The sequence below is a fragment of the Bradyrhizobium sp. AUGA SZCCT0160 genome, from assembly GCF_018130105.1.
GTDB lineage: Bacteria > Pseudomonadota > Alphaproteobacteria > Rhizobiales > Xanthobacteraceae > Bradyrhizobium.
This window is the reverse complement of the sequence record NZ_JAFCMD010000017.1, coordinates 112,385-170,055: the sequence shown is the minus strand read 5'-3', so window position 1 is coordinate 170,055 and position 57,671 is coordinate 112,385. Positions and strand designations below refer to the sequence as shown.

The following is a 57,671-nucleotide window of genomic DNA, read 5'->3' as shown; positions in this document are numbered from 1 at the left end:
GGAATCGAGAAGGCATTTCCGATCCTGCTGGAAGGTGCGCGGCTGTCCGGCCAGGCCGCTGTCAGCGCCGGCGTGGTCGATCAACTGGTTCCTGCCGGTGAAGAGGTGGCGGCGGCGGAACGATGGGTGCTGTCACACCCGGCGGCGTCGCAGCCCTGGGATCGTCCCGGATGGCGGCCGGCGGATGCGGATGATGCCGCCTCGATCATCGCACGGAAGCGCGAGAGCGTTCTGGCCGAGACCCTCGGGCACTATCCAGCGCCGCTGGCCATTCTCGATTGCGTTGCGCAGGGATTGCCGCAGCCCTTTGATGCGGCGATGCGCACCGAGATGGAGATCTTCTCGAAGCTCATCCAGCGGCGCGAGCCGCGCAACATGATCAGGACGCTGTTTCTCGGCCGGCTCGATCATGACCGTTTTCGCAAGGCGGGAGGCATTCCCCCTCCCGTCGAACAGGCCGTGGCGGCGGTATCCGGAGCGCTGCAAGTCGGAGCGGATGCAACGCTTGCAAATGCGTTCGCGCACGCCGGTTTTCACGGGCCAGGAAAGGCGCCGGCATTCGATGGCGTCATTGCGCAGTCCGCGTTCTGGCTGGAATCGGAGCCTGTCACCGACGGCAAACGCGCGCTGCGTGAGCGGCTGGCGCAGGCGTATGCCGTGGCAGACCAATGGCGGGCCAGTTTCTCCGAGGACCAGCGCCGCGCGGCGGACTATCTGCTGGTCACGAAATACGGCTTTCCCGCCTACTTGGCAGGTGCCTTCTCGTCCGCTCAGCCGGGCGCCTGAGTGATGCCGGCGTCGAAACTTCAGCTACCGCGGCTCGCGCAACTCAATTGAGAGAACGACATTGTCAAAACCTCTGACCGGCATCCGCGTCCTCGACCTGTCGAAGGTCCTGGCAGGTCCGCTATGTGCGCAATATCTCGGTGATCTCGGCGCCGATATCATCAAGGTGGAGACCGTCGGGCAGGGCGACGAGACACGCGGCTGGCCGCCGTTTCCGGCGCCGGGCCTCGGCACGGTCTTTCTCAGCGCCAACCGCAACAAGCGCAGCATCGCCGTCGACATGAAATCGGAGAAGGGGCGCGAGATCGTTCATGCGCTGGCCAAATCCGCCGACGTCGCCATCGAAAGCTTTGGAACCGGTGTCGCCGAACGGCTGGGCATCGATGCACCGACGCTTCGCACCCTGAATGAGCGCCTGATTCATTGCAGCATCTCCGGGTTTGGCCGTGCGGGGCCGCTGAAGAACTCGCCCGGCTATGACGTGATCCTGCAGGCGTTCTGCGGGGTGATGTCGATGACCGGCGACGAGGACGGCGGCTATATCCGCAGTCCGATCTCGCCGATCGACCAGATGACCGGCGTGCACGCCTTCAGCGGCATTCTGGCGTTGCTGTATGCGCGAGAAAAAACCGGGAAGGGCGGCGAGATCCAGGTCTCGCTGTTCGAAACTGCTCTGGGCCTGCTGGGCTATAATCTCCAGACCTTCTGGGAGCGCGGCGTTCAGCCGCCGAAATGCGCCTCGAGCCATGAATCGCTGTGTCCCTATCAGGCCTTCGAGGCGGCCGACGGGCCGATCATGATAGGGGTCGCGAACGACAATCTCTGGCGCAAGTTCTGCGCGGTCACCGGCTTGAGCACGATCGTCGATGATATCAGATTCAGGACCAATGCGGATCGCGTTGCGCACCGCAAGGAAACCCTCGGCCACGTCCAGGCGGCGCTGCGGCAAAATTCCGTCGCGCACTGGAACGAGGTGCTGACCGGCGTCGGCGTGCCCTGCGCGCCGATCAATTCGATCGCGCAGTTGCTCGACCATCCGCACACCAAAGCGAGCGGCATCCTTGTCGAGTACGAGCACCAGACCGCGGGCAGGCTGAAGGGTGTCGGTCACCCCGTACTGATCAACGGCGCGGAACGTCGCGCAGGCAGGCCGCCCCCGGTGCTGGGACAGCACACCGACGATGTGCTGGGTGAAATAGGTCTGTCATCCGAAACAATCGGCGAATTGCGTCGGGAACGTGTGATCGGTTGAGCTTTGCGCCGCTTAAGGGGAAATTGAGAAGATGGGACAATCAACAGATACGGCCCTGGCCGCGCTGAAAATCAGTGGACGTGTCGCTTACGAGCGCCTGGCGCGGCCAATGGCGCGCCGGTTCGACGACGTGCCCTGCACACCTTACGCTGTTACGCCGGAATGGCTGACGGCGGTGCTCTGCGGCAAGGTTCCGGGGGCCATTGCCACAGACGTGGAGGTCAAGCCCGCGAGTGCGGGCACCCACGAGCGGCATCAGTTGAGAGTGTCCTACAACGAGGAAGGTCGCCGCGCCGGCTTGCCGGTCTCGATCTTCACCAAGTCGCTGCCGAGCATCGTCACCCGCATGATCGGCGGCTTCAACGGCACGGCGCGCGTGGAGGGCAGCTTCTTTACGCAGATCCGCCCCCAGCTCGAGATCGAAGCCCCGCTGTGCTATCATTCCGCCTATGATCGGCGAACGTTTGCGGCGATCCATCTGCTGGAAGATCTGGTCGCAACCAAGTCGGCGACGTTCTGCAATCACAAGACATACGTCACCCGCGCCATGGCCGACGACATGATCGATCTCCTGGCGGCGCTGCACGGCCGCTTCTACGGCGATCCGACGCTGGCCGAACGCTACCGCTGGCTCGCTAGCTATCCCCGATGGTTCACCATCGGGGCGGCGAAAATGGGCACCGAGTATTACACAAGGAAAGCGTTTGACGCCGCCGCTCACGTCATTCCGGCTGCCGTCATGGCGCGCCGCGACGATGTCTGGCCGGCCACGATGCGCGCTCTTGCGCTGCATGACAGCGAGCCGCATGGCCTCATTCACTCCGACGTGCATATCGGCAACTGGTACCGGACAGGCGCGGGCCAGATGGGACTGTGCGACTGGCAATGCCTTTCGCGCGGCCATTGGTCACGCGATTTTAGCTACGCCGTGACGGCGTCGCTGACGCCCGAGAATCGCCGGAGCTGGGAGCGCGAACTGCTGGCCCGCTATATCGAGCGGTTCGCGGAGAATACCGGCGTCAAGCCGGACTTTGATCTCAGCTTCCAGCGCTACCGGCAGCAGATCGTGCACGCGCTCGCAATGTGGACGATCACGCTGTGTCACTCGCCACTGTTGCCGAACATGCAGCCCGAGGCCACGACGCTGACGATGATCGAGCGGATGACGACGGCGATGGCCGACCTGGATGCGCTCGATAGTTGATCTTCGTTGGCTTGCAGCTGCGCGCGCCGAAATCCGTCGCATCGTTGCGCTTGCGTACTAATTCGACGAGCAAACTCCCGGCGTGACGGCATACGTGTGGCAGAGCAGCGCAGGCCAGTCGGCGTTTTGCGTTTGCGGGGCATATAAGTATATGATAAACACGTGTACTAAATAACGGGCATAGACCCGGCTCCGCCGGCACGGCGGGAAAAGAAGCAGTTCGGCGTCACGCCCGCGATCGGATCGTCGGCGCACGCTTAACGTGGCGGGGAGGATGCTTTGCGGAAGCGGGTGCGCAAATTGGCGGCGTATCAGACGGGCGCGTTTCGTCCGCGGACGCATGACGGGAGGGCGCCGGCGTGATCGCGCTGTTGATCGCCAATTCGCTGGCGCTTGCCTCGCTGCTGATCATGCTCGCCAGCGGCCTCGCGCTGATCTACGGGCTGCGCGACGTCATCAATTTCGGTCACGGCGCGATCTACATGCTCGGCGCCTATCTAGGCTACACCGTCTCGCTGGTCGGCGGACAGGGCGCGACTCCGCCGACAAGTTCAAGGGCCTGGTTACCTCGCAGGGCGGAACGATCGCGAAAACGCTGTTCACCCCATTCGGAACGCCGGACTTCGGCGCCAAGATATCCGAGCTCGGCGCAGAGCCGGCCGACGGCCTGTTCGTGACGATCTTTGGCAGCGACGCCATCAACCTTGCCAAGCAGCAACAGCAGTTCGGCCTGTTCAAGAAGTACAAGATGGTGCTGGGAAATTCCTTCGTGATCCCGCAAACGCTGCCCGCGCAAGGCGACACGGTGCTCGGCGTCTATCAGAACATCGGCTTCGTTGCCGGTTTTCCGGGCGCACAGGCCGAAGCCTTCGTGAAGGCCTACAGCGAGAAGTACAACGGCGAACTGCCGCCCTACACCGGCGCTGACCAATACGCCGCCATTGAGCTGATCGCGGCCGCCCTCAACAAGGCGAATTCGACCGACATTAACGCCGTGCGGGCGGCGCTGTCGGGTCTCAAGGCGGATACGGTGCTTGGCGATGTGGAGATGCGCGCGGGCGATCACCAGGCCGTGCGGCGGATGGCGATCAGCCAGATCCTGCCGGGCAAGGACGGCAAGCCGACCTACCACATCAAGAAGATCGAGCCGGGCCCGGACATCATTCCGCCGGTCGATCCCGCCTGCAAGAAGTGAGCGAGCCGGCGCCGATGTCGATCAGGTTTCGACGCCGGCGCCGAATTGTCTTCGCCGGGCCGCGCCCGTTCGCGGCACGCCTGTCACGCCACCAGCGACACCTTGCCGAATTGCGCCCCGGACGCGAGATGATCGAATGCGGCGCGTATGTCCGCCATCTCAAAGGTCGTATCGATCACCGGTTTCACCAGACCGCGATTGAACACATCGAGCAGTTGGCGGAATTCGGCAAGGCTGCCGCCGGTCGATCCGTAAATCTCCAGCTGGCGGATGAACACGCGCTGCAGATCGGCCGGCGGGTTGGAGCCCGTCGTCGCGCCACAGGTGACAAGCCGCCCGCCGCGCCGCAGCGACCGCAACGATTCACCCCAACTCGCTTCGCCCACGCTGTCGATCACCATATCGACGCCGCCATTGCTCATCTGCAGGATCGCGTTCGAAACCCGGTCTTTGTGATAGTTGACGCCGCCGCTGGCGCCGAGCGCGATCGCGCGCTCGATCTTGGCGTCGCTGGACGAGGTGACGAAGACCCGCGCCCACCAGTTTTGCAAGCTGCAGGCAGGCGACCGCGACGCCCCCGCCGATGCCGACGATCAGCACGCTCTCGCCGGGCTGCAACGTCTTCTTGCCGAACAGCATGCGCCAGGCGGTAAGGTGGCCCGTCATCAGCGCGCCGGCCGCGACCAGATCGGCGTCGTCGGGCAGGGGCAGGAAACATCGGCTCGGCATCGCGATATATTCGGCAAAGCCGCCATGGCGGTGCTCGCCCATGATCTTCACGTTCTCGCACAGCGGCTGGTCGCCGGCGAGGCAATAGCGGCATTTGTTGCAAAACGCCTCGGAAAACAGGATCGCCTTCATGCCCGGCTTCAACCCGCTGCCGGGCTCGGCCTCGACGATCTCGCCCGCGGCCTCTACGCCCATCACCTGCGGCAAGGTGTGCGTGATCCCGGCGCCGCTGTCGCGCATGTAAAGATCGACGCGATTGAGCGACGGGGCTGCGACCTTGAGTACGGACTCGCCGGGGGCAGGGGCCGGATCGGGAAAATCCCGCCAGCTGACGCCTTCGGCCCCGCGCCGTTCCAGGACCGCCGCTTTCATGGTGCCTTCTCCTTCGCCCGTCGCGCGTTCCGGTATTCGGACACACGTTTATCATATGCGTCCTGTGCTTGTTCCCTCAAGGCGCCGTCGCGCCCGCCGCGGTCGGTATGCGGTCCGGTGTCGATAGGTGAACGGACCGGTCGATTTTGCAGTTGCGGTTCATTCTAAAACTAGTACACTAGCTAACGAATAGGCCGTCAAGCGCCGCGATAAGATTTCAGGGAGAGAACGCATGAGCGGAAATCGATTTGATCCCGTCGCCCACGCAACGTCGATGCGCGCAGGCGGCTTCTGGATCGACAAGAGCTTCGACGAGTTTCTGCAAGCGACCATCGCGGCCACGCCGGGAAAGCTCGCCCTTCTGGCCGACCGCGCCGATCGCCCCGAGGCCAAGCGCTTCACCTATAGCGAACTCGGCGATCTGATTTCGCGGGCGGCGGCCGCCTTGAAGGGCCTCGGGATCGGTCCTCGCGACGTCATTTCGGTTCAGCTTCCCAACTGGTGGGAGTTTGCCGTGATTGCGCTCGCCGCGTTCCGGGTCGGCGCCGTGGTCAACCCCCTGATGCCGATCTTCCGCGAACATGAGCTGAGCTACATGCTCGACTTCGCGGAAACCAAGCTTTTGATCGTGCCAAAACTGTTCCGTGGCTTCGATCACGAGGCGATGGCGCAGTCGCTGCGGCCCAAACTGTCAAAACTGCAGCACATCATCGTCGTCGACGGCGAGGGGGCGAACAGCTTCGACCAGGCGCTGCTCTCCGGCAGCGATCGTCTCGGCTCGCCCCCGATCGGCGAGATCGGCGCGCTGCCCGCAGATCAGATGGCCGTGTTGATGTTCACCTCGGGCACGACAGGTTCGCCCAAGGGCGTCATGCATTGCCTCAATACGCTGCTGGCCTGCAATATCGCGCTGGCCGGCCGCTTCGGCCTCGACACCAACGACACCATGCTGGTCTGTTCGCCGCTCGGCCACATGACCGGATTTGCGGCCGGCATGCTGCTCGGCCTCAAGATCGGCGCCACCGTCGTCTTCCAGGACGTGTGGGAGCCGAAACGCGGCATCGCGATCATGGCCAATGAGGGCGTAACCTATTCGGCTGGCGCTGCGACGTTCCTCGCCGACATGTGCGAGGCGGTCGCGGCTGGCGCGGCAAAGCCTGCGCGGCTGCGCAAATTCCTTTGCGCCGGTGCGCCAATTCCGCCGGCACTGATCGATCGCGTCTACCGCGAGCTCGATCTCAAGGTCTGTTCGCTGTGGGGCATGACGGAATCGCTGTCGAGCACCTTGACCGAGCCGGAGCGGGCGCTCGAAAAATCGTCGAAGACCGACGGACGCCCGCTGGAGGGCGTTGCCGTAAAGGTGCTTCGCATGGATGGATCCCCGGCGCCCGTCGGCGAGAAGGGGCTGCTCAAGGTGCGCGGCGCCCAGATGTGCCTCGGCTACTACAAGCGCGCCGACATGGAGCCGTTCGACGCCGAGGGGTGGTTCGACACCGGCGACATGGCTTACATGGACGACGAGGGCTACATCCGCATCGACGGCCGCATCAAGGACATCATCATCCGCGGCGGCGAGAACGTGCCGGTCTTCGATATCGAGAACCTGCTGTTCAAGCATCCCGCCGTGCTTTCGACCGCGATCGTGGGGTATCCCGACCCGCGACTGGGCGAGCGGGCCTGCGCATTCGTGGTGCTGCGTCCCGGCCAGACGCTCGATCTGGCCGCCGTGCAGGCCCTGATGGCGGAGCACAAGGTCGCGAAACAGTATTGGCCGGAACGCGTCGAGATCGTCGCCGATCTGCCAAAGACCCCGGCGGGCAAGGTGCAGAAATTCCAGCTGCGGGAGATCGCAAAGGCCTTTGCCGAACCGCCGCACAAGGCCAGCGCATGAATTCCCGCCTTCAGGGCCGCGTGTGCGTCGTCACCGGCGCCGCGCGCGGAATCGGCCTTGCGATCGCCGAGCGCTTCGGCCAGGAGGGCGGTCGTATCGCCTGTGTCGACGTCAGCGCGCGCCGGCTGGAGCCTGCGGTCGAGGGATTGAAGAGCAAGGGGCTCGACGCCAGGCCCTATGAGGTCGATGTCGGCAAGCGCGACGATGTCCATGCCCTGTTTACGCGGATCGAGCGCGAGTTCGCGGCGCCGGTAGCAGTGCTGGTCAACAATGCGGTCTTTGCGCGCTTCGAGCCGCTGGCGCAGATCGAAGTCGAGACCGTCGACCGCATGTTCGCGGTGGGGGTGCACGGCCTGATCTGGACCACGCAAGCGGCGGCGCCGCAGATGGAGCGTCGCGGCGGCGGCGCGATCGTGAATTTGAGTTCGGTGTCGGCGTTCAACCCCGCCAAGGATTCCATTGCCTATTCCGCCCTGAAGGCCGGCGTCGTCGGCCTCTCCCGGGCATCGGCGATCGAACTCAGTGCAAAGAAAATTCGCGTCAACGTGATCGCGCCGGGCATGATCGGCACGCCGGCCTCGATCGCGCAATTCGATGAAGCAACAATCGCAACGCGTCAGGCCGAGATGCCGGCCGGCCGCTTTGGCGAACCGGAAGAGATCGCAGCCCTTGCTGCATTCCTCGCCAGCGACGACGCGAGCTACATCCAGGGCGCCGCCAGATAGGAGAAGCGCGATGAAGCGACTGGAGGGCAAGCGCGCGGTCGTTACCGGCGGTGGCAGCGGCATCGGCCGCGCCAGCGCGATCCGTTTCGCGCGCGAAGGCGCTTCCGTGCTAGTGGTCGGCCGGGCCGGCAATACCGAGGAAACCGCGGCAGCGATCCGGGACGAAGGCGGTATTGCATCGGCGTTGATCACGGACGCGGCGGTCGAGGAAAACGTTGCCGAGATCGTCCGGCGCTGCGTGGCGGAATTCGGCGGTCTCGAAATCTTCTTCGCCAATATCGGCGTCACCGGAACCAATACGCCGCTGCTGGAGCAGACGGTCGACGAATGGTCTGAAGTCTACCGCATCAACACCATCAGCTGCTTTCTCGCCATCAAATATGCCGGCCGGCACATGACGGCGCAGGGCTACGGCTCCATCATCCTGACCTCGTCGGCCGCTTCGCTGCGCGCCAATGCCGGCGCCATTTCCTACAGCGCGAGCAAGGCGGCGGTGAACAATCTGGCGCAGACGGCGGCCAATGCCTTTGCCGGCACCGGCGTACGCGTCAACGCCGTGCTGCCGGGACTGGTGGAAACGCAGCTGACCCGAAAAGTGTTCGAAGATGCGCGGGCGCGGGGCGTCGAAGCCAAGCTCGGCCATGTGACGCCGATGAAACGCCCCGGGCGTTCCGAGGAGATCGCCGCCGCCGCTGCTTTCCTGGCCAGCGATGATTCTTCCTATGTGGACGGACAATTGCTCTCGGTCGACGGCGGCGTCAGCAGTACCCACCCTTATGGGCGGATCGCGCTCTAGCAGCGACCCAAAACAAAAGAGAGCACCGGGAGAGGCGCCATGGACTTCGAACTGCCCAAGGAAATCACCGACAAGCTGGCCGAACTGGACGCCTTCATCGAAGCCGAGATCAAGCCGCTCGAGCGCGACAACATCAAGTTCTTCGATCATCGCCGCGAGAATGCTCGAACCGACTGGGATGATGACGGACGCCCGCGCACCGAATGGCGCACGCTGATCAGCGAAATGGAGCGCCGCGCCGACAAGGCGGGGCATCTGCGCTACGGCCTGCCGAAATCTTGCGGCGGCCAGGCTGCATCCCATCTTGCGATCGCGGCGATCCGCGAGCACCTCGCCGCCAAGGGACTCGGTCTGCACAACGATCTGCAGGACGAATCCTCCATCGTCGGCAATTTCCCGATCATTCCGGCGCTCGCCGACTACGGCACCGAGGAGCAGAAAAGCTATATCGAGGGCATCATCACCGGAAAGAAACACCTTTCCTTCGCACTGACCGAACCCGGGCATGGCAGCGACGCGACCTGGCTGGAAACGGAAGGCGTACGTGACGGCGATCATTGGGTCATCAATGGACGTAAGCGCTGGAACAGCCAGGTGGCCCGCGCCCATGCCAATCTGGTGTTTGCGCGGACCTCCGGCAAGCCGGGCGAAGCCAGGGGCATCACTGCCTTCATCGTTCCGACCGACACGCCCGGCCATCACGTGCTCTACAATCACTGGACCTTCAACATGCCCAGCGATCATGCGGAGACGGAACTGGTCAACGTGCGCGTGCCCGACAGCGCGATCCTGCACAAGGAAGGCGAGGGCCTCGTGGTCGCGCAGCGCTTTGTGCATGAGAACCGCGTGCGCCAGGCGGCGGCGAGCGCGGGCGCCGCGCGTTACTGCATCCTGAAGGCGGTCGAATACGCCAAGACACGCGTCGCCTTTGGCGAGCCGCTCGCGCGCAAACAGGCGGTGCAGTTTCCGCTGGTCGAGCTGTGGTCGGAATACGAACTGGTGCGCAACTTCATCTTCCGCACGGCCTGGCAGATGGACCGCCAGAACCCGCTGGAGATTAGCGACATGGTCTCGATCTGTAACTTCCGCGCCAACCGGCTGTGCTGCGAGGCGGCCGATCGGGCAATGCAGGTGCATGGCGGCATCGGCTACAGCCGTGCAATGCCGTTCGAGCACATCTACCGGCACCATCGCCGTTATCGGATCACCGAGGGCACCGAGGAGGTGCAGATAAGGCGCGTCGCCCAATACCTGTTCAACTTCAGCGGCAAGCGTGCGAGCAGCGGATGACCGGGGCTGATGCCTCCGACCGCGGCATCGACTTCGACGTGGCGCGGCTCGATGAATATCTGAAGGATTGGCTCGGCGGCACTGATTCGACGCGGGTGGAACGCACGCATGGCGGGATGTCGAACCCGACATATTTTGTCAGCCGCGGCGGGTGGCGCGCGGTGCTGCGCAAGCAGCCGAAGAACGTGCTGCCGTCGGCGCATGCGATCGACCGCGAATTTCGTGTCCTGACGGCGCTGCAAGGCAGTTCCGTCCCGACACCAAAACCCTATCGGTACTGCGAGGATCGCGAGATCGTCGGGACGCCATTTTATCTCATGGAATGGCTGGACGGCCGCGTCTTCAACGAGTTCGGCACCCCAGGACTTGCCCGCGCCGAGCGCGCCGAGCTGTTCCGCTCGATGTGTGCCGCACTGGCCGCCATCCACAGGCTGGATTATCGGGCGCTGGGGCTGGGCGATTTCGGCCGGCCCGGCAACTATTTTGCCCGCCAGCTCAAGCGCTGGTCGGAGCAATGGACAAAATTCCGTCGGGGCGACGATGATAACCCCGCGCTCGACAGGATGGTGCGTTGGCTAGCCGAGCGCCTGCCCGAAAGCGAGACCGTCGCGCTGTGCCACGGCGACTTCCGCATCGCCAACGTGATGTTCCATCCAACAGAGCCGCGCGTGATCGGCGTGCTCGACTGGGAGCTCTCGACGCTCGGGCATCCCCTCGTCGATCTCGCCTTCAACAGCCAGGCCTGGCTGATGGCGCCGGACGAGAACGGCGGATTGCTCGGCCTGCCGCTCGAGGAGATGGGGATTCCGTCTGAGCGCGACTATCTGGAGCTCTATTACGAGCTGTCCGGCGCGACCGAGCGCCTCACGCGTTTCCATCAGGTGTTCGCGATGTTTCGCGGCGCGGTAGGCAGCGCCGGCGTCGCTGCGCGCGGCGATCTCGGCACCGGGGTGTTGCCGGACGCGGCGCGTGTCGGACGGCATCTGGCGCGGGCCTATGCCGCGCGCGGTGTCGCGTTGATCGAGGAAGAACGATGAGCATGCGCGAACGGCCGGCCATGAGCATCGATCAGGCGATCCGGCGCCGCCGCTCGGTGCGTGGCTTTTTGCCCGATGAGGTCCCGGAAGCGACGTTGCGTGAGGTGTTCGAGCTTGCCCAATGGTCGCCATCGAACTGCAACGTGCAGCCCTGGACGCCGCATGTGGTATCCGGCGAGGCCTTGAAACGGCTGCGCGAAGCATTGGTCGCGGCCGGGATGCGGGACGAGCCGATCAGGCCGGACTGGCCGGCTGACGGCAAGTTCACCGGCATCTACCGCGAGCGGCAGGTGGACGCGGCGCAGAAACTATACGGCGCGATGGGAGTCGAGCGGAGCGACGTGGTTGGCCGCAAGATGGCCTATATCCGCAATCACGCCTTCTTCGACGCGCCGCATGCCGTATTGATCTTCATGCCGGCGCCGTTCGATACCCGCGAGGCGGCCGATATCGGCATGTATGCGCAGACCCTGATGCTGGCGCTGACCGCGCGCGGCATCGCGTCCTGCGCGCAGGGCGCGCTCGGACTGTTCCCAGAAATCATCCGCGAACAGCTCGGCATTCCCCAGAATTACAAACTGCTGTTCGGCGTTTCGTTTGGCTACGAGGATCGCAGTATCAAGGCCAACGCGGCGCGCGTCGGCCGCGCTGATATCGACGCTGCCGTCCGGTTCCACCGCTGAAAGAGGAGATTTCACCGTGACGGGACCGCTGAACGGCTTTCGCGTCATCGAGATGGGCGGGATCGGGCCTGCGCCATTCGCTGGAGCGCTGCTCGGCGATCTCGGCGCCGACGTCCTGCGGATCGATCGCATCGCCAAACCGGGCGTCGAGCCGGATTTGCCGCCGCGCTTCGACTTCTACAATCGCAACAAGCGCTCGGTCGCGTTCGACCTCAAGCAACCGCAGGCCGTGACGGCCGTGCTGAATCTCGTGGCCGGAGCGGACGCTCTGATCGAAGGATTTCGTCCCTCCGTGATGGAGCGGCTCGGGCTCGGTCCCGACATTTGCCACGGGATCAATCCGGGGCTGGTCTACGCGCGCATGACGGGCTGGGGGCAGGAGGGGCCGATGGCGCAGGAGGCGGGTCACGACATCAACTACCTCGCGCTGACGGGTGCGTTGCATTGCCTGGGAGATGCCGATCGGCCACCGCCGCCACCGCTCAATCTGGTCGCGGATCTCGGCGGCGGCGCAATGTATCTGGTCGTAGGCCTGCTCGCGGCTTCGATGGAAGCGCGCCAATCGGGCCGCGGACAAACGATCGACGTCGCCATGATCGACGGCGTCACGCATTTGATGTCGGCGTTCCAGGCTTTCCGGCAGCAGGGCAGCTGGACCGGGCGGCGTGCCGATAACATCGTCGATGGTGGCGCGCCGTTTTACGGCAGCTACGCCACCAGCGACGACAAGTTTATCGCGGTGGGCGCCATCGAGCCGCAATTCTACGCCAGTCTCCTGAAGGTGATGGGTATCGATGGAGAACATCTGCCGGATCAGAACGATCGCGCGGCGTGGCCACAGATGCGCAAGCGATTCGCGAAAGTCTTCGCAACGCATACGCGCGACGAATGGGTGGCGATAGCGGCGGGGCGCGACGCCTGTCTTGCGCCCGTATTGACGATCGACGAAGCGCCCGGCCATCCGCAGATGCAAATCCGTGAGGTCTATGCAAGGTTTGACGGAGTGCGGCATCCAAGCCCGGCGCCACGGTTTTCCCGCACGCCTTCCATGCTTCGCACGCCGACGCCCGCGCCCGGGCGCGACAGCCGGCAGGCGCTCGCGGACTGGGGCATTTCGCCTGACCAGATCACAGCGCTGGAAGCGACCGGTGCGATGGCGCAAGGGTGACTATCGAAGCAGTTCGCGCGCGATGACCACGCGCTGGATCTGATTGGTGCCTTCGAATATCTGGGTCAGCTTGGCGTCGCGCATCATGCGCTCGACGGGATAGTCCATGGTGTAGCCGTAACCACCGAATATCTGGACCGCGTCCGTTGTTACCTTCATGGCCATGTCGCTGCCGACGCATTTGGCCATGCTGGCGAGCACGTTGAGGCGTTTCCAGTCACCGGCGTCGCCGGCCCGAGCGCATTCATAGACGAGGGCACGCGCCGCCTCGATCTGCATGGCCATGTCGGCCAGCATGAATTGCACGCCCTGGAACTCCGAGATCGCCTTCTTGAACTGCTTGCGCTCCTTGGCGTAGGCAACGCACGCGTCGAGCGCGCCCTGGGCCAACCCGACGGACTGAGCACCGATGGTCGGCCGGTTGAGGTCGAGCGCGCGCATCGATGCCCTAAAACCCTTGCCTTCTTCCCCGACCAAATTCTCCGCAGGGATACGGACATTGTCGAAGAAGATCGGCGTGTTCGGCGCGCCGCGGAAACCCATCTTGCGCTCGTGGCGTCCGAACGAGACCCCCGAAATCGTCTTCGGTTCGACGATGAAGGCGCTGATTCCGTCGGCGCCCGCGGCGTCGCTGGTCCGCGCCATCACCACGATGTAGTCGGCGACGACGCCATAGCTGCACCATTGCTTGCGGCCGTTGAGGACGTAGCTGTCGCCGTCCTTGCGCGCGCGGGTGTTGATCGCGGTGACGTCAGAGCCGGCTTGAGGCTCGGATATCGCGATCGCCGTGACGACGCCGCCTTTGGCGATAACGGGTAGGTATTTGGCGCGCTGCTCCTCGGAGCCGAAGTGAAGCAGCGGCATGATGAACATGGTGTTAAGCGCCGCGATCGAGGCGCAGGCCGGCGAGACCCTGGAGATCTCTTCCCGGGCGAGGCAGGCCATGGTCAGGTTGCCGTTCGGGCCGCCATAGCGTTCCGGCACCCAGAGCTGCATCAGCCCCATCTCGCCGAACAGCTTTACGAGTTCGAGCGGGAAACGGTCGGTCTCGTCGATCTCGGCCGCGATCGGCGCGACGTGCTTTGCGACCATTTTCCGCACGGTGTCGCGAAACGCGATCTGCTCCTCGGTGAAGCTCATGTTGATCCCTGGGTCATCTTTTCTTGCCGGAAGCCAAAAAGGGACTTCCATTGAATGGGTGATCCATTTAACAATTCATCGCATGAGCACCAAGTCAAGCCCTCGCACGCCCGCCCGCCCCAGGTCATCGACGCCCAACCGGCGGGAGCGCACCCCCGATCACCGCGCGGCTGGAGCGCCGGCGGCGCCGGCATTCCGCCCGATCCACACGCGGCGTGCGTTCGAGGAAATCTGCGAGCGAATCCGCGAGCAGCTTGCGCTCGGCGTCCTCAAGCCGGGCGACAAGCTGCCGCCCGAGCGCGATCTGGCCCAGCAGCTCGGCGTCAGCCGCAACGTCCTGCGCGAGGCCTTGCGCAGCCTCGAGATGGCCGGCGTGCTTCGGCTGCAGAAGGGCGTCAAGGGCGGGGCCTTCATTCAGGAGGGCGATACCAGCCGCATGAACGGCGTCATGCGCGATATGCTGTCTCTCGGCACGATTTCGGTCCGGGAATTGTCCGAAGCACGCGTTCACGTGCTCGATCTCGTGGTGCGGCTGGCCTGTGCCAACGCGCGGAAAGCCGATCTCGACGCGCTAGAGGCCAATATCCGGCGCACCGAGGATGCGACGCGGGAGGGGCGGCTGCTGGACCGCGTCGAGTGCTCGCGCGAGTTCTACAAGCTGCTCGCTGCGTCGACCGGAAACAAGGTGATTGCCATGATCATGGATTCGGTCACCGAGATTCACATGCGCTTCGTCTACGCCAAAGTGTCCTCGAGCGGCGTCGCGATGGCGCGGCTGGCGGAAAAACGGCGGCAATTCCTGGCGGCGCTGGGAGAGCGAAACGTCGCGTCGGCGACGCGCCTGATGCGTACCCATCTGGAATCCGTGCAGCGGATGCTGGAGCAGGACCCCGGCGCGATGTCGCTTCACGTCGCGTTGGCGGAGGTACAGCCCGGAATGCGCAGATAACAGAGGGTGGCTCGATCCACGCTCGAACAATCATAACAACGGAGGAAAATGTGTCCTACTACGCCAGATACGAATGCCTGTCGGTCGAGGTTGCGGACAAGGTCGCGACCGTGACCTTGAACCGGCCGCAAGCACGCAACGCCATTAATCAGAAGCTGATCCGCGAACTGCGGACCATCTGGGACGATCTGGCTGACGATCACGCCGTCAATGTCGTGGTGCTGACCGGGGCGGGCGACTTCTTCAGCGTCGGTGGCGACGTGAAGGCGATGTCGGAGCGGCCGGGCGGCGACGTCCTCGAAGAGGGCGAGGTTCACGACCCCATGATCAGCCGCCGTGGCGTGACCCGCCAGCTCGAGCTCGACAAGCCGATCATTGCAGCGATCAACGGCGACGCCATCGGCCTCGCCGCGACCCACGCGCTTCTTTGCGACATCACGGTGATGGCGGAAGACGCGCGCATCGGCGATACCCACGTCTCGCGCGTCGGGCTCGTCGCCGGCGACGGCGGCACCGTGATCTGGCCGCTGCTGATCGGCATCAACAAGGCCAAGGAGTACCTGATCCGCGGCACGCTCCTGAAAGGCGCGGAGGCTGAGCGGATCGGGCTGGTCAACCACGTTGCGCCGCGTGCGGAGGTGCTCGCCAAGGCCCGCGAAATCGCGATTGAGCTCGCCAACGGCCCGACCTGGGCCATTCGCTGGACCAAGCTGTCGATCAACCAGGTCATCAAGGACCGCGTGAATATGATGCTGGAGGCCTCGATGGCGCTCGAGCAGGTGACGTTCGAAACCGCCGACCACAAAGAGGCGACCATGTCGTTCAAGGAGAAGCGCAAGCCGAAATACGGCAAGGCATAGTTTCTCATGGATGCGGCCGCACCTCCGAACGACGACATCGCCAAGATGCTTCGAGATTCCCTGCGCGGGTTTCTCGAAGCGCATTGGGCCGCAGGTGACGGCAAGGAACGCCCGGCCCCGGACGATATCTCGGCGATCTGGCGCAAGCTCATCGGGCAGGGGGTGGCTGCGCTCGGGTCTGGCCCTGACGAAGGCGGCCTTCGCGAAATCCTGGTGGTGATGGAAGAACTTGGCCGCGCCGTGTGTCCGGCGCCGATGTGGTCCGCCGCGCTGGCCAACCTTGCGCTCTCGGGCACGCGCGCGGATGCCGCGGTGGAGCTGCTGGAAAAGCTGCATGCCGGCACGGCGGTGGCTGCTTTCTCCTTCGGCGCCCGCGACCCTGATGTGGGCGCAGGATCGATCCGGATTGACGGCTCGTGCGCGACAGGCGTGCTTCGTTTCGTCGAGGCGGCCGGTGCCACACATCTTCTCGTGGCCGTTGATGCGTCCCATCTTGCCCTCGTTCAACTGGATGCATCAGGCATTGTCCTCACGCCGACGCGCGCCATGGGCGCCTGGGGTCTCTGTGAGGTGAGGCTGAACTCGGCGCCGCTGACGCTGCTTCCGCTTGAAGCCGCCAATCTCGACGATCTCCGTCTAAAGGCCCAGGTAGCATTGCTGGGGCGAGCACATGGCGCGGCCCGGCGGGCGTTCGAGCTGGCCGTGGACTATGCCAAGGAGCGTCACCAGTTCGGGCAACCAATCGCAAAGTTCCAGGCGATCCAGCACAAGCTTGCGGATGGCCTCATTGCGCTCGAAGGCGTCAGCCTCATCCTGGATCATGCGGCCAGGCTGCATGACATTGGCGACCGCAACTGGCGGTATTTCGTCGACTGCGCGGTCGCCTTTGGCGGCGACGCGCTGCGGCGCGTGTCGCTCGAGACCCAGCATACTTTCGGCGCCATAGGCTATGCCGAAGAGCACGAGGCCGCGCGACATTTCAAGCGCGTGCACCTGGACACGGTCGCGCTCGGCGGTGCGCCTGAGGCGCGGCGGCGGCTGGCTTCGTATTTGCTGGATCGCGGCGGCGCGCCGCTGCCGCAATACGATCTCGGTCCGGCCGGCAACGAGCTCCGTGAACGGGTGCGGCGATGGCTCGATCAGAACTGGTCGGGAGACAGGAAGGCGAGGTTCGACGAACAGTCATTCAAGGAGCGTGAGTTCGACGCCGACTTCGCACGCGATATCGGCAAGACCGGATGGATCGGCCTCGGTTGGCCAAAGGAATTCGGCGGGCAGGGGCGTTCTCCGTTGGAGCAGATCGCCTTCATGGAGACGATGGAGCAAAGCGAGGCGCCGCGGATCGGCGCGTCGATCCAGGCCAACGCGCTGATGATGTTCGGCACGCCGGCGCAGCAGCAGAAGTACCTGCCGGAAATCCTGCGGGGCGAGGCGATGCACGGCATGGGCTACAGCGAGCCCCAGGCCGGCTCCGATCTCGCCGCGCTGCGTACCAGCGCGGTGCGGGACGGCGAGCACTGGGTCATCAACGGTCAGAAGATCTGGACCACGACCTGGTGGGGCAAATACATGTTTCTTGCGGCCCGGACCGACCGGAATGCCAACCCGCCGCACGCCGGCATCAGCATGTTCATCATCCCGATGAATGCGCAGGGCATTACGATCCGGCCGGCGGGCACGATGTATGACGGCACGTTTGCCAACATCTTCTATGACGACGTTCGCATTCCCCTGGACAACATCGTCGGCGAGGTCAATGGCGGCTGGAAAGTGCTGACGGGCGCGCTCGCCTTCGAGCGCGGTCTGGTCGGCGGCGGCATCGTGCTGAAGGTGGCTCACGCCTTCGAGCAACTGCGCCGGCATGTGATGGCGGCCGAGGGCGATCGGCCGCCGCCCGCTCAGGATCCGGTCGTGCGCGACAAGATGGCGACGCTTGCCTGCGAAATCGAGGTTGGCCGGCAACTGATGATGCGTTGCGCCGAACTCGCGGCCGATGGCGTGACGCCGCCGGAATATGGCGCGATCAGCAAGGTCTATTCCGGCGAACTGATGGAACGCTTCGGCGAGGCGGCGCTCGACATTCTCGGGATGCGCGCCGCGATTTCCGAGCAGATGCCGGGCGCGATCGACAATGGCCGGTTTGAACGGAACCTGCGGCATTCGCTGATGTGGGTGATCAGCATCGGGACCAACGAGATACAGCGCAGCCTGATCGCCCAGCGCGGGCTCGGGCTACCGAGATAGGAGGCAGGCAGCATGCAGGATGAAACATCGACATCACCCCTCGAGAGTGTGCGGGTGCTGGATTTCTCCATCATGCTGGCCGGGCCCTATTGCGCGCGGCTGCTGGCCGATGTCGGCGCGGAAGTGATCAAGATCGAGCCGCCGGAAGGCGACGAGATGCGCCTGCGCGCGCCGGTGCGGGACGGCCACAGCGCCTATTTCGGCCAGCTCAATGCCGGCAAGCGGAGCATCGCGCTCGACCTGAAATCACCTGATGCGATCAGGCTCGTCCATCGTATGGTCGAAGACACCGACATCCTGGTCGAGAATTTCCGACCCGGTGTGATGGAGCGCCTGGGTCTCGGATATGAGGCGCTGCGAAAGATCAATCCGGGATTGATTTACTGTTCGATCTCCGGCTACGGCCAGACCGGTCCGCAGGCCGAGCGGCCCGCCTATGCGATGATCGTTCATGCCGAGAGCGGCTTCGATCGCACGCTGATGCGGTATGCCGGCGACCGCGACCGGCCGGCGGCAGGTGCGGTGTTCGTCGCCGATGTTCTCGGCGGCATTTTCGGCTTCTCGGCGATTCAGACGGCAATGGTGCAGCGCGCGCGGACCGGCGAAGGACAGCGCATCGATGTCGCCCTGATGGACTGCATGCTGAACCTCTTGGTGTATGAGCTGCAGGAAGCGCAGTTCTCCAGGCCGATGCCGCGGCCGACCTACGGGCCCGTGCGCACTGGGGATGGCGACATCCTGATCGCGCCGGTGTCGGCGCGCAATTTTGCGGCCCTTCGCGAGCTGACCGGCCTGCCGGAGCTTTCGTCCGACCCGCGGTTCGCATCGGTGCCGGCGCGCGGCGCGAACTGGACCGCGATGATGCAGGTCATCGAAAAATGGACCATGCAATACACAATGGACGAATGCCTTGCCATGCTCGACGGGGCCGGCATTCCCTGCGCGCGCTTTCGAGACCCGGCCGAAGCGCTGAACGATTCCGATCTCGCCGGTCGCGGTACATTCGCACCGATCGCTGACGCCGCCGGCGAGTTCAAGGGTGTCAACGCGCCGTGGCGAATGTCGGGTGCGCGTAGTGCGATCGGGCGGGAAATTCCGTCCATAGGATCGCACCGCGACGACGTGCTCGAACGCGTGCTTGGCCTGTCCGCGGATGAAATAGCAAAACTGGCCGCCTCCGGCGCGTTCGGAAAGCTCGCCAGAACGGCAGCGGAATAGAGCCGGCCGGAGAGAAAGACTGCATCAAAAACAAAAGAGACGACCTGATGGGAGGATCGACGTGAAACGACTTCATTTCTTTGCCCTTGCGCTCGGGCTGGTGGTTCTTGCCGGAACTGCCGCCGCGGACAACTACCCGTCGCGGCCGATCCGGCTCATCGTGCCATATCCCGCCGGCGGTTCGACCGACATCATGGCGCGCGCGCTGCAGGAGCCGATGGCGAAGATCCTCGGCCAGCCGCTCGTCATCGACAACCGCGGGGGCGCGGCGGGCACCACCGGCGCCAACGAAGCCGCCCGGGCGGATCCGGATGGCTACACGCTTTTGTTTGCAAACAACGGTCCGATCTCGATCGCCCCACTGCTTCAAAAGGGCGTCGATTTCGATCCGCTGAAGAGCTTTGCACCGGTCTCGCTGGTCTCCAAGGCGCCGCTGGTCCTGGTTGCGAGTGAAAAGGTGCCGGTGAACGACGCGGCTGGCCTGATCGCCTACGCCAAGGCGCAGGGCAAGCCGATGCTGTACGCGACTGCCGGACCGGGGTCGCTCGGACATCTCAGCACGGAGCGCTTTCTCAACCAGGCTGGACTGCAGATGGTCCACGTCCCATACCGCGGCCAGGCACCGACAACGCTCGCGATCTTCGCTGGCGAGGTCGACATCCTGCTCACGACAACATCCGACACGCTGAACGAGCATATCCGGTCCGGCAAGGTGAAGCTGCTCGGCGTCTCATCGCCCGAGCGCTCCGCCGTTGCTCCCGGTGCCACGCCCATCGGTAACGTCTTGAAGGGATACTCAGTCGAAACCTGGTTCGGGCTGCTGGCTCCCGCGGGTACGCCGCCCGAGATCATCAGCAAACTCAACGCTGCCATCAACACGACGCTGGCGATGCCGCAATTGCGCGACCGCTTCTTGGCCTACGGCGTCGAGGCCGCTACCAGTACTCCCGCCGAACTGTCCGCCATCATAGCGGCCGAAATTCCCGCCTGGCGCAAGGTCATCGAGGATCGCAACGTCAAGACCGAGTAGTGGCTCGAAGATAATCGGGCTTGCTCGAATCAGAAGGTGCCGGGATAGGCGCCGCCGTCGATCAGAATGTTTTGCCCGGTGATGTAACCGGCCTGCGACGAGCACAGGAACGCGCAGGTCGCGCCGAATTCATCGGGATGGCCGAACCGCCTGGTCGGGTTGGCTGTTCTGATCTCCTCAGTCACGGTGCTGACCTCGCGCGACGAATTCCGGGCCAGCGCCGCCAGATTGGATTTGAGGCGATCGGTATCGAACGTGCCGGGCAGCAGGTTGTTGACCGTCACGTTGTGCTCGGCGACCGACCGGGCCAGTCCCGCGACAAAACCCGTCAAGCCGGTGCGCGCGCCGTTGGAAAGTGCAAGCATCGCGACCGGCGCCTTGACGGCATGTGAGGTGACATTGACGATGCGACCGAACTTGCGCGCGATCATGCCGTCGATGGTCGCCCTGATCAGCGCGATCGGCGCCAGCATGTTGCCATCGAGCGCCTTGATCCAGTCCTCACGCTCGAATTTGCGGAAATCTCCGGGTGGCGGTCCGCCGGCATTGTTGATGAGAATGTCGGGAGCCGGGCAGGCGGCGAGAATGGCGTGGCGGCCTTCGTTGGTGGTCACATCGGCAATGACGGTTTTGGGCTGGTTGCCGGTCGCAGCCGCGATCTCGCCGGCGGCGCTCTCCAGCACATCCCCTCGGCGGGCCGCGATGATGAGGTTGACTCCTTCGCGGGCGAGCGCCATCGCGCTCGCCTTGCCAAGGCCCTGGCTTGCCGCGCACACGATCGCGGTGCGCCCCTTCAATCCCAGATCCATGTGTTCTGTTCCAATCAGGAGTTCGGCAGGGCCATGCCCGCGGGTTTGGAGCCCCAGATGCAAAAACTGGTCGGCTCAAAGCCGAATTGCCGCGGCCGGTGCGTCGCCTCGTCTTCGATCTCGTCGACGCCGACCGAATATTCGAAGATCATGCCGTCCGGGCCCATGAAGTAGAGGAAGCGCGCGCCTGAGGTCGGATGGCGGCCGGGGCCGAACACGATCGGCACGCGCCGCTCATTGAGGAAGTAGTAGGAGCGCAGCACGTCGTCGCTGGTCCCGACCTGGTGGTTGATGTGCTGGATGCCGGCCTTGGGCGCACGCACCAGCGCAATGGTGTGGTGGATCGCATTGACGCGCATCAGCGGAATGTCGCCGATCCGGTCGCTGACGCGGGCGTTGCACACTTGCGTCCAGAACCGCTCGTCGCGCGCCGGATCGGTGGAGTTGAGGCCGATATGGCTGAAGCCGGTGATCCCGGCATCGCGGCTGGCGAAATAGCGCCGGCCGCTGCGCTCCGGCCGCACCACCAGTTCAATGTGATTGCCCGTCGGATCGCGAAAGCCGATGAAGGCTCTTACCTTGCGCCGCTCGGCTTCCTGCGCGGTCCCTGCGTGGACGGCATGCCCGAGCGCTTCCAGCGTTGAGGCCGCTTCCTGCAGGCTCGCCTCGTCCTCGACCTCGAAGCCGACGGTCTGGTCATCAGGGTCGCCTTCCATGTAGCACAGCGTGTGCGCACGCTCGTCGGAGCGAAGGTAGAGGTCCTTCTTGCCGCGCTCGGCAATCTGCAGGCCGAGACAGGCGGTCGCGAAATGCTCGGCCGATTCGAGATCGGGCGAACCGAGGCGGACGTAGCTCACATCCTTCAGCTGGATCATGTTGTTCTCCTGTTCATCGGCCCGGCGCTCAGTTCCGGTACGTCCTTGCTTTCGCTGCCCCAGTCGCAGAGCGAGGAGGCAGCAAGCGGGAATTGCCGCGCCAGCCGCGGCTTGCCGTCGAGTTCGGCCATGCCGTTCACGTAGGAGAAGACCAGGCCGTCCGGTCCCTCGACATGCAGGAACATCTGGCGCGACGCCGCCTCGCGGCCCGGGCCCTGCACGATCCTGATCTGGCTTTCCTGCATGAAGTAGCTGTTCTGCATGATCTGATCGAGCGCCTCGACCTCGAACGCCGCATAGAGCAGCCCATTGCGGTTCGACGGATAGAGCGCGATGCGGTGGTGTAATCCGTCGATCCGCAGATAGGCGATCTCGCCGACCCAGTCGCTGACCTCGGCGCCGAGCGCGCGCCAGAATGCGAGGTCGCGTGCGTGATCGGTGCTACGAAGGCCGACACCATGAAACGCGACGATGCCGGCATCGCGCGGTGGAAAATACCGCCGTCCGCTTCGCGTCGGGCGCACCGCCAGATCGATCCGGTTGCCGGATGCGTCTTCCGTCAGCAGCGCCGATTGGACATAGCGGCGCCGACACTCGCCGGCTGACGCCTCTTGGACCGTAAAGCCGAGTTCGCGCAATCGCCCGCCGATTTCTGCCAGCGCCGTATCATCCCAGACCTCGATCCCGACGCTGGCGCCATCTGCGGCGTTCTGGCCAAGGCTCACCGTGCGAAACCGGTCGTCGGAACGAAAGGCGATTTCGCCATCCTGATCGGCGACGCGTTGCAGACCGAAAATATCGGACACAAAGCGTGCGCTGGCGCCCGGCTCGCTGACGGCGAGGCGCACGTAGCAGACCGAGGTGATCAGGGGGGTGGTGCGGCCGTTGTTCATCGCGCCCGCGCCTTCGGATGCTGGGATTCCAGGAAAATCTTGATCATCCGCCGCCACACCGCGAACAGCTCGTCGAACCATTTGGGGTCGTTGTCCCACAGCGTGCGCAGCGCCATGCCGCGCACCAGACTGAGCGTCAGGGCGACGATGTCGGCTGACAGCGACGGCGGCACGCCGCTCGCGGCCAGCGCTTCGGTCCAGGCCGTCTCGACCGGCCGGCGCGCCTTGCGGGAGATATCAAGGATCTGCTTGCGCACGGCCTGATCGGTCGACGTCGACAGCACAATGTCGATCGCCACCAGGAAATGCTCGCTGAAGAAGAACTCGCGCGCGTCCTCGATCACGGCTTCGATCAGGTCACGCGGCCGATTGACGGCCGCCGCGCGGCGGCGGCTTTGGATCTGGGCTTGCTCGAAGACGTACTCGAGGGTGGCGACCACAAGCGAATCCTTGGTCGGGAAATGATGAAGCTGCGCCCCACGGGAAAGTCCCGCTTCGGCGGCGACGTCGGCGGTCCGAAAGCGGGCGTAGCCGCGCCGGCGAATGAGTTCGGAAGCGGCCTTGAGGATGCGCGTGCGGGTTTCCTCGGTCCGCTCGGCCTGGGTTCTTCGCCGGGCGGTGCCGAGCGGGCGGCGCGCGGATTTCAGCGGGGCGGGGACACGGTCAGGACGGTTCGCCATTTCTAGACCTCGATCTGAACGTTGCCGTCAACGATAGTGACGGGATATGTTTTCAGTGCGATCTCGCAGGGCATGCCGGTCGGCTCGCCGGTGGTCACGTCGAAGGTGCCGAAGTGGAACGTGCACTCGACGGTCCTCCCGGTGATGATGCCTTCTTCCGCAAGCGACGCCTCGCCATGGGTACACATGTCGGCGGTGGCGTAGATCGCGCCGTCGACCCGGTAGAGCGCCACGTTGGAGCCATCTGGCAGCGGCGCCTGCTTGATTTCACCTTCGACCACTTCATTGGCCGCGCAGAGAACGACTGTTTCACCCATATCAAGACCTAGAGCATGGTGCTGCCGCCGTTGACGCTGATGACCTGTCCAGTCACGAACGACGCTTCGGCGGAAGCGAGATAGGAAACCATCGAGGCGACTTCTTCCATTTCGGCCGGACGGCCCATGGGAATGACGCTGACGAACTTGGCGGCGAGCGCGGGGTTGCTCTTGGTGATCGCCACCATCTGCGGCGTGTTGACCGCGCAGGGGGCGACCGTATTGACCGTGATGCCGTCCTTGGCGAATTCACGTGCCATGCCTGTCGTAAGGCCATGAACGCCGCCCTTGGCCGCGTTATAGGCGGCATGATCCCACAGGCCGTTGCGGACTGAATCGGCGCCGAGGTTGATGATGCGGCCATACGCCTGCTCGCGCATCCTGGGAACCGCGTACCAGGAGCACCACAGCACGGTCCAGAGATTGCGGTCGATGGTGGTTTTCAGGGTTTCCGGCGTTTGTTCGACGAATGCCCTGATGATGCCGCCGCCGGCGTTGTTGATGAGGATGTCGAGGCGGCCGAAGCGCTCGCTCGCGAGATTGATGGTTTTTTCCGCCGTGCCCTGATCGGAGAGATCGCCGGCATGGCTGGTGACCTCGGCGCCGAACTCTTTGCCGAGATGGGCGGCGGCCTGTTTCAGCCCGGCCTCGTCGAGGTCGGCGAGCACGAGCTTGGCACCGTCCCGCGCCAACCGCTCGGCGATCGCGAGGCCGATGCCCTTGGCCGCACCGGTGACGATGGCGACATTATCCCTGAGCTTTTGATCCATTGCCTGCCTTGCTTTCACAGAATGATGCTGACGCGGCCCTGGGCGCGAAGACCTTCGCTGTCCAAGAGGCAGCGCTTTTCCTTGATCCGGAAGGTGCCGTTGCCGGGCACCAGACGATACCGGTTGCTGCCGAAATACGTGTCGGTGACGCCATCCTTGGTGCGGTAGGTGATAAAGGCCGAACTCACCTCGATATCGTCGCCGATATGCTTTCTGATACGGACGTTGCTGACGAGGTGTCGTGTCCGCGAATGCGGGAACTCGGCATGCGCGGTTCGTTTCATCAAGCGCTTGACCCGCTCGCAGAGACGGAAGCGGTCGTCGGCGACATAGAACAGGTTGTTGTCGGGCGAAGCGTCGACGGCCAGATCCGTCGCCGGGACATAATAGATCGCGTCGTCGGTGAACAGCTCCAGCCATTCCGGAAGCCGCCATTCATCCAGCAGTTCGGCTTCGGCGAACAGGAAATCCTCGACGTCGGTACGGGCTATGGTGTGCATCGCGGTTACTCCGTCGCTCATGCCGGCACCTTGAAAATATGCTCGTTCCAGTTCGACCAGAACGCGCGCATCTGCAATTCGTCGTCGTAGGACGGGTTGTCCTTGCCCATGCCTTTCGAAATGTCGTTCCACTGCGCCTCGGCGGAGTTGCGAAAACCGCGCTGGCACTGTTCGAGCGCCTCGACGTCGTCAGGTGTTGCAAAGCCGCCGGGCCCGAGAAATTCCAGGAAGTTGAACAGCCGGTACTTCCGCGCCCATTCGGTCTCTTCCTTGGGGGCCAGGGCCCAGGCGCTGATGTTCATGAAGTCGGGCGCGGCGGGATAATAGGTTCGCACCGTCACGGCCATGATGTCGTTGATCACCAGGTTCGGGAAGATAAACAGATTGCGGTTGAAGGTGGCGATGCGATCGGCGCGTTCCTTGCCGAAACGCTTCACCAGGCCATCATAGAGACGGGTAAGCTCGCGTTTTCCTTCTTCGCCCCATGAGGGAATCCATTGCGCGACGGGGCGACCCCACGGCGCCTTGTACTCGAGCACGGCATGTCCTTTGCCGAGATCGCGCGCCGAGCCCTCAAAGGCGACCTGAGCCAGCGCGCCGGTCGCCGACTTCAGATAGTCCAGATAGGTCGCATGCGTCGTCAACGCGTGGTAGCCGTCGATGCTGTTCTCGGTCAGCAGCTTCCAGTTCGCCCGCATCGAGTATTCCTGCGTGCCGCCGACGATGATCATTCCCATCTCGGCCTGATCGCAGATCACATCGAGATACTCCTTCACCGGACCCAGATAGTCCGAGAGACTTTCGACGCCCTTGTCGAAGCAGAGGAAATTGAGATCGCGGTAGCTCTCGAACCGAGCCACCTGCTGCATGTTGGAGGTCGAGCGCTCCTTGAAATCCTCGGCGTAGGAGGACTCGCCAGGCTGGCTGCGCAGCGTTCCATCGAGCCCAAATACCCAGCCGTGATAGAAGCATTGGAAGGATTTGGCGCTGCCGTGCTTTTCGCGGCAGACCTGCGCACCGCGATGCGGGCAGGTGTTGAGCATCGCCTTGAGATTGCCCTTGCCATCGCGCGCGAACAGGATGTTCCGCCCCCCGACCGAGCGTGTGACGAAATCCCCGGGCTTGGCGAGTTCGGAGCTATGGCCGAGGTAGAGCCAGCATTTGTCGAAGATCTGCGCCCGCTCGGCCTCCAGAATATCGGGATCGACAAAGGCCCGGCGCGAAACCTTGAATATCTTCTTGCCTTCATCGATCATGAGCGCGGTATTCATCCGTTGGAACGCGTTCATTGCTGTTTCTCCCTGGAAATTTCTTTGCTTTTCATTTCAAGGCGGCCCGCAGATCGTAGGCGGGCGATTCAAGGTCGGCACGTGACGGCTTGGCGTTCGCTGCGATTACACGCTTGAGCATGGCCATCTCCTTGGCGGCATTGACCGACAGCGCGCCGACCACTTCCGAGCCGCGCATCGCTACAACCGAGAATTTTCCAGAACGTTCATCGCCGCGGACGATGTGGTCGCTGTCGAGCATGTCACCGGCGACCTGAATGTTCAGGTCATACTGGTCGGTCCAGAACCAGGGCGGGTCGCTGTATTCTCTGGCCTCGCCGATCATGTTGGCCGCCACCGAAATCGCCTGGTTCTGCGCATTGGCCCAGGTCTCGACACGGATCGCGCGGCCGTGACATCGGCTCCATTGCAGGGCGGCATCGCCGGCGCAGAATACGCCTGAGGCCGCGGTGCGGCCGCAGGCATCGACGGCGATTCCGACTTGCGACGGCAAACCAAGCCGTTCCGCGACCGTCGGCACCGGTTCGACGCCAATGCCGATCAGCACCAGATCCGCTTCGATTTCTTCGCCATTGCTGAGCTGAACGCCATCAGGCGTACTTCCGGTGACGGTCGCGCCAAAGATGAAGTTGACGCCATGGCTGCGATGGCTGGCGGCGACGATGTCGCTGACAAGCGGCGGGAATGCCCGGGCCAGCAAGCGCGGCTCGCTCTCGATCACCGTGACACGACATCCATTCCTGGCCGCTGCGCAGGCCGCCTCCAGCCCGATCACGCCGCCGCCGACGATCACGATCCGGGATTGATGTTGAACGGATTTGCGAAAGCGCAGCGCATCCTCGACGTTGCGCAGGTACTGAATTTCAAGGCCCGGGTTTTCCAGTGCAGCAAGCCGGCGAGGCCGCGTTCCCGTCGCGATCAGCAGGCGATCGTAGGCGAACGAACGGCCATCGGCCGTGGTAACCGTGCGGCGGTCGGCGTCGCAATCGGTTACTGCCGCACCGGTTTCGAGCCGAACGTTCAGGACGTCGCTCCAATCCTGGGTCTGTTTGAGATAGGCAACCGCCACTCCCGGGCTGTGCAGCATCGCCTTGGACAATTGCGGCCGCTCGTAGGGCGGGTGGGGCTCTTCGCCGAGCATGGTGATGGCGCCCTGAAAGCCGCGGGCGCGCAACGCTTCCGCCGCACGGCCCCCGGCCTGGCCTGCTCCTGCAATCACGATGTTTTCGATTGGCGCCGACAATTTCCGCTTTCGCTCCCTGACGCGATCTTGATCGTCGCGCCGTTTTCATAAAGCCGGTCGAGCGAGGTTCGCAAAACCCTGCCGTCCATTCTTTCGATTGCATCCATATTAAAAACAGTCCAACCTGCTTGTAAAGTGACATCGCAGGTTCCGCCCGGAGAATGTGCGGAATTAGTGCGGTGCATAACAATATCGAGGAAGCGCGTTGTGGCCGAGGCCATCGATACCCATACTCATTTCGTTCCCGGCAGCATTCCGCAGCACGCCGGGCGCAATCCGCTCTGGCCGTCGATCGAACGCAAGGGCGCGGATGGGGCCGCGGTGATGGTCGGCGGCAAGGTGTTCCGCGTCATCGATTCCCGAAGCTGGGACGCCAACCGCCGCATCCATGACATGTCGGCCGACGATGTCGACGTGCAGGTCGTCTCGCCAATGCCGGAACTGCTGTCGCACTGGTTTCCGGCCGCGGATGCCGACGCGTTGTGCCGGTGTATCAATGAGGGCATCGCTGAACTCTGCCATGCGAACCCCAGGAAATTCATCGGCATCGGCATGGCGCCGATGCAGGATGCGTCTCTCGCCGTCAAACGGCTGGAAGAGATCAAATCTCTCGGCCTGCGCGGCATCGAGATCGGCAGCCACATCAACGGTATTCCGCTCGGCGATATCAGGCTGCACGATATCTATGCCGCGGCCGAGCAGGCGGGGCTGCTGGTGATGGTCCATCCGCTGCACCCGCTCGGTCTCGACCGCATGGGTGGCCGGCCCGAGCTGGCGGCGGTCGCTGCATTTCCGCTCGAAACCGCTTTTGCCGCCGTGTCGCTGATGACCAACGGTGTGACTGAGCGCTTCCCAGATCTGCGGATCCTGCTCAGCCATGGCGGCGGCGCGCTGCCTTGGATCCTGCCACGGCTGCGGCACGCCCGGAGTATCGGACCGCCGCTAAACAGCCTGTTTCCGCGCGATCCCGGCGAGATGGTGAAGTCGTTCTACTACGACACCATCCTCTATGACGATGTCGCGTTGGACTATCTGGTGACCAAGGTCGGCAAGGACCGCATTGTGGCCGGGTCGGACTATCCGTTCATGATCAAACAGGATCGGCCGGTCGAGTTTGCCGAGCGGGCGCTGGGCCTCGCGCGTGAAACGTTTATGAGCAATGCAAAGGGCTTGTTGGGTCTCGACATCAGGGCCCCGGCTTGAAGCGAATGTGAGGGGAGGCTGTTCTGGCTACCTGCTATTCCTATCGTCAATTCTGTTCGCTTGGGCTTCTCCCGCCGCGTACGCCGGCAAGGCCGGACCCACAGGTGCCGCGCGACCGCGCATTGGGACCGTGCGCGCATGGCAAAATCGGTGCATTTTATTTCTATGCGGAGGGCTCGAGCGACGATCCCGCGTTCGGCTTTTGCGACATCGAGGTTTCGATCCAGACGGTAGCGACCGGGAAAATGCGGGTCGAACTCTATTGCATCGCTGACGGCTACCAGACCGCACGCGGTGTCGGCGCCAGGCATCCGCTCAAGATCGCGATGATGGCAAAGGACCGGGTGGTGGCTGTGGCGACCTGGCATTTCGCCGACGTGATCTGCGGCCACGCCGATCCCATGAACTTCGCAACCGATCTTGATATTGCGGATGAATTGTTCGCGCAGATCGACCGGATTGAACTGCAGGAAACCAAAGGCGAATCCAGGGCGTGCGAGTAGAAGGGTAGGCCGTGCTGATGCGTGCCGACGCCGCTACTTACAGGCCCGTGACAAAGAAACCGGCTAACTTGCTTGTAAGGTAAAAAATAGTATGCTAGTGTACCGTTAAATTGAGATCCGTTCAAGCGGGCTAAACGGGAGGGAAGCATGATCCGGAAATTTGGATTGATAGCCGCGGTTGCCGTGATGACCGTCGCAACGACCGGTGATCTGTCGGCCGCCGAGAAGAAATACGGGCCCGGCGTCACCGATACCGAGATCAAGCTCGGCCAGACCGTGCCCTATAGCGGGCCGGCATCGGCGTTCTCCAGCTACGGCCGCGTGATGACCGGCTATTTCAAGATGGTCAACGAGGCGGGCGGCATCAACGGCCGCAAGATCAACATGATCTCGCTCGACAACGCCTTCAGTCCGCCGAAGGCAATCGAACAGACCCGAAAACTGGTCGAGAATGACGAGGTGCTGGCCGATGTCGGTACCGTGGGCACCACACCGAATGTCGCGATCCAGAAATATCTGAACGGCGCCAAGGTGCCTCACATCTTCGTGTCTGCCGGCGGCCGGCGTTTCGCCGATCCGCAGAACTTCCCCTGGACCGTGCCGATGTATCCGGGCTTCGAGATGGAGGGGAAGACGTTCGGGCAGTACATCCTCAAGCACAAGCCGGCGGCCAAAATCGGCGTGCTGTATCAGAACGATGATTACGGCAAGGACTTTCTGGTCGGCCTGAAGGCTGGGCTCGGCGACAAGATCAAGATCGTTGCCGAAGTGACCTATGAAATAACCGAGCCGACCATCGACTCGCAGATCGTTCGCCTGAAGGATTCCGGCGCCGACACGTTGCTGTACTTCTCGACGCCGAAATTCACCGCGCAGGGCCTGCGCAAGGTAAAGGAGACGGGCTGGACGCCGCTGCAGTTCCTTGCCAGCCCGACCAATTCAGTCAAGACGGTGCTGGAGCCGGCCGGCTTCGACAACGCGCAAGGCATCATCACGACGCAATTCACCAAGCAGGCTGGTGATCCGGCCTGGGCCGATGACGCCGAGGTGAAGGAGTATGTGGAGTTCATGAAGAAGTGGGTGCCGAACGACAATCCCGGCGATTTCGTCGCCCTGTCGGGCTATGTCAACGTGCAGGGTATCGTCAAGGCGATTACGAAGTGCGGAGACGACCTGACGCGGGAAAATCTCCTGAAACAGGCGACCAGCATGAAGGGCACGCGTCTCAAGATGATGCTGCCCGGAATCCAGCTCAACACCACGCCGCAGGACTACGCACCCTATGAATCGCTGCGCATGGCGAAATTTGAAGGTTCGTCCTGGAAGCTGATCGATGAGGTTGGAACGTCAGCGTCGGCGAGATGATGACGTCCGGTTGATCAGTCGGTTGGATCGCACTTTCAAGATATAGCGCGGCCCAAGTGCAACGGTCGAAGCGATCGCTACAGCATCGGCTCGAACTGGCAGTGGACGAGCAGTTCGGAGACCGACACGTTGTTCGGCAGCATGAGGGCGGTTTCGACCAGTTGGGCGATGTCGCCCGGCTGGCTCATCTCGTGACGGGGAATCTCGTGGTCGTTCAGCGTCCGGCATCACCCCCGCGAACGCCGCACAAAACTCACGATCACGGAGCATACCGAGGGCGGCGTGCTGGTACGGTTTGGTACTTCCGAGCTCTGGTCGAGGGCATCATGCCAGGCCACATCACGTTTGCGAGCGACTTCCTCCTCAATTGATCGCTGTGCGCCCCGTCAGCTGAAAAGGGACCGCGGCTCGCGCGCGGCCGGCGACGGGCCTCTCGGCGGTTATATTATTCTCGCGAAAATAATATAACCGCCCGTCCAGCATGAATTTCGACCAGTTTGGAGTCGCACATGTTCGTGCTTCATCACATTGAGAGAGCAAGATAAGATATTGAAATATCAAGACTATCGCTTTTCCGTCGCGCCCATGATGGATGAGAACGAGAATTCAAGTTTTTCAATTGGTTGGAAGGTGGCGTGTGCACGATGTGTGCACCGGCAGATCAAAAAAAATCTTGCAACAACCAATATGAGCGGCCTGAACTGAACGCGCTGCGGCGTCAGTGGTGGGCTGATGTTGAATTGTCGTTCGTTCGGTCTGCTCATCCACCGCGAAATTGCGGGCGACGCTTGGCTATGAAGGCGGCGATTCCCTCTTGCGCGTCATCCGTGCGGCTGGCCGCTACGATAGAGTCTTTTTCAGCTTCGAGCTGATCCGACAGGCCGGTTTCAAATGACTGCCTCAGCATGCGGCGGACGGCGCCGAAGGCGCGTGTCGGCCCTGCGGCAAGTGTCGCGGCGAGGGCGGCTGCCTGGTTCTCGACGGCATCATCAGGAGCCAGGCGCGATACCAGTCCGAAGTCGAGCGCTTCCTGAGCGGTGAGGCGACGGTTGAGCAGGAACAGCTCCTGGACGCGTCGCATCCCGACCATGCGCGGCAGGAACCAGGTGTTGCCGCCATCGGCAGTCAGGCCGAGCGCCCCATAACCCAGCGCAAATCGCGCATCGTCGGCGGCCACGACAATGTCGGCGGCGTAGAGCAGGCCCAATCCGCCGCCACCCGCGCCGCCGCGCACCGCGGCGACAACAGGCGCGTCGATGCTGGTCAGTCTCTCGATGGCCAGATGATAGCTGTCGATCATGCGGCGCAGCCGGTTTGGCAATTGCTCGCGTGCGGTTCCTGCGAACAGGCCGAGGTCGCCGCCGACCGTAAAATTCGGCCCGTTGCCGGCGATCAGCACGGCGCGGACATCCGGCCTTTCCGCAATCTGTGTTGCAGCTTCGGCGAGATCCGCGGCCATGCTTTCGTCGATTGCATTGCCCTTGTCCGGACGGTCCAGCCGCAAGGTTGCAACGCCGAATTCGAAATCAAGCAGCACGGTCCGTAGCGGCCCCGCGGCGTCATGCCAGCGTGCGGTGTCGGTGAACTGCTCGAGCGACTTGATGCGCCCCTGGTCGATCGCGATTAGATGGGCAAAGGCGGCGTTGAGCGCGGCGCCGCCTTGCTTGCCGCGGCCGCGGTAACGGCCGGTCACCAGCAGACGGTCATCGGCGAGATCGAGAAACCGTTCCGGCTCGGCGCGCGCCTCGAAATGCCGGGCGATGGCTCCCCAACCATTGCGCCGCATGGCCGCGGGTCCTTCATGATCGCCGCCGATGCCGAACGGCATGCCCTCGGCGGTGCGGCCGGTGAATTCCGGATGCAACAGCGCGTCGAGCTGATCGCGGTCGCCAGCGGCGAGCGCGGCGTAGAGCGCGCGGGCCAGATCGGCTCGGCTGACTTCTTCCATCCCGATGATCCTCCTAGCAAATTCGCTGTTCTCGCGGCTGAACGGAAAATTCCCTTGAAGCCGCCAAACGCCGGTGCTATTATTCGAACGGTCAGTCGGATTATTTTTAGCCCAAGCCGCAGGTTTCCGCAAGAGAAGCCCTGGGTAGCCAACGGGAGGTGCAGCGATGAACGTCGTGCCGCGCGCGTCGCAGTGGGGCGAATTGATCCGGCCGGATCGGGTGCATGGCTCGCTCTACAGCGACCCCGCGATCTTCGAAGCCGAATTGCAGAACATCTGGTACCGCACCTGGGTCTATGTCGGGCATGAGAGCGAGGTCCCGAACGCGAACGACTACGTCGTCAAGTCGATCGGGCCGCAATCGGTTATCATGACCCGCGACGAGCAGGGCAAGGTCAATCTGTTGCTCAATCGTTGCTCGCATCGCGGCAATCAGGTCTGCTCCTATGACAAGGGCAACGCGCGTTCGTTCACATGCCCGTTCCATTCCTGGACCTTCGCCAATGACGGCCGTCTGGTCGGCTACGCCTTTCCCGACGGTTATGAAGGCCAGGACAAGTCAAAGCTGGCGTTGGGGCGCGTGACGCGGGTGCAATCCTATCGCGGCTTTGTGTTCGGCTCTTTTGCCGCCGAAGGCCCTGATCTGGAAGAGCATCTCGGCGGTGCGGCCGAAACCATCGATCGTCTGGTTCGTTTCTCGCCGGAGGGGGAGGTCGAGGTTACCGCGGGCTTCCTCAAGCATCGCGTCAAGGCCAACTGGAAATTCATCCTGGAGAACGAATGCGACGGCTATCATCCGGCCTTTGTGCATTCCTCGATCTTCGGTGTCGCCGACAGCGCGATCGGCAAGCTCTATGGCGGCGCCTCGACGGCGGTGACGCGTGACTACGGCAACGGCCATACCGAGATCGATTTGCGGCCTGAATTTCGCAAGCGCGACACGCCGATGAGCTGGTTCGGCACCACCGAAGAGCGGCTGCCGGATTATACGTCGCGGATGAAGGCGGCCTATGGCGACCAGAAGGCGCGCGAGATCATGATCGACGGCACGCCGCATGTGATGATCTTTCCGAACCTGTTCATCGCCGAAATCCAGATGTTCGTGATCCAGCCGCTCGCGGTCGACGACAGCGTGCAGCATGTCACCGCGTTGCAGTTCAAGGGGGCGCCGGACATGAATCGGCGTTTGCGCCAGCAGACCATGGGATCGGTCGGTCCCGCTGGATTGCTGCTCGCCGACGATTCAGAGATGTACGAGCGCTGCCATCGTGGCGTGCTGGCGCGCAACCCCGAATGGATTTTCCTCGGCCGCGGCGCGAAGCGCGAGCGCCAGGACGAACTCGGCTTCAAGGTCGGCCACGTCACCGATGAAATCCCGTCGCGCGGCATCTGGCGGCACTATCGCAGTCTAATGGAGGCGGTGTGATGCTGTCGCGTGACAGCAGCGCAACGCTGGCGAGCGCGGTAACGGCCTTCATCTACAAGGAGGCGCGGCTGCAGGACGAGCACGCGTATGAGGCCTGGGAGGCGCTCTGGACCGATGACGGCGTTTATTGGGTTCCGGCCAATGGCGACGATATCGACCCCGAAAAGGAAATGTCGATCATTTACGACAATCGTTCGCGCATTTCGCTCCGCATCAAGCAATTGCTGACCGGCAAGCGCCACACCCAGACGCCGCAATCTCGGCTGCGGCGGCTCGTCTCCAACATCGAATTGCTTGACGAGCAGCCCTGCGGCGATATCCCGGTCGCCAGCAACAGCATGGTGTTCGAATCCAGTCTACGCGACGACACGATTTGGGCCGCCCGCAACGAATACCGGCTGCGTTACGTCGATGGCGAGCTGCGGATGGCGTACAAGAAGGTGATCCTGGTCAACAACGAGAAAGCGCTGTTTACGCTCTCGTTCCTCATCTAGAGCGGAGCGTTTTCAAGCGAAGTGGAATCCGGTTCGCGTGAAGAAAATGCGTCAAAAAAAGAATCTAGCCAAAGGCGGAAAATTGCCATGATCGATAAAGGCCCCGTTCTGCTCGATATCTCAGGCGGCATCGCGCGGCTGCGGCTCAACCGTCCCGATGCCGCCAATGGCATGAGTGCTGAATTGCTCAGCGCGCTGTGCGACGCCATCATGGTCTGCCATAGTCAGCCGGATTTGCGCGTGCTGCTGCTGAGTGGGGAGGGCACGAATTTTTGCGCGGGCGGTGATATCAGAGCGTTTGCATCGAAGGGCGAGAAGCTTCCTGACTACATCAGGCAAGCCACGGCATATCTGCAGAACGCGGTGACGGGATTGCTGCGGCTGGAGGCGCCGGTGATTACCTCGGTGCAGGGATTTGCGGCAGGTGGCGGCGGCTTCGGCCTCGTCTGCGCGTCCGACATCGTCATATCAGGCGAATCCGCCAAATTCCTCGCAGGCGCGACGCGAGTCGCGATGGCGCCTGACGCGGGCGTCTCCGTTACGCTGTCGCGGCTGGTCGGTTTGCGCCGGGCGATGTCGATCCTACTCACAAATCCGGTGATATCGGCGGCGGAAGCTCTGGAAATCGGCATCGTCACCAAGGTCGTTCCGGATGCCGAGCTGGCCGAGGCGTCGCTCGCCATGGCGCGGGAACTGGCGGCGGGCGCGCCGAAAGCGCTGGCCGCGACCAAGCGGCTGGTCTGGGCCGGGACCGGTACCAGCATCGAGCAATGCCTGTCCGAGGAAGCGCGCACCGTGTCCGAACTGTCTGGCATGGCCGACGCGCGGGAGGGGCTCGCCGCCGTGATCGAGCGGCGCAAGCCTATCTTTACGGGGCGCTAGTCAGTGCCTGCCTCTGGCACGCGCGCATTCGGGCGGCTCGACGGCCGTCGCGCTTTCGTCTCGGGCGGTGCGCAGGGCATTGGTGCTGCGATCGTGCGAAGTTTTGCCGGTGCCGGCGCGAACGTCGTGATCGCTGATCTCGATATCGCCAAGGCATCGGACCTCGCCGGGCAGCTCGGCGCGACCGCGGCCCGCCTCGATGTCGGTGATACCACTATGGTGCAGGCGATCATGGCGCAGCACGGGCCGTTCGATATCGTGGTCAACAATGCCGGCGTCGACCAGCACGCCTTCTTCACCGACACGACGCCGGAAGATTGGACAAGGCTGCTCGCGGTCAATCTGGTCTCGGCCTTTGCATGCACGCACGCCGCGCTCCCGGCGATGCAGGCGGCCGGTTTCGGGCGTGTCATCAACATCACCTCGGAAGCGGCGCGGCTTGGCTCGAAGGGCGGCGCAGTCTATTCCGCCGCCAAGGGCGGCGTCATTGCCTTCACCAAGAGCATTGCGCGTGAAAACGCCCGCTTCGGAATTACCGCCAACACCATCGCGCCGGGGCCGATCCGCACGCCGATGCTGGAGGCGGCCGTCGCCAAGGGCGGCGACAAGATCTTGCGCGCTATGACCGATGCCACCCTGTTGCGGCGCTTGGGCGAGCCCGAAGAGATCGCCGCCGCGGTATTGTTTCTGGCATCCGATCAGGCGGGCTATATCACCGGTGAAACCATCGGCGTCTCCGGCGGCATGGGAATGGGCGGCTGAGATGGCGCGCGCAGGCGAAGATATCACAACGGCGCCGATCGATCTTGCGATCGCGCGAATTCGCGCAGTTTACCGTGGCTGGAACCGCGACACGTCAGTGACCCAAATGCGCGAGGATTGGGATGCGGCCTTCGGAGGCAGCGCCGCACGCGTGAATTGCGAACGTATCTTTGCCGGTGGCGTCGAGGGCGAATGGATATCGCCCGCTGATGCGCCCGTGGATAGGGCCGTTCTCTATTTCCATGGCGGCGGCTTCCGCATCGGCTCGGTAGCCTCGCACCGCGACCTGATTGCGCAGATCGCACTTGCCAGCGGCTGCCGGGTGCTCGCCATCAACTACCGACTTGCGCCGGAGCATCGTTTCCCGGCTGCGCTGGACGATGCGCTCGCGGCCTATGGCTGGATGCTTGATGAGGGGCTAAAGCCCGCCAGTATCGCCTTTGCCGGAGACTCCGCCGGCGGCAATCTCGTGCTCGCCGCGATGCTGACCTTGCGCGAACGCGGGCTTCCGCTGCCGGTATCGGCAGTGCTGATGTCGCCATGGACCGATCTGGCAGCGACCGGCGCGAGTTACGTCAGCCGTGCCGAAGCGGACCCCATCCATCAGCGTCCGATGATCCTGGCGCTGGCCAAGAATTATCTGGGCGGACAGGGTGATCCCCGCGATCCCCTGGTATCGCCGCTGTATGCTGACCTTGCCGGTTTGCCGCCGCTATTGATCCAGGTCGGCGACCGCGAAACCGTGCTCGATGATTCCGTCATGCTCGCCGACAAGGCGCGCGCCGCCGGTGTCGATGTCAATCTGGAAGTCTGGGACGGCATGATCCATGTCTTCCAGATGTTCGGCGCGGAGCTTGTTGAGGCGCATCGGGCCATCGCGTCGATCGCGCAATTTCTCAACCAACACCTTCACATCAAGGCCGAGAGGGCTCCATCATGAACATCAGGCCCGCCGACCCGCGCAGCCACGCCGACAGCGAGTTCCATTTCTCGGAGCAGCCGCATCTGTCCGAGGAGTTGCGTATGCTGCGCGAGCAGGTCCGCCGCTTTGTCGAGAAGGAGGTCGTGCCGTATGGCGAGCAGTGGGAGCGCGACGGCAAGATCCCGCGCGAAATCTATCGCCGCATGGGGGCGCTCGGCTTTCTCGGCATGCGCCACGCTGCCGAATATGGCGGCACCGACATGGGCCCGCTGGCGTCGATGGTGTGGGCGGAGGAGCTCGGGCGCTCGACCTTCGGCGGCTTCACCTCGTCGGTGCTTGTTCATACCGACATGTCGGCCGTCCACATTACCCTGCGCGGCACGCCCGAACAGAAGCAGCAGTATCTGCCCGCGATTATCCGGGGCGAGACGATCTGTTCGATCGCCGTGACCGAGCCCGATGCCGGCTCCGACGTTGCCGGGCTGAAGACGCGGGCCCGCCGCGATGGCGATTGCTGGGTGATCAACGGCTCAAAAATGTTCATCACCAACGCTGTGTATGGTGACATCCTGATTGTCGCCGCGCGCACCGATCCCGCCGCCAAGGGCAGCCGTGGCATTTCGCTTTTCATTGTGGAGCGGACGACGCCGGGCATCTCCGTGACAAAACTCGACAAGCACGGCTGGCTTTGTTCCGACACCGCCGAGATCGCGTTCCAGGATGTTCGGATCCCTGCCGCTAATCTGCTGGGCGAGGAGAACCGCGGCTTCTACGGGATCATGGAAACCTTCGAGAACGAGCGCATCTGCATCGGCGGCATCTGCGCCGGCGAGTCCGCCAAGGCCATCGAACTCACCACCAACTATGTGAAGAGCCGCCAGGCATTCGGCGGCCCCTTGTGGAACCAGCAGGCAGTGCGACTCAAACTCGCCTCGCTCGCGACCAAGGCCGCCGCTGCCCGGGCGCTGGCTTATCATGCGGCAGAGCTTGTCGAAGCCGGCAAGCCGTGTCCGCGCGAGGTGTCGATGGTGAAAGCGCTGTCGCCGGAGGTGCTGCACGAGGTCGTGCATGGTTGCCTGCAACTGCACGGCGGCACCGGCTTCATGCGCGGTACCCCGATCGAGCGGATGGTGCGCGATGCAAGGGTGCTGACGATCGGCGGCGGCGCCACCGAGGTCATGCTGGAAGAAGTCGCCAAAAGGATGTGAGGCGGTATCGGAAACGCGGGCTGTGTTCCTCTTCCTTCTCCCCTTGTGGGAGAAGGTGGCGCGCGAAGCGCGTCGGATGAGGGGTCTCTATCCTCAAGCTCGAGTCTTACCGTGAGGAGAGAACCCCTCACCCGTCTTCGCTTCGCGAAGCCACCCGCTCCCACAGGGGGAGAGGGGAAGCACCACTGCCGACTCTCAATTCACCGGCTTGAAACTCAGCGTCGAGAACTCGGACTGCATGATCTGCAGCTTCTGGTTCGAGAAGCGGACGCCGGGGCCGAAGCTGATCGGTGCCATGATGCCGGTCTCGACGTTTTTGGTCTTCTCCAGCTCGGCGATGGTGCAGGCCCAGGTCGGTTGCTTGCCGCATCGATCGATTGCAGAAATCAGCACCTTGGCGGCGGCGTAACCGGTCATGGAATAGCGGTTGATGCCTTTCATCTCGGCTTCCGGAAGCAGACCCTTGGCTTTCTCGAGGAAGGCCTTGCCGGCAGCGCCTGCGAACGGTTCGACATAGTCGACCGCGTAGATGCCGTCGCCGGCCGGTCCCATCAGCTTCAGCACCGGCTCAACCCGTCCGGGCCAGAAGATGCCGACCACCGGCTTGATGTTGAGCTTTTCCAGCTCCTTCATCATCGCGATGTTCTCGCCGATGATGCCGCCGGCGAGAAACACCTCGGCGCCGGAATCCTTCAGCTGCAGCATGTCGGACGAGAAGTCCTGCTGGCCTTTCTTGTAGTTGCCGCTGTAGACCACGTTGAGTTTCCTGGCCTTGACCACGGTGTCGAAGCCGTCGCGCACGGTGATGCCGTAGTCATCGTCCTGCGTGATCAGACCCCATTTCTTGCCGGGGTTCTTCTCGGCGAGATAGTTGACGAGATGGATGATGCCTTCCTCATAGGACTGCCCGACCACGAACACGTTCTTGCGCGGGGGCTCCCAGAGGAATTTGACCGGCGCTACATCGATCACGGTGGGGATACCGGACTTCTCCAGCAGCGGCATTACGGCGATGGACTGTCCCGAGCCGGAGATGCCGAGCAGGGCAAAGGCCTTGTCGACGTCGGTAACTTTTTTGACGCCCTGGATGGTGCGGGCGGTGACGTAGCCGTCGTCTTCCAGCACGTATTTGATCTTGCGGCCGTTGATGCCGCCAGCGGCATTGGCTTCCGCGATCGCGATCTTGTGGCCGATCGATGCGGCGACGCCGAGCAGCGCCGGCGGGCCGGTCAGGGGTTCGACGTCGCCGATCACGATTTCGGTGTCGGTGATACCGGGGTCGGCGGCCAGCGCCGCGCCGATCGAGAGAGACACACCCGCGAGCAACAGCGATGCGGTCGCCAGATATTTGATCATTGTTTCCTCCTCCTGTTCGATTGCTTTTTCCGGTTAGTAGCGCAGCGGCCAGTTCACCCACATCCGCCTGATGTCGTGCCAGGCGCCGACCAGGCCACGCGGCTGGAAGCGCAGGAACAGGATGATGACGAGGCCGTAGAGCATGCTCTTGAGCTCCTGCGCGCCGGTCGTGAACATCGCGTCCATCTGGGCGCTGAACAGGCTGAACGCGAACCGCGTCGCTTCCGGCAACAGCACAATCAGGATGGTGCCGAGTACGGCGCCGAGCGCCGAGCCGAGCCCGCCGACGATCAGGATCGCCAGCGCCTCGATCGAGAGCAGGAACGGAAAGCCTTCGACGCTGACAAACGACAAATAGATGCCGTACAGCGCGCCCGAGAGGCCGGTGATGAAGGCCGAGGTGACGAAGGCGAACAGCTTGTAGGCGTGCAGATTGATGCCCATGACGCGGGCGGCGGTGTCGTTATCGCGGATCGCGACAAAGGCGCGGCCGACGCGACTGCGGCGGATGTTGAGCGTGGCGAACAGTGTGAGAATTGCAAAGCCAAGGCAGAGATAGGTGAATGCGGCGTCGCTGTCGAAGCTGAGGCCAAAAATCTCCGGCCGTTGCACCGAAATGCCGCGGGCGCCGTTGGTCAGCCACCGCGCTTCCAGGATCACGGTGTTGATGATGAAGGAGAAGGCGAGGGTGGTGATCGCGAGATAGAGCCCCTTCAGCCGCAGTGACGGCGCGCCGACGATGAGGCTGGCGAGCGCCGGCACCACGCCGGCGCCGAGGAAACCGAGCAGTGGATGCATGTGATATTTGGAAACCAGGATTGCGTAAGCATAGGCGCCGGTGACGAGGAAACCGACATGGCCGAGCGAGATCAGGCCGGTATACCCGGTCAGGATGTTCAGCCCCAATGCGCCGACCACCGTGATCAGGATGATCATCAGGAACGACAGCGCATAGGAGTTCAGCACAAAGGGGGTGACGACCAGGCCTGCAACCAGTAGCGCCGACCACAGCCACACCGGCGGGGAGTCGACGAGGGTAACGAGTTCGTCGTAGGTCTGTTTGAAATCGCCGGTCCGCATCTCAAACCCTCTCGATGTCGCGTTCGCCGAAGATGCCGAACGGGCGGATCATCAGCACCACGATGATCATCGCAAAGCCGGCGACTTCCTTCATGCCGGAGCCGAGGTAGCCGCCGGCGAGATTCTCGGTGATGCCGATCAGGAGGCCGCCGAGACCGGATCCAAGCACGGCGTCGAGACCGCCGAGGATAGTGGCCGGAAACGCCTTCAGCCCGAGTTGGAACATCGCCGGCGACAGGTCATAAGACAGCGCAAAGAACACGCCGCCGATTCCGGCGATGACGGACGAGGCGGCCCAGGCCAGCGCATGGACCCGGGTCGCGCTGATACCCATCAGGAGCGCGGTGCGGTCATCTGCGGCGACGGCGCGCATCGCGACGCCGATCTTGCTGTAGCGGAAGAACGCCCATATTGCGGCGAGCAGCAGGAGGAGCGTGGCGATGACGGCAATCTGCCCGGTCCGCACGCCGATCGAGCCGATCCGCACGATGGTGCGTCCGAAACCGACATCCAGGCCATGCGGATAGGCGTCCCAGATGAAGTTGATCGACGAGCGAAGGATCACGGCCAGGCCGATGGTCACCATGACGGTGGCAAAGACCGGTTCGCCCAGCATCGGCCGCATCACCACGCGCTCGATGACGAGGCCGAGCACGACGGCGGCAACGATCGCGCCGAGCGCCACGACAAACACATTGCCGCTGACCGTGGTCGAGATGGTCCAGGCGATATAGGCCGTGATCATGGTCATTTCGCCCTGCGCGAAATTGACCAGGCCGGTTGACTTGTAGATCACTGCAAAGCCCATCGCGATCAGGCCATAGATGGCGCCGATCGCCAGGCCGGATATCAGGAGCTGCATGAAGTACTGCATCAGACCTCCGCCTGGTAGATGATGGCGAGTTCGCGCGCGAACTTTTTCTCGATCATGGCGCGGCGCACCTTCTGCGTGGCGGTGAGTTCGCCGTCGTCATGATCGAGTTCTTTCTCCAGGATGGCGAAGCGGCGAATATTCTCGACGCGTGCGAAGCGCTTGTTGGTCTCGTTGACGATACGCTCGACCAGGTCATGCACCTCTGTCAGATGCGACAGCGATTTGTAGTTGGTGTAGGCCAACGCCTTGTCGCGGGCCCAGCGGCCGACATTGTCGAAATCGACCTGGATGATGGCGCCGAGATATTTTTTGGCCTCGCCGACCACGATCGCTTCCTTGATGAACTCGCTGTCCTTCAGCGCGTTCTCGATCTCTGAAGGTGCGATGTTCTTGCCGCCGGCGGTGATGATGATCGCCTTCTTGCGGTCGACCACGGTAATCTCGCCATTGTCCATGACCTCGACGATGTCGCCGGTGCGCAGCCAACCGGCGGAATCGAGCGTCGCGGTAGAGGCCTTCTCGTCGAGGAAATAGCCTTTGAAGACGCCGGGATTGCGCAGCAGGATCTCGCCGTCGCTGTCGAGTTTCCATTCGGTGTGGAGCAGGGGCAGGCCGCAGCCGCCGAGCCGGTGATGGCTCCCGGTCTGGATGAAAGCGACGCCGCCGCTTTCGGTCAGTCCATAGCCCTGCGACACCGGGCGGCCGACGATGTCGAAGAAGCGTAGCGTCTCCGGCGAGATCGACGCGCCGGCGCACAGACGATGGCGGCTGCGGGCAAAGCCGAGATGGCGCTGGATGTTGCGGAACAGCAGGACGTAAAGCAGCGCATAGCTGAGGCGATCGAGCCATGTAGTGGTCCCGGCCTGCCGGCGGTCCGACAGTTTGCGACCCCAGGCCAGGCAGGCTTTGACAAAGCGCTGGCGCAGCCGGCCGCTCTCGCCGAGCCGGAACAGAAAGCCCTGCTGCAGCTTTTCGTAAATGCGGGGAACGCCCACAAAGAACGTCGGCGCGATCTCGCGGATATTGAGTGCGACGGTGTCGATCGATTCCGCAAAGCTGACGGCGCCGCCGAGCACCAGATGTGTCACCTCGCCATAGCAACGCTCGGCCACATGGCACAGCGGCAGGTAGCTCACCGCCTCGAACGGCTTGTCTGATATCCCGACGGCTTCGGCGTAGATGTAGGCGGCATAGACCAGATTGCGGTGCGTCAGCATCGCGCCCTTGGGCGGGCCTGTCGTGCCCGACGTATAGACCAGGATGGAGACGTCGTCGGGCGAGGACTGCGAAATCAGGCGATCGAGCACCGCATTGGCGTCGGGGTTTCCCAGCGCATAAGCCCGGCCGCGCTGGCACAGGGCTTCGAACGACATCAGCTGCGATTGCCGGTATTGCCGGAGGCCCTTCATGTCAACGCAAACCACGGCTTCGAGCGCCGGCAGGCCGTCATTGTTGGCCAGCGCGTCCAGCACCTTGTCGGTCTGTTCCTGATCACCCGTAATGACCACCCGCGCACCTGAGTGACGGACGATGTATTGCAGCTCGACCCACGGATTGGTCGGATAGATTCCGACCGCGACCGCGCCGATCATCTGGACGCCGAGATCGGCGTAAAACCATTCCGGCGTGTTCTCGCCGGCGATCGCGACGCGGTCGCCCGGCTTGATCCCGAGCGCGAGCAGCCCGAGGGCCACCGAACGCGCGGTCTCGTAATAATGGTTCCAGGAATAGGGATTCCAGATGCCGTATTCCTTTTCGCGCAGCGCGAGCTGGGCGCCATGCATCGCGGCGCGCTGGCGCAGCAATTGCGGAATGGTGATCGAGGCGGACTTCAGCGCAGTCCGCAACGAGCCGGCGTCGTGCGCGGACGACGTTCGCGCTGCATCTGATGGCGTCGCGGAGTGCTCGGTTCGCAGGGTTTCGATCACAGACATCACGCGCCCGCCTGTGCTGCGGCTTCCGCGCGATGCCCGCCGAGATAGGCCTCGGTCACCGCCGGATCGCGCCGCACTTCGGCGGGCGTACCTTCGGCGATCTTGCGTCCGAAATTCAGCACATGCACGCGGTCGGAAATATCCATCACGATCCGCATCTCGTGCTCGATCATCAACACGGTGATGCCGAGATCGTCGCGGATATCGAGCACAAAGCGCGCGATGTCCTCGGTCTCCTCCTGGTTCATGCCCGAGACCATTTCGTCGAGCAGCAGCAGTTTCGGCTCGCAGGCCAGCGCCCGCGCCAGTTCGACACGTTTCTGCTGGCCGTAGGACAGCGTGCCGACAATGGCGTCGCGGATGTGCTCGATTTCGAGGAATTCAACGATGTGCTCGACCCGCTGCCGAGCTTCGATCTCCTCGCGCCGGGTGCGGCCGAGGAAGAACACGGCATCGAGCACGTTGGAGCGCAGATGGGTGTGACGGCCGGTCAGGATGTTCTCGACCACGGTGCCGTGCTTGAACAGCGCAAGGTTCTGAAAGGTGCGGCCGATCCCGATCGCGGCGAAGCGCGACGGCGAGACGGTCGCAAGATCGACGCCGTCGAACAGGATGTGGCCGCCGCTCGGCCGCAGCACGCCGGAGATCATGTTGAACAGCGTGGTCTTGCCGGCACCGTTCGGGCCTATCACGCTGCAGATTTCGCCTGATGTCACGTCGAGACTGACATCGGCAACCGCTTGCAGGCCGCCAAAACGCTTGCTGAGGTTTTTGACACTGAGCAGGGAGGTCACGACAGCCACCGTTTGCGCCGCTTGTAATGCTTGACGTCGCGGAGGCTCTTGCGCCCCGAATTGGAGACGCCGAGATAGAATTCCTGCACGTCCTCGTTCGACGCCAGCTTCTGCGCCGTGCCGTCGAGCACGACGCGGCCAGTCTCCAGGATATAGGCGTAGTCGGCGATATCGAGCGCCCGCTGCGCGTTCTGCTCGACCAGCAGCACTGTCATCTTCATCTCGTCGCGCAGTTTGGCGATCACCTCATAGATGCGGTCGATGATCAGCGGCGCCAGCCCAAGCGAGGGCTCATCGAGCGCGAGCAGCACGGGATCGGTCATCAAGGCGCGGCCGATCGCCAGCATCTGCTGCTCGCCGCCGGACATGTAGCCCGCGATCTGGTCGCGCCGTTCGTACAGGCGCGGGAACAGCGCGAACACTTTCTCGCGCCGCTCGCGTGCTTCGGCTGTCGTCCTGGTGTAGCCGCCCATCTGCAGGTTTTCGTCGATGGTCAACGCCGGAAACACCCGGCGACCCTCCGGAACCTGAACGATGCCGCGCCGGACAAGTTCATCGGGCGGCAGACGATGCACTTCCTCGCTACGGAATCGGATGGCGCCGTTCTCGATCACGCCTTCCTCGGTGTAGAGGATCCCCGACATCGCCTTCAGCAAGGTCGACTTGCCGGCGCCATTGGAGCCGAGCAGGGCGACGATGCCGCCTTCGGGAACGGCAATGCTGACGTCGCGGATCGCCTCGATGGCGTTGTCGTAGACGATGCGGACGTTGCGGAATTCGAGCAGACATGATGGATCGGGTGCTGCGTGAACGCCCCCAAGATCGACTTTTGCCGGAATCGTCGTTGGCATCGCGCTCACACCCGACTCGATTGTGGCAGGCGCGGCCGCTGCGCCAGGATCGCATCGGTGACGAGTTTTGCGGTCTCGGCGCAGGCTTGCGTGCCGCCATTGCCATACTGCTTGACGGCGTCGCCGACGCACCACAGGCCGTCGATGCCGGTCTCGCGCGGCAGATCGTATCCGGCGCAGCTGCGCTGGGCCGGCCAATCGTCGCGCATGACGCGGATCGAGAGGATGTTGGCCTGCGCAAAATTCGGGAATTGCTCGCGCAAATCCATCAGCGCCAGCTCGACTTCGGCGTCGGAATCGAAATCACCGAGCGCCGGGATTGGCACGGCGTAGGCGACGTAGAGATGCCAGCCCGGTGGTGCGAGTTCGGGGCAGGTCGCGGTGAGATTGGCCATGTTGCAGAGACGACGGGTCTTGCCGAAGGTCACGATACCGGGATGGGAGATCAGCGGCTCCCGGCTTGCGATATTGATAACGATATTGGCGGCGGGCCTTAAGCCGCTGCGCACCTGCTGGACATAGGCGGGCGGGAAGGCGGCCTCGCCGCCAAGCGCGAGCGTGGCCTTCGGGCCTGCATTGCTGATGACGAGATCGGTCTCGATCCGCACCCTTTGACCGCCGCGAACAACCGTGACGCCTTCAACGCGGCCGTCGGCCGTATGGATCTGCACCGCCGGGGTCGACAGCCAGATATCGCCATTGCGCTTGATCGCAGTTCCGAGTGCGTTCCAGACGCCGATCGTGCCCTGCGGGCAGAAGCCAAAGCGCTTGAAAGCGCCCTTGCTGGTGAAATAGGTCAGGAAGGCGCGCGCCGGCAGTTCGGCTGCATTGCAGGCGAAGATCGCCGCGCAAAGATTGCGAAAGATCGCGTGCACTGAGGCGTTGCTGGTGTAGGTCTTGAGCCAGTCCTCGGTCGATTGCCGACCGTCCGGAAGGTTGCCGGAGCGGGCGTCGGCGAATTTCTCCAGAATGCGCGATGCCTGTTTTGTCAGTTGCCCCAGCAGCAGCGACCAGCCGCCGCGTCCGACATCGATCAGCTTGCCGTCGATGAAGAAGGAACTGGCGGGCTCGGGGGTGCGGATATCGAGTGGCGCACCGACGGTATTAAAGGTCTCCTCGAATACCCCGCCGAGTTCGATGGCGATAGCGCCGATATTGATGGTGAAGCCGTCGATCTGTTCGGTCGAAGCCCGCCCGCCGATCCGATCCTTGTCATCGACGACGATTGTATGAAGCCCGGCATGGGAAAGGCGAGCCGCGGCGCAAAGCCCGCCGGCACCAGCCCCGATCACGACAGCATTCGCCCGAACGACCGTCATTCCACCTCCCAAAACCGCTGCACGGTTTGATCCGGGCTGTCCTTGATTTGGATCATTCTATTATAATCCGACTGGCCGTTCAAATAATTTTTTGCGATAAGGGGGATGTGGTCGATCGGCCGCAGGCCCTTGCAGGCCCGGCCGATGCATCGAGATGTGAAAAAGGGCTGCTGAATCAGCTAAGCATGTCCTTGGGAATACGAGCTAAAGCTGAATGGAAGCGGACAATATCCGATGGCGCGAACACGCTCTGAGAACTACGACGGCATCCATCTCGGCATTTTAACCAATGCCGCCCGGCTGTTTTCGGCGCAGGGCTATATGCGCGCCTCGATCGCCGACCTTGCCGATGCCTGCAAGCTGTCGCGCGGCGCGCTCTATCATTATTTCGACTCCAAGGAAGCGATCCTGTTCGCGATCCTGGACGCGCATATCCGGGAAATGATCCAGCATGTCGAAACCGCCGTTGCCGCCGGCGGTCCGACGCTGACGCAGTTTCAAAACGTCATTCGCGCCATCGTCGAGGTCAACGCCAAATCGCCGCATGAGCAGCGCGTACTGATTCACGATCTCTCGTTCCTGAACGAGGACGAACAGCAGGCCATCAAGGATCTCGAGCGGCAGCTGGTCGATATCGTCACCGATCTGCTGGTCAGGCTCGACGCCGAGGGGAGGATCGTCAGGCGCACCAAGAAGATCTACACGATGATCCTGTTCGGCATCATCAACTACACCTACACCTGGTACGACCCCAAGGGTGGGATCGGTCCGCAGGAGTTCGCTGATATGGCGGTCGAATTGTTCCTGCACGGGTTCGTGCCGGGAGGGGCTGGGAAGGCCGTCACGACGAACCGGCGAGAGAAAGCGTAGCTTTGGGCGCGGTAGCCGGTGGGTTGTATACACGACGGATGAACGACTATTCCTGGTTCGAAGCGACCGTTGATTGGTATGCGATGCGTTCGACAACTCGCCGCAGGACGGCAAAAACGGCGTAGCCAAAGTCCGTCTTGCGTTTCGCTGTGAAGGCGCCCTCAAATTCGGGTAAACGGTCGGGCCAAGGTCGTGCAGGTGGACAAAGGAGGATTGCCGGCACTTTCCCAGCCAACACCAGCTGCATCGTCCAGTTCGATCCGCTCGCGCTCAACCCTGGCGACGACTGAATCCGGTGATCGACACCTTCTCCCAGATGCTCGCCGCGGCAAAGGGATCGGCGCCGTTGAAGGCTTCGACTTCGGCGCGGCTCGGCGCCTCGATCAGGAACAGGCTCCCGATCATGGTCTGACCATCGTCGGAAACGAGCGGGCCGGACATCACGATCTTGACGCCGTAGCGTGAGGTGTCCCCTATTATTCGGGGATGGTGCCGGACTTCTGGCTCAACGAGGGCGGACAGTCCGCTGCAGGAGCGGCGATCGATCAACTCGTCAAGTCGCATCCTGCCCATGGCGAGGCCATTGCAGCGGCGCGTGCGGTCGGCATGGAGATCCCGGAATTTCTCGAACGGCGCGTCGTCTCGCGCGTGGCAAGCTTGGGCGAGGCGGCAATGTTCGCCCGTGACATCCACGTTCTGCCCGAATTTCTCTGCAACCGGTCACCCTTCGCCGATCCTTATTCCCGCGCGGTCGTTGCCGGGATGGATCTCGACGCCGATATTGGTTCGATGGAGCGGCTGTTCGTGGCTGGGCTCTGCGGCCTTGCCTATGGCTTGGCGGATGTGGTCGATGCTTTTCGGGCGCTCGGCGTCGACAGCGACATGATGGTGATCAGCGGCGGCGCGGGACGAAGCCCGCTGGTCCGCCAGATCATGGCGGATACGACGGGCCTGGCCGTTGCGGTGCCGGAAACACCGGAGCCCGTCCTGCTGGGTGCGGCCATGCTGGGCGCGGTGGCGGCCAAATCCCGCGGATCGATCGGTGAGGCCATGGCCGCGATGTCGGCGATCGGCCGGCTGAGCGAGCCGACCGCGTCCGCAATGACGGACTTCCATCGCAGCAAGCGAAAGGTTCATGGACTAATGCGAACCTTCGATCGGGAGAGCCGCGCGACCATGCAGGGGACGTCATCGATCGCCGGGTTTGAAACGAAAAGCTGAGCCATGCTGCTGACTTGCGGAGATGCGTTGGTTGATTTCCTTCCCGTCACATCCACTGACGGACGCGATGCGAGCGTTCCGGTTGCCGGTGGCTCCTGTCTCAACACCGCCGGCATGGCTCGCCTCGGCGCGCCGGCGGGGTTCGTGGGCGGCATTTCGACCGATCTTTTCGGACGCATCATTGCCGACCACGCGCTTGGTTCCGGGGTTGACCTTCGCTATGCGACGCGCAGCGAGAATCAGACGACGCTTGCGTTCGTCCGTCACGTGGGGGGGCGAGCCGCAGTATGCGTTCTATGACGAGCCGACGGCGTCCCGACACTGGACCTATCGGCAGAGCTCCATCCCCTTCGACAAGATCGAAGCAATCCATGTCGGATCGACGACCCCTACGGATGAACACGGGGCGCGCCAGGCGCTCGCCTTACTCAAGGATGGACGCGGAGCGGTGACTATCTCGTTCGATCCGAATTGCAGGCCTAAGCTGGTGAAGGACAAGGCCGGCTATGTCGAGCGAATGAACGCATTTGCCGGGATCGCCGGCCAAATGGGTTGAGACGAGATTTTAGGTCTTTCGTTCTCGTTCCTGACCCGGCGCAAAATGAGCTTGCGCTGGTGTCGAAAATTCGACTCCGTGGCAATCAACATCCTCCTGGCAGTTCTTCTCCCCGCATATTGCACGCCTATCCGCCGCTGAGGCGTGACGCGACTTGTGTTGGGGGACAAGTTGGGTGATGCCTTATATCGTTTCGGGCAACGTGAGGAAGCCGGCGACGGGCTTCTCGTCGGTTATACTATTTGCGCGAAAATAGTATAACCGACCGTCCAGCATGCAATTTCGTCTAGTTTGGAGGGGGCACGTTCGCTGTTCCATTCCATTGAGAGAGTAATAAACCACTGAAATATAGAGACCTACCGTTTTTCCGTCGCCCCGATGATGGACTGGAACGAGAGTTTAGCTTTTTCAATTGGTTAGAAGGTCGCGTGTGCACGATGTGTGCACCGGGAGATCAAAGAATATCTAGCAACAACCAGCGCGAGCAGGTCAACTATCGGTGCTTCAGCAATAAAGGTTCCCAGAAAAACCGTGAAGCTTCGGCTTGCGCTTCGTGCAGGCCGATGCCGATATCTCGGAGAAAATCGGGCTTGTCTCTGAGATCCGCGCGCAACTCTGCCCTGAAACAGACTCGCTGCCACCACGTGGCAGGCAGGCTGAAGATCGCACCGGGGCGCAGATGATCGTTGCCTGATTCGAACTGTAGATAGGCGCGCATGGTGGTACTCCGATTTTGCGACCGGGACGTCCCGGCACATCATTGCGTGACACCAATTGAAGCCTGTCGCCGTCGTCGCTGACGTTAGTCGGGTGTTACGGAAGCGTTACTTCTGCCCGATGCCCCGTGAAAAGGCAGGGTAGGAGGCGCGATGAGCGGATCGATCGCGCCACAATCGATCTGCCGACGTCGCGGCCTTGCGCCGGCGGTGGTGGATCGAGTTCTGGCGCCTTCAATCAGAAAGAATGCTCAGAAGGCGGGTTCTGCACTTTTCCCGGTTTTCCGGGCAAAAAGTAACGCCGCTGTCACGCCGGGCTAACGCCGGCAACGACAGGCTTCGAGTGATGTCGCCCGACGATGTGACGGATATCCCGTCTCAAAAATCGGACGACGATCATGCGCCCGCATCACACTGTCGCTGTCGTGACCATTCTTCCGGCCGGAATCGGCTTGAAGCGCTTCTTCGCTGCGGCGACCCGGCAATGAAGAACACGGTAGGCCTTCTGAAGTCATACGAATTCATCTATGGCTTCGCAGTTGCCATCGTGCTCGTTGCCTCCGGTTTAGCCATCGCGGCCGGCTTGTCCTTTCGCCAACCCTGGTTCTTCGCAGCGCTGGCGCCATTTGGGCTGCTGGCTCTTTGTGTGGCTCTCCGGTGGCGCGAGTTTCGGCGATACGCCCACATTCCCGGTCCGAAGCCTTCGTTCTTCCTGGGTAGTCTCAGATCTCTGCTGCTCCACGAACATGGCGCCCGCGATCGGGCGCTGGTGGAGCTGCATCGGTTGTACGGCCCGGTCGTGAGGGTCCACATGGCGTGGGGCAACACGCCGTTCGTTTCGCTTTCCGTGGCGCCGAAGGAACTCGGGCAGAAGGACATGGATTCGAACCGGGTCGCCGACAACACCGTGCTTCCCCGAAGCTTGATGGGACTGAAGCGGGGGGAGAGGCACACGGCGCATCGGCAGCAGATGAACCCGCACTTTACGCCGAAGGCGGTACAGCAGGGCGCTTGCCGTCTGGAGGAGGTTTCGACGCTCTACCTTCGGACCTGGCGATCCGGCAACACGCGGCATGACAGCCTTAAGGCGGACCTGCATCACTGGAGCGCCAATAGCCTGGGCTCTTTCCTCTGCGGCGAGGAGTGGGAGTCGCGGACCGACCTCTCGGTGTATTTGGCGGCGGTCGGAGAGCTCGAGGAAGCGATCAGCTTTCGGGCGTTTCATTCTTTCTTCGTGCGATGGCTCTTCCCGGTCCGGGCAAGCCGGGCGAGAATCGCGTATCGTTACCTCTTCGACCATCTTGAGGCTGCGTTGGAGCGACGGCTGCAACGGCGTTTGAAGCCGGGAGAGGGCGAAGGGCCGCGGGAGGATGCGCTGGGAAGGCTCGTCAACCTGAAGCTCGATCCGTCAGGCGGCAAGGCCAGTTGGAGTCACGAGGAGTGCGTCGAGGAGTTGATCTCGCTCGTCGCGGGCGGCACCGACGCCATGAGCTACACGATGGCCCAGGCGCTCAATCTGCTTTCTCGCAACCCGGATGTGCAGGGCGAGGCCCGGGCCCGGGTGCTTCGGGCCGGAGATGCGGGCAAGAGTGCAGGGGACCCCTTCGTGCTGAACATCCTCCACGAAACGATGCGCCTCTTTCCGCCTGTTCCGTTCAGCTCGAAGATCTCCGAGACCCGGTCAATGGAGGTGGAGGGCGTCAATATCCCGGCCAAGACGAACGTGATGTGGATTAAGACGGCTGTGGGCCTGAACGAGGCATGCTTCGCGGACGCGCGCCTGTTCAACCCGTGCCGTTTCGCCGCGGGACCAACCGGCGAGCGGCCCGCAGAGTCCATCGCGAGTGCCATGCCGTTTGGCGCGGGAGCACGTCACTGCATCGGGCGCCACCAGGCGGAGTACCTGCTGACATACTTCCTGAGCGCGGTGCTTCGCGAGTTCGAACTGGTCCCGATGTCCGACGTCGCCGTGACCTTTTCGGCCACGGTCTCGGTAACGCCCTCCGCGGTGCCGGTGCGGCTCGTTCCACGGCAGGTCGCGAGCAGGCGCGAAGCAGGTATCGAGCACATGATTAGCCAATTCGCTGATGGCGCGTTGAGACTCAATCGCGATCCCGCCATCGGATGCCCGGCACGGCTCAGCGCCGCGCCTTGACTTAATTGCGCTACTGACACCCACGTACGGTGGAAGTTGGTGTCCAGGAGCTGCGCGCGTCGCGGCATATGACGCAGGCATCCGATCCAATCGGCAGGATCACGTCCTGTTCAACTCAGCCTCATGAGAGCACACCGATGGCCAATCCGCTCACGCTCTTGGGTTTGACTTCGCAGTTGACTTGGTTCCAAGTTTCGCTGACTTGGGCGCTACCATGCGCGCACCGCATGTAACCCCTGTTTCAGTCTTGCCTGGAAAGCCGCTTATGCTTATCAATGAGCCTGAAATCAATCTTTCCGCAGTATTGATCGATTGCGATCCGGGCTGGGACGACGCACTCGCGCTGGTCCTTTTGCTCGCTAAGATCGGCGGTCCCAATGTAATCGGCGTAACCACGGTATACGGCAATGGCACACTCAGTCAAAGCACAGAGAACGCGAGACGCCTGACCGCATATTGCGGCAAACCTTCGCTCAAGGTCTATTCCGGCTCCGAGTCAATCGATGTCACCATGGAGTGGAAAACTTCCTTCTCCCGCGCAACCGAGTTCAATCCTGCAGAATTTACCCGACATGGGGCCATTGAGTCCGGACAATGCCGTCGATTTCATCCTGTCAGCCGCGAACCAGTTTGGACCGTCTTTGACGATCCTTGCGACAGGCCCGCTGACGAACATCGCCAAAGCTGTTCAGCGGAGCCCGGACGATATGAGGAAGGTCGGCCATCTCTTAGTCGTTGGTGGAGCATTCAAGACCGGCGAGTTCAATTTTCGCAGCGACCCAAAAGCCGCCGGCTTAACGATCAATTCGTTTTTGAACACAATTCTTATTCCGTTGGAAACATGCGAGCAGGCGAAGAGTCCGCCAGGTTTCCTGGCCGGCCTGAGGGATAAGGGGCCCTTTGCAAGATTTTATTCCGATTAATCGAAGAGCAAGTAACAGCGAAAAATCCAGGCGCGACCGAGGGTCTTTATGATCAGCTTGGCGCACTGTGTGTGCTCGCCCCTCGCATATTCACCACAGAGCGACATCCGATTTGCATCGACCCTTCCAACGGCAGCGTCATCCTATTACCTGAGCACCAGATGGGCCCGACCGCACTCATGCGGAGTCCATCGACCTCGACATGGCATACCGAGTACTGTCGTGGAGATTGTCCAGTTGAGCCTACGCCAAATCGCCGAGCAGCACTTTGGCCTCTATGAGATCGCGCATATCGAAGCCTTCGGTAAACCAACTATAGACGGGGGCCAGCAGTTCACGCGCTTCGGCGCGGCGGCCTCGCTTATCCCATAGGCGTGCCAAGCTCGTGGCGGCGCGGAGTTCCCACATGCGCGCATGCTGGTTACGCGCGACCACTAACGCCCGCAACAGCGCCGACTCACCGTCTCCCGTCATCCCCAGCTCAAGGAGCACTTCACCGCGCCGGCGATGGAGCTCAGCCTCGAACAGTCGTTCCTGTGTCTTCTCTACCATCATGATTGCCTGGTCGAGCAAGTCGAGCGAGCCATCCAATGCTCCGACGCTTGCGTGAGCGGTAGCCAGATGCCCAAGACGCATCGCCGCGCCCAGCTTGACGTCAAATTCTCTCTCGGCTGTCTTGGCCGCTTGCATGACCTCAATCCCGTCTCGTGGATCGCCTCGGCGAGACATTAGGATGCCAGAATAGAACCGCGCCCAAGGTTCGTACGCCTTGTAGTGCTTGGCGCAGTGAGCGACGGCTTCGTCGACGTGGGCGGCCTCTGAACAGCTCGCCACTGCTGCCTCCAACTGCGCGGCGCTAACCAGGGCGATACTTACGGCCGCCGCATGTCCGCTTTCGCGAGCTATGGAGAGCCCATGGGCCGAGGCCTGGAGAGCCTGCTCCGGGTATCCCAGCGGCCAAAGCGTCAGTCCAAGGATCGACTGTGCGTTACCCGCACCAAACAAGGTAACATTCGTCGTGGGCTCACGACCGACTGCGTATTGATCGATCGCCTGCTCCAGGCAGCGTCGCGCTTCGGCGAACATCCCCATCCAACACAGCGTTACGCCCGTACTTAGATTTGCGCGACCCAGCATCTCGTCGCTTTGACAGTGCACGACCGCCGCAACAGACTGCCGGGCCAACTCGCGTGCGGCAACGTGGCGTCCCCTGTTGGATTCGACGCGCCAAAGGCCTGTCAAAGCGCTCATCCGCTCGTCCAGAGTGGCGCTCTCATCGAGCAGATCACGGGCGCGGGAGAACAGTCGTAACGTTTCCTCACAGGGCCCTTTAACCGAATAAGTGGCTCGCGCGAGCGCCAAGCAAACTCCTAGCTCTTTGCGATCACGCGCGGGACCGGCAGGCAATCTCGGAATCAGGTTCATCCCGTGCGTCAAGTGCTTGACCGCCTCGATCATGGCTGCGCCCCGTAGCGCGCGTTCACCAGCCTTTTGCCAATATCCGATGGCCGGCTCGACGAGGAGCGCTTCCGCGCAATGATGCGCCAGAATTTCCGGTTGCGACACGGCAGTTTCGGGGAGCCGGTCTTCCAGCGCCTTAACAATGCGCGCGTGCAACAACTGCCGCCGGTTCTTGACCAAGGTGGCGTAGGCGGCGTCCTGCACCAGTGCATGTTTGAACGAGTAAGTTGCTATCGGAGGCGAACCGCTGCGAAAGATGAGACCAGATGCCGTCAGCCGCTCGAGCGCCGCGTCGAGATCGATCGGGGTCATGGCTGACACCGCGGCGATCATCTCGTGGGAGAACTCCCTTCCGATAGCGGCGCCGATCTGCGCCACGTCCTTGACCGCGGCGAGGCGATCGAGGCGCGCCACCAGCGATGCCTGCAGCGTCGCTGGAATGGCGAGTTCCGGCAGCGGCCCGTCGAGCGCATAGCCCTCGTCGGTCTCGCGCAGGACGCCGCTCTCGATCAGCGCGCTGGTCAGTTCCTCGATGAACAGCGGCACGCCATCTGCGCGCGCGAGGACCTGATCGACGACCGCGTCGGGCAGCGCCTTGTCCCTGGCGACGCCGGCAATGATGCCGGCGCTGTCGCGACGGCCGAGGCGGTTCAAGGGCAGCATCGACACATGCGGTTCACCGACCCAGTTCGGCCGAAGCTCCGGCCGCCCCGTGACTACCAGCAGTACCGGCAGGCCGGCGGCACGGGCAACCATCCGTTCGAGCAAATCCTGTGATGTCGGATCAATCCAGTGGGCGTCCTCGACGAGGATCAGCACGGCGCCCTGCGCCGCGGCGCCGACGAGTTGATCGAGAATCGCGGTGAGGGTCATCTCCCGCTTCTGCTGCGGGCCGACCTCCGGGGCCGGATAGCGCTCGTCCGCTGGCACCCCCAACAGTTCGGCGATCAGCGCCACGTCGCGGCGCAGGTTTTTCGCCGTCGGCCTGAGCAGGGCCTCCAATTTGTCGAACTTCGCGCTGGGGTCGCTGCCTGGCTCAAATCCCGCAGCCTGCTCGAGCTGCGTAATCAACGGGTAGAGCGGGCTCTGCGTATGGTGTGGAGAACAGAAATAGCGAAGTCGAGCATGCGGCTCGCCCTCGAGCCTGACCAGCAGGGTTTCAGAAATCCGCGACTTGCCGATGCCGGGCTCTCCGGAGAGCAGCACGACCCGCCCTTCGCCGAGCTTGGCCTGATCCCAGCGGCGCAGCAGCAGCTCGATCTCCTCCTGCCGGCCGACCAGTGCGGACTGCGCACGGGAGCGACGCGCCTCGAAGCGGCTGACGCCGGCGGCTTCGCCGCGCACCTGCCACGCCTCGACCGGCTGCGGCAGGCCCTCCATGTCGATCGCCGCCAAGGCGTGGCAGTCGAACATCCGCCCGACCAGCCGCCACGTGCTGGCCGCAATAACGACCTCGCCCGGCGGTGCCGCGGCCTGCAGCCTCGCCGCCAGGTTCGGCGTCCCGCCGATCGCAACGCGCTTTGCGATATCGCCAGTCCCGAGCTGCTCGCCGACGACGACCAATCCGGTGGCGATGCCGATACGCGCCTGAAGGGGTACGCCGGAACCAGCCTTTAGCGTGCGGACGGTGTCCAGGATCGCAAGGCCGGCGCGCACGGCCTGCTCCGTGTCATGCTCATCGGCCGCAGGGTAGCCGAAATAGACCAGCGCGCCATCACCGAGATACTGGGCGACAAATCCATCGAAGCGCGACACCACATCGTCGATCGCCTCGTGGAAAGCCGTGACCAGTTCCCGCATGTGCTCGGGGTCGAGACGTGCCGAGAGAGCCATCGAATCGACGATGTTGCACGCCATGATCGTGAGCTGTCGTCGCTCGGAACTGCCCGAGCCAAACGCCGCCGCAGCCGATGGCGAATTGCTCAGCGGTATGGCGCTCTCGGCGCCGATCTCCTGCTCGGGGTTGTCCCTCATATCGGCAATAGGCAGCTCCGTCACCGCCGGCAGCGGGGGATTGGCGATCTCCCTGACGGCGGGCGATCCGCTTGCCGATTGCGTGCTGCGTAACCCGGCGACGAGCGACCTGGTCGCCGCATCGGGCTCGGTGTTCAGCTCGCGCCTGAGCAGTGCAACGAGGTCCTGGTAATGCTTGAGCGCCTCGGCCTTGCGTCCCGTGGCGGCCAGCGCCCGAACGATCAGCCGATGGGCGTCTTCGCGCATGTCGTTGAGTACGATGGCGCGCTGGCCGGCCTTCAGAGCCTGTTCGGCGCGGCCGGCGGCCAGCTCCTGTTCGCCAAGCCCCACCATGGCGCCAAGGGCGAGTTCAAGCAATCTCTCACGCTCAGCAGTCAGCCATTCGTTCCAGCGCTCTTCGCCTACGGTAACGTCGTCGATCAACCGGCCCCGGTAGAGATCGGCGGCCGCGCTCAACGCGTCACGGCTGCCGTCACGGACCAGGGCCTCGAACCAGCCGACGTCGCATCGAACGGCCGCCGGATTCAGCGATACGACCTCGCCGTCGCTTTCGAGAGCATCCTCGCCGAGCACCTTGCGCAGCCGGAACAGGGCCTGGCGCAGGTTCTGCTTGGCCTGGGCGTCGAAATGGGAGCCCCACAGCAGCGCCGACAGCTTCTCACGCGACTGCGGACGCGGCGCGTTGCAGGCCAGATAGGCCAACAAGCCGGCAAGCTTCTTGCTCGGCAGATCGACAACGCCCAACGGTCCGGTCAGCTCGAAGCCGCCCAGCAATGAAAGATGAAATATCGGAGACGAAGCGCCGTCCATTGGCGCACGCGAAATTCGCACAGTGATGCCCTTCCAGGGCAGATATTACACGTTTCACGGTCTGCCGAGCAAATTTAACGCCACGGTCACGCCAGGCTAACGCCGATGACGACGGCGGC

50 protein-coding genes and 5 pseudogenes (1 of these 55 cut by a window edge) are annotated in these 57,671 nt (G+C 63.1%); 32 read left to right on the top strand and 23 right to left on the bottom strand.

The annotated features are described in order from the left end of the window. The 5 genes from JQ558_RS25410 to JQ558_RS25395 all read left to right on the top strand — a co-directional run. Positions 1-786, top strand: partial view of an enoyl-CoA hydratase-related protein gene (locus tag JQ558_RS25410; protein WP_212295516.1) — the 3' portion only. The gene continues 513 nt to the left of window position 1, outside the view; 786 of the gene's 1,299 nt are visible here — the last part of the coding sequence; its start codon lies off the left edge, out of view; the stop codon is at positions 784-786. Between the two features lie 61 nt (positions 787-847). After that, positions 848-2,038 (top strand): CaiB/BaiF CoA-transferase family protein, encoded by a 1,191-nt coding sequence (locus tag JQ558_RS25405; protein ID WP_212295515.1) that lies wholly within the window; start codon positions 848-850, stop codon positions 2,036-2,038. 31 nt (positions 2,039-2,069) lie between these two features. Next, positions 2,070-3,242 carry an aminoglycoside phosphotransferase family protein gene (locus tag JQ558_RS25400; RefSeq protein WP_212295514.1) on the top strand — a complete coding sequence of 391 codons (1,173 nt, stop codon included), beginning with the start codon at positions 2,070-2,072 and terminating at the stop codon, positions 3,240-3,242. Positions 3,243-3,601: 359 nt separating this feature from the next. Then, positions 3,602-3,919, top strand: a complete 318-nt coding sequence (locus JQ558_RS37435) for an ABC transporter permease subunit (protein ID WP_312015033.1) — start codon at positions 3,602-3,604, stop codon at positions 3,917-3,919. Next, positions 3,802-4,437 (top strand): ABC transporter substrate-binding protein, encoded by a 636-nt coding sequence (locus JQ558_RS25395; RefSeq protein ID WP_249142631.1) that lies wholly within the window; start codon positions 3,802-3,804, stop codon positions 4,435-4,437. Before JQ558_RS37435 ends, JQ558_RS25395 begins: the two co-directional genes overlap by 118 nt. 83 nt (positions 4,438-4,520) lie before the next feature. Here JQ558_RS25395 and JQ558_RS25390 read toward each other — a convergent pair whose 3' ends face one another. After that, the gene (locus JQ558_RS25390; protein WP_249142625.1) at positions 4,521-4,988 is read right to left on the bottom strand and encodes a zinc-binding dehydrogenase; all 468 of its coding nucleotides are present in this window, start codon (positions 4,986-4,988) and stop codon (positions 4,521-4,523) included. 157 nt (positions 4,989-5,145) lie between these two features. Continuing rightward, positions 5,146-5,538: pseudogene (locus JQ558_RS37940) on the bottom strand (alcohol dehydrogenase catalytic domain-containing protein); the annotation flags it as partial. Between the two features lie 232 nt (positions 5,539-5,770). On the opposite strand from JQ558_RS37940, the gene JQ558_RS25380 reads away from it, so the two are divergent. Genes JQ558_RS25380 through JQ558_RS25350 form a run of 7 tightly spaced genes read left to right on the top strand, consistent with a single transcriptional unit; the run spans position 5,771 to position 13,128 of the window. Then, positions 5,771-7,429, top strand: a complete 1,659-nt coding sequence (locus tag JQ558_RS25380; protein WP_212295511.1) for an AMP-binding protein — start codon at positions 5,771-5,773, stop codon at positions 7,427-7,429. Next, positions 7,426-8,154 carry an SDR family NAD(P)-dependent oxidoreductase gene (locus JQ558_RS25375; RefSeq protein WP_212295510.1) on the top strand — a complete coding sequence of 243 codons (729 nt, stop codon included), beginning with the start codon at positions 7,426-7,428 and terminating at the stop codon, positions 8,152-8,154. The genes JQ558_RS25380 and JQ558_RS25375 overlap by 4 nt, the downstream gene beginning before the upstream one ends. A gap of 10 nt (positions 8,155-8,164) precedes the next feature. Next, a complete protein-coding gene (locus JQ558_RS25370; RefSeq protein ID WP_212295509.1) occupies positions 8,165-8,950 on the top strand; it encodes an SDR family NAD(P)-dependent oxidoreductase in 786 nt (261 codons plus the stop codon). Between the two features lie 39 nt (positions 8,951-8,989). Then, on the top strand, positions 8,990-10,240 hold the full coding sequence (locus JQ558_RS25365; RefSeq protein ID WP_212295508.1) for an acyl-CoA dehydrogenase family protein: 1,251 nt from the start codon (positions 8,990-8,992) through the stop codon (positions 10,238-10,240). Then, the gene (locus JQ558_RS25360; protein WP_212295507.1) at positions 10,237-11,277 is read left to right on the top strand and encodes a phosphotransferase family protein; all 1,041 of its coding nucleotides are present in this window, start codon (positions 10,237-10,239) and stop codon (positions 11,275-11,277) included. The genes JQ558_RS25365 and JQ558_RS25360 overlap by 4 nt, the downstream gene beginning before the upstream one ends. Then, the gene (locus JQ558_RS25355) at positions 11,274-11,960 is read left to right on the top strand and encodes a nitroreductase (protein WP_212295506.1); all 687 of its coding nucleotides are present in this window, start codon (positions 11,274-11,276) and stop codon (positions 11,958-11,960) included. Before JQ558_RS25360 ends, JQ558_RS25355 begins: the two co-directional genes overlap by 4 nt. A gap of 16 nt (positions 11,961-11,976) precedes the next feature. Continuing rightward, a complete protein-coding gene (locus JQ558_RS25350; RefSeq protein ID WP_312015031.1) occupies positions 11,977-13,128 on the top strand; it encodes a CaiB/BaiF CoA-transferase family protein in 1,152 nt (383 codons plus the stop codon). Here the strand turns inward: JQ558_RS25350 and JQ558_RS25345 are convergent, their stop codons facing one another. Next, the gene (locus JQ558_RS25345) at positions 13,129-14,268 is read right to left on the bottom strand and encodes an acyl-CoA dehydrogenase family protein (RefSeq protein WP_212295505.1); all 1,140 of its coding nucleotides are present in this window, start codon (positions 14,266-14,268) and stop codon (positions 13,129-13,131) included. It abuts the gene before it with no gap. 82 nt (positions 14,269-14,350) lie between these two features. Between JQ558_RS25345 and JQ558_RS25340 the strand changes: the two genes are divergently transcribed. The 5 genes from JQ558_RS25340 to JQ558_RS25320 all read left to right on the top strand — a co-directional run bounded on the left by JQ558_RS25340 (position 14,351) and on the right by JQ558_RS25320 (position 20,569). Then, positions 14,351-15,217 carry a FadR/GntR family transcriptional regulator gene (locus tag JQ558_RS25340; protein WP_212295504.1) on the top strand — a complete coding sequence of 289 codons (867 nt, stop codon included), beginning with the start codon at positions 14,351-14,353 and terminating at the stop codon, positions 15,215-15,217. A 50-nt stretch (positions 15,218-15,267) separates the two neighbouring features. Continuing rightward, positions 15,268-16,077 (top strand): enoyl-CoA hydratase-related protein, encoded by an 810-nt coding sequence (locus tag JQ558_RS25335; RefSeq protein ID WP_312014924.1) that lies wholly within the window; start codon positions 15,268-15,270, stop codon positions 16,075-16,077. A gap of 6 nt (positions 16,078-16,083) precedes the next feature. Then, positions 16,084-18,321: an acyl-CoA dehydrogenase gene (locus tag JQ558_RS25330; RefSeq protein ID WP_212295503.1), complete on the top strand. Its 2,238-nt coding sequence runs from the start codon at positions 16,084-16,086 to the stop codon at positions 18,319-18,321. Between the two features lie 12 nt (positions 18,322-18,333). After that, positions 18,334-19,539, top strand: a complete 1,206-nt coding sequence (locus JQ558_RS25325; protein WP_212295502.1) for a CaiB/BaiF CoA-transferase family protein — start codon at positions 18,334-18,336, stop codon at positions 19,537-19,539. A 61-nt stretch (positions 19,540-19,600) separates the two neighbouring features. Next, positions 19,601-20,569, top strand: a complete 969-nt coding sequence (locus JQ558_RS25320; RefSeq protein WP_212295501.1) for a tripartite tricarboxylate transporter substrate binding protein — start codon at positions 19,601-19,603, stop codon at positions 20,567-20,569. A gap of 29 nt (positions 20,570-20,598) precedes the next feature. Here the strand turns inward: JQ558_RS25320 and JQ558_RS25315 are convergent, their stop codons facing one another. The 9 genes from JQ558_RS25315 to JQ558_RS25275 form a co-directional block, all read right to left on the bottom strand. Then, positions 20,599-21,306, bottom strand: coding sequence for an SDR family oxidoreductase (locus tag JQ558_RS25315; protein ID WP_409410578.1), 708 nt, complete (start codon positions 21,304-21,306; stop codon positions 20,599-20,601). Between the two features lie 86 nt (positions 21,307-21,392). Continuing rightward, positions 21,393-22,253, bottom strand: coding sequence for a VOC family protein (locus tag JQ558_RS25310; protein ID WP_212295500.1), 861 nt, complete (start codon positions 22,251-22,253; stop codon positions 21,393-21,395). Next, on the bottom strand, positions 22,250-23,146 hold the full coding sequence (locus JQ558_RS25305) for a VOC family protein (protein WP_212208320.1): 897 nt from the start codon (positions 23,144-23,146) through the stop codon (positions 22,250-22,252). The genes JQ558_RS25310 and JQ558_RS25305 overlap by 4 nt, the downstream gene beginning before the upstream one ends. Then, complete coding sequence (locus JQ558_RS25300; protein ID WP_212208321.1) at positions 23,143-23,826, bottom strand: TetR/AcrR family transcriptional regulator; 684 nt, start codon at positions 23,824-23,826, stop codon at positions 23,143-23,145. Before JQ558_RS25300 ends, JQ558_RS25305 begins: the two co-directional genes overlap by 4 nt. A gap of 2 nt (positions 23,827-23,828) precedes the next feature. Beyond that, on the bottom strand, positions 23,829-24,143 hold the full coding sequence (locus JQ558_RS25295) for a non-heme iron oxygenase ferredoxin subunit (protein ID WP_212208322.1): 315 nt from the start codon (positions 24,141-24,143) through the stop codon (positions 23,829-23,831). A gap of 8 nt (positions 24,144-24,151) precedes the next feature. Continuing rightward, a complete protein-coding gene (locus tag JQ558_RS25290; RefSeq protein WP_212208323.1) occupies positions 24,152-24,913 on the bottom strand; it encodes an SDR family oxidoreductase in 762 nt (253 codons plus the stop codon). A 14-nt stretch (positions 24,914-24,927) separates the two neighbouring features. After that, positions 24,928-25,434 (bottom strand): aromatic-ring-hydroxylating dioxygenase subunit beta, encoded by a 507-nt coding sequence (locus JQ558_RS25285; RefSeq protein WP_212295499.1) that lies wholly within the window; start codon positions 25,432-25,434, stop codon positions 24,928-24,930. Then, positions 25,431-26,702 (bottom strand): Rieske 2Fe-2S domain-containing protein, encoded by a 1,272-nt coding sequence (locus JQ558_RS25280; RefSeq protein WP_212208325.1) that lies wholly within the window; start codon positions 26,700-26,702, stop codon positions 25,431-25,433. Before JQ558_RS25280 ends, JQ558_RS25285 begins: the two co-directional genes overlap by 4 nt. Before the next feature lie 31 nt (positions 26,703-26,733). Then, the gene (locus tag JQ558_RS25275; RefSeq protein WP_212208326.1) at positions 26,734-27,945 is read right to left on the bottom strand and encodes an NAD(P)/FAD-dependent oxidoreductase; all 1,212 of its coding nucleotides are present in this window, start codon (positions 27,943-27,945) and stop codon (positions 26,734-26,736) included. A 207-nt stretch (positions 27,946-28,152) separates the two neighbouring features. Between JQ558_RS25275 and JQ558_RS25270 the strand changes: the two genes are divergently transcribed. The 3 genes from JQ558_RS25270 to JQ558_RS25260 all read left to right on the top strand — a co-directional run bounded on the left by JQ558_RS25270 (position 28,153) and on the right by JQ558_RS25260 (position 31,016). Further along, on the top strand, positions 28,153-29,148 hold the full coding sequence (locus JQ558_RS25270) for an amidohydrolase family protein (protein WP_212208327.1): 996 nt from the start codon (positions 28,153-28,155) through the stop codon (positions 29,146-29,148). 104 nt (positions 29,149-29,252) lie between these two features. Then, positions 29,253-29,651, top strand: coding sequence for a hypothetical protein (locus JQ558_RS25265; RefSeq protein ID WP_212295498.1), 399 nt, complete (start codon positions 29,253-29,255; stop codon positions 29,649-29,651). Between the two features lie 147 nt (positions 29,652-29,798). Continuing rightward, positions 29,799-31,016, top strand: a complete 1,218-nt coding sequence (locus JQ558_RS25260; protein WP_212295497.1) for an ABC transporter substrate-binding protein — start codon at positions 29,799-29,801, stop codon at positions 31,014-31,016. A 760-nt stretch (positions 31,017-31,776) separates the two neighbouring features. Here JQ558_RS25260 and JQ558_RS25255 read toward each other — a convergent pair. Beyond that, a complete protein-coding gene (locus tag JQ558_RS25255; RefSeq protein ID WP_212295496.1) occupies positions 31,777-32,964 on the bottom strand; it encodes an enoyl-CoA hydratase-related protein in 1,188 nt (395 codons plus the stop codon). Between the two features lie 166 nt (positions 32,965-33,130). On the opposite strand from JQ558_RS25255, the gene JQ558_RS25250 reads away from it, so the two are divergent. The 6 genes from JQ558_RS25250 (at position 33,131) to JQ558_RS25225 (ending at position 38,658) form a co-directional block, all read left to right on the top strand. Further along, positions 33,131-34,390: a Rieske 2Fe-2S domain-containing protein gene (locus JQ558_RS25250; RefSeq protein ID WP_212208331.1), complete on the top strand. Its 1,260-nt coding sequence runs from the start codon at positions 33,131-33,133 to the stop codon at positions 34,388-34,390. Further along, positions 34,390-34,884, top strand: a complete 495-nt coding sequence (locus tag JQ558_RS25245) for an aromatic-ring-hydroxylating dioxygenase subunit beta (protein WP_212295495.1) — start codon at positions 34,390-34,392, stop codon at positions 34,882-34,884. The genes JQ558_RS25250 and JQ558_RS25245 overlap by 1 nt, the downstream gene beginning before the upstream one ends. A gap of 87 nt (positions 34,885-34,971) precedes the next feature. Further along, a complete protein-coding gene (locus tag JQ558_RS25240; RefSeq protein WP_212276730.1) occupies positions 34,972-35,766 on the top strand; it encodes an enoyl-CoA hydratase/isomerase family protein in 795 nt (264 codons plus the stop codon). A gap of 3 nt (positions 35,767-35,769) precedes the next feature. After that, on the top strand, positions 35,770-36,528 hold the full coding sequence (locus JQ558_RS25235) for an SDR family oxidoreductase (RefSeq protein WP_212275138.1): 759 nt from the start codon (positions 35,770-35,772) through the stop codon (positions 36,526-36,528). A 1-nt stretch (position 36,529) separates the two neighbouring features. Then, positions 36,530-37,468, top strand: coding sequence for an alpha/beta hydrolase (locus tag JQ558_RS25230; RefSeq protein ID WP_212295494.1), 939 nt, complete (start codon positions 36,530-36,532; stop codon positions 37,466-37,468). Then, on the top strand, positions 37,465-38,658 hold the full coding sequence (locus JQ558_RS25225; RefSeq protein ID WP_212295493.1) for an acyl-CoA dehydrogenase family protein: 1,194 nt from the start codon (positions 37,465-37,467) through the stop codon (positions 38,656-38,658). Before JQ558_RS25230 ends, JQ558_RS25225 begins: the two co-directional genes overlap by 4 nt. Before the next feature lie 195 nt (positions 38,659-38,853). Here the strand turns inward: JQ558_RS25225 and JQ558_RS25220 are convergent, their stop codons facing one another. From JQ558_RS25220 to JQ558_RS25190, 7 genes are read right to left on the bottom strand one after another with little or no spacing between them, the layout of a single operon-like run. After that, positions 38,854-40,014 (bottom strand): ABC transporter substrate-binding protein, encoded by a 1,161-nt coding sequence (locus JQ558_RS25220; RefSeq protein ID WP_212208337.1) that lies wholly within the window; start codon positions 40,012-40,014, stop codon positions 38,854-38,856. Positions 40,015-40,047: 33 nt separating this feature from the next. Further along, entirely contained in the window at positions 40,048-41,094 is a 1,047-nt protein-coding gene (locus JQ558_RS25215) for a branched-chain amino acid ABC transporter permease (RefSeq protein ID WP_212208338.1), read from the bottom strand. A gap of 1 nt (position 41,095) precedes the next feature. Next, positions 41,096-41,968 carry a branched-chain amino acid ABC transporter permease gene (locus JQ558_RS25210; protein ID WP_212275141.1) on the bottom strand — a complete coding sequence of 291 codons (873 nt, stop codon included), beginning with the start codon at positions 41,966-41,968 and terminating at the stop codon, positions 41,096-41,098. Beyond that, positions 41,968-43,902, bottom strand: a complete 1,935-nt coding sequence (locus tag JQ558_RS25205; protein ID WP_212295492.1) for a long-chain fatty acid--CoA ligase — start codon at positions 43,900-43,902, stop codon at positions 41,968-41,970. Before JQ558_RS25205 ends, JQ558_RS25210 begins: the two co-directional genes overlap by 1 nt. Next, positions 43,902-44,696 carry an ABC transporter ATP-binding protein gene (locus tag JQ558_RS25200; protein ID WP_212208341.1) on the bottom strand — a complete coding sequence of 265 codons (795 nt, stop codon included), beginning with the start codon at positions 44,694-44,696 and terminating at the stop codon, positions 43,902-43,904. Before JQ558_RS25200 ends, JQ558_RS25205 begins: the two co-directional genes overlap by 1 nt. After that, complete coding sequence (locus JQ558_RS25195; RefSeq protein WP_212275143.1) at positions 44,693-45,547, bottom strand: ABC transporter ATP-binding protein; 855 nt, start codon at positions 45,545-45,547, stop codon at positions 44,693-44,695. Before JQ558_RS25195 ends, JQ558_RS25200 begins: the two co-directional genes overlap by 4 nt. Before the next feature lie 5 nt (positions 45,548-45,552). After that, on the bottom strand, positions 45,553-46,866 hold the full coding sequence (locus tag JQ558_RS25190; protein ID WP_212295491.1) for an NAD(P)/FAD-dependent oxidoreductase: 1,314 nt from the start codon (positions 46,864-46,866) through the stop codon (positions 45,553-45,555). A 234-nt stretch (positions 46,867-47,100) separates the two neighbouring features. On the opposite strand from JQ558_RS25190, the gene JQ558_RS25185 reads away from it, so the two are divergent. Further along, positions 47,101-47,736: a TetR/AcrR family transcriptional regulator gene (locus JQ558_RS25185; RefSeq protein WP_212275145.1), complete on the top strand. Its 636-nt coding sequence runs from the start codon at positions 47,101-47,103 to the stop codon at positions 47,734-47,736. A gap of 270 nt (positions 47,737-48,006) precedes the next feature. Here the strand turns inward: JQ558_RS25185 and JQ558_RS25180 are convergent. Further along, a pseudogene (locus JQ558_RS25180) lies at positions 48,007-48,210 on the bottom strand (YciI family protein); the annotation flags it as partial. On the opposite strand from JQ558_RS25180, the pseudogene JQ558_RS25175 reads away from it, so the two are divergent. Next, a pseudogene (locus JQ558_RS25175) lies at positions 48,208-48,957 on the top strand (FGGY-family carbohydrate kinase); the annotation flags it as partial. The pseudogenes JQ558_RS25180 and JQ558_RS25175 sit on opposite strands and share 3 nt — an antisense overlap. A gap of 3 nt (positions 48,958-48,960) precedes the next feature. After that, a pseudogene (locus JQ558_RS25170) lies at positions 48,961-49,498 on the top strand (PfkB family carbohydrate kinase); the annotation flags it as partial. Positions 49,499-50,006: 508 nt separating this feature from the next. Here the strand turns inward: JQ558_RS25170 and JQ558_RS25165 are convergent. After that, positions 50,007-50,231, bottom strand: coding sequence for a hypothetical protein (locus tag JQ558_RS25165; RefSeq protein ID WP_212208357.1), 225 nt, complete (start codon positions 50,229-50,231; stop codon positions 50,007-50,009). 344 nt (positions 50,232-50,575) lie between these two features. Here JQ558_RS25165 and JQ558_RS25160 point away from each other — a divergent pair, with 344 nt between their 5' ends. The 3 genes and pseudogenes from JQ558_RS25160 (at position 50,576) to JQ558_RS38390 (ending at position 53,307) form a co-directional block, all read left to right on the top strand. Further along, positions 50,576-52,384, top strand: coding sequence for a cytochrome P450 (locus tag JQ558_RS25160; RefSeq protein ID WP_212295488.1), 1,809 nt, complete (start codon positions 50,576-50,578; stop codon positions 52,382-52,384). A 214-nt stretch (positions 52,385-52,598) separates the two neighbouring features. Further along, positions 52,599-52,871 (top strand): annotated as a pseudogene (locus tag JQ558_RS38395) (nucleoside hydrolase); the annotation flags it as partial. Positions 52,872-52,887: 16 nt separating this feature from the next. Next, positions 52,888-53,307 (top strand): nucleoside hydrolase, encoded by a 420-nt coding sequence (locus JQ558_RS38390; protein ID WP_409410573.1) that lies wholly within the window; start codon positions 52,888-52,890, stop codon positions 53,305-53,307. Positions 53,308-53,550: 243 nt separating this feature from the next. Here JQ558_RS38390 and JQ558_RS25150 read toward each other — a convergent pair whose 3' ends face one another. Continuing rightward, positions 53,551-57,552 (bottom strand): BTAD domain-containing putative transcriptional regulator, encoded by a 4,002-nt coding sequence (locus JQ558_RS25150; RefSeq protein WP_212295486.1) that lies wholly within the window; start codon positions 57,550-57,552, stop codon positions 53,551-53,553. Between the last annotated feature and the right edge of the window lie 119 nt (positions 57,553-57,671).

Coding starts and splice junctions, on each gene's coding strand:
- JQ558_RS25400 (WP_212295514.1), top strand. CDS start 2,070: ATGGGACAATCAACAGATACGGCCCTGGCCGCGCTGAAAATCAGTGGA.
- JQ558_RS25380 (WP_212295511.1), top strand. CDS start 5,771: ATGAGCGGAAATCGATTTGATCCCGTCGCCCACGCAACGTCGATGCGC.
- JQ558_RS25375 (WP_212295510.1), top strand. CDS start 7,426: ATGAATTCCCGCCTTCAGGGCCGCGTGTGCGTCGTCACCGGCGCCGCG.
- JQ558_RS25370 (WP_212295509.1), top strand. CDS start 8,165: ATGAAGCGACTGGAGGGCAAGCGCGCGGTCGTTACCGGCGGTGGCAGC.
- JQ558_RS25365 (WP_212295508.1), top strand. CDS start 8,990: ATGGACTTCGAACTGCCCAAGGAAATCACCGACAAGCTGGCCGAACTG.
- JQ558_RS25360 (WP_212295507.1), top strand. CDS start 10,237: ATGACCGGGGCTGATGCCTCCGACCGCGGCATCGACTTCGACGTGGCG.
- JQ558_RS25355 (WP_212295506.1), top strand. CDS start 11,274: ATGAGCATGCGCGAACGGCCGGCCATGAGCATCGATCAGGCGATCCGG.
- JQ558_RS25345 (WP_212295505.1), bottom strand. CDS start 14,268: ATGAGCTTCACCGAGGAGCAGATCGCGTTTCGCGACACCGTGCGGAAA.
- JQ558_RS25340 (WP_212295504.1), top strand. CDS start 14,351: ATGAGCACCAAGTCAAGCCCTCGCACGCCCGCCCGCCCCAGGTCATCG.
- JQ558_RS25330 (WP_212295503.1), top strand. CDS start 16,084: ATGGATGCGGCCGCACCTCCGAACGACGACATCGCCAAGATGCTTCGA.
- JQ558_RS25325 (WP_212295502.1), top strand. CDS start 18,334: ATGCAGGATGAAACATCGACATCACCCCTCGAGAGTGTGCGGGTGCTG.
- JQ558_RS25315 (WP_409410578.1), bottom strand. CDS start 21,306: ATGGCGCTCGCCCGCGAAGGAGTCAACCTCATCATCGCGGCCCGCCGA.
- JQ558_RS25310 (WP_212295500.1), bottom strand. CDS start 22,253: ATGATCCAGCTGAAGGATGTGAGCTACGTCCGCCTCGGTTCGCCCGAT.
- JQ558_RS25305 (WP_212208320.1), bottom strand. CDS start 23,146: ATGAACAACGGCCGCACCACCCCCCTGATCACCTCGGTCTGCTACGTG.
- JQ558_RS25300 (WP_212208321.1), bottom strand. CDS start 23,826: ATGGCGAACCGTCCTGACCGTGTCCCCGCCCCGCTGAAATCCGCGCGC.
- JQ558_RS25295 (WP_212208322.1), bottom strand. CDS start 24,143: ATGGGTGAAACAGTCGTTCTCTGCGCGGCCAATGAAGTGGTCGAAGGT.
- JQ558_RS25290 (WP_212208323.1), bottom strand. CDS start 24,913: ATGGATCAAAAGCTCAGGGATAATGTCGCCATCGTCACCGGTGCGGCC.
- JQ558_RS25285 (WP_212295499.1), bottom strand. CDS start 25,434: ATGAGCGACGGAGTAACCGCGATGCACACCATAGCCCGTACCGACGTC.
- JQ558_RS25280 (WP_212208325.1), bottom strand. CDS start 26,702: ATGAACGCGTTCCAACGGATGAATACCGCGCTCATGATCGATGAAGGC.
- JQ558_RS25260 (WP_212295497.1), top strand. CDS start 29,799: ATGATCCGGAAATTTGGATTGATAGCCGCGGTTGCCGTGATGACCGTC.
- JQ558_RS25255 (WP_212295496.1), bottom strand. CDS start 32,964: ATGGAAGAAGTCAGCCGAGCCGATCTGGCCCGCGCGCTCTACGCCGCG.
- JQ558_RS25250 (WP_212208331.1), top strand. CDS start 33,131: ATGAACGTCGTGCCGCGCGCGTCGCAGTGGGGCGAATTGATCCGGCCG.
- JQ558_RS25245 (WP_212295495.1), top strand. CDS start 34,390: ATGCTGTCGCGTGACAGCAGCGCAACGCTGGCGAGCGCGGTAACGGCC.
- JQ558_RS25240 (WP_212276730.1), top strand. CDS start 34,972: ATGATCGATAAAGGCCCCGTTCTGCTCGATATCTCAGGCGGCATCGCG.
- JQ558_RS25230 (WP_212295494.1), top strand. CDS start 36,530: ATGGCGCGCGCAGGCGAAGATATCACAACGGCGCCGATCGATCTTGCG.
- JQ558_RS25225 (WP_212295493.1), top strand. CDS start 37,465: ATGAACATCAGGCCCGCCGACCCGCGCAGCCACGCCGACAGCGAGTTC.
- JQ558_RS25220 (WP_212208337.1), bottom strand. CDS start 40,014: ATGATCAAATATCTGGCGACCGCATCGCTGTTGCTCGCGGGTGTGTCT.
- JQ558_RS25215 (WP_212208338.1), bottom strand. CDS start 41,094: ATGCGGACCGGCGATTTCAAACAGACCTACGACGAACTCGTTACCCTC.
- JQ558_RS25210 (WP_212275141.1), bottom strand. CDS start 41,968: ATGCAGTACTTCATGCAGCTCCTGATATCCGGCCTGGCGATCGGCGCC.
- JQ558_RS25205 (WP_212295492.1), bottom strand. CDS start 43,902: ATGTCTGTGATCGAAACCCTGCGAACCGAGCACTCCGCGACGCCATCA.
- JQ558_RS25195 (WP_212275143.1), bottom strand. CDS start 45,547: ATGCCAACGACGATTCCGGCAAAAGTCGATCTTGGGGGCGTTCACGCA.
- JQ558_RS25190 (WP_212295491.1), bottom strand. CDS start 46,866: ATGACGGTCGTTCGGGCGAATGCTGTCGTGATCGGGGCTGGTGCCGGC.
- JQ558_RS25185 (WP_212275145.1), top strand. CDS start 47,101: ATGGCGCGAACACGCTCTGAGAACTACGACGGCATCCATCTCGGCATT.
- JQ558_RS25165 (WP_212208357.1), bottom strand. CDS start 50,231: ATGCGCGCCTATCTACAGTTCGAATCAGGCAACGATCATCTGCGCCCC.
- JQ558_RS25160 (WP_212295488.1), top strand. CDS start 50,576: ATGTCGCCCGACGATGTGACGGATATCCCGTCTCAAAAATCGGACGAC.
- JQ558_RS38390 (WP_409410573.1), top strand. CDS start 52,888: ATGTCACCATGGAGTGGAAAACTTCCTTCTCCCGCGCAACCGAGTTCA.
- JQ558_RS25150 (WP_212295486.1), bottom strand. CDS start 57,552: ATGGACGGCGCTTCGTCTCCGATATTTCATCTTTCATTGCTGGGCGGC.